Genomic DNA, 57671 nt, shown 5'->3' with positions numbered 1-57671 from the left:
TGCCCACCCTAAAGCCAGTATTTTCGAAAATACCACCACGTATAGTTACATCGGCTTGAGCTTCTGCCATATTTCGCGACTGTAGGTCAACGCGCGGATCATATTCTAGATTTGAAACTGGCGAACCAAAAGTCCCCACAGGTTTAGTATTAGCCGTGGTTGAAGCCTCAATCGTAATTCGCTCAATATTATCACTTAATTTTTTACTTACATCGTTGCTTACATCATGAGTATCGTTGGCTACCGATGAAAAGCTTGATAGGTTAAATAATAAAAAGAACAAAGCAATTGGTACAACTCTAATCATGTTAATCTTCTCTAATTATACTGTTTATTTTTAAGTAAAAACGATTTTATATATTCCCCAACTCATCAACGTAAGATAATGTTGAGGTTTATTTGAAAGGTAGTAATCGTTACGTGAATCAATATTATATCTTAGCGAGTAAAATATTACACATGGTAACCATACCCAAATTATAACGGTTTACAACTGGATACATAACAATCATATTTATAACAAACAGAGTAGTAAAAACATATTACTAGCAATTACAGTCATCAATAGCATAATACATAAAACTTAATTCACCTCTTACTAAAGGCTAACAATTGATAAAAACACAACAATATAATAAGCAGGCTAAGAGGACGCAAGAAATTATTTATTTTGCCGGTGGTTGCCTTTGGGGTGTACAAGAATTTATGAAGTACTTACCTGGAGTGTTTACCACAGAAGCAGGTCGAGCTAATGGCTTAACCAATTCTACCAAAAGTAGTTATGATGGCTATGCAGAGTGTGTGAAAGTAACCTTTTACCCAAACGCTGTTAATCTTGATAAACTAATAGATTACTTTTTTGAAATTATTGACCCTTACAGTGTCAATAAGCAAGCCGAAGATATTGGCAAAAAATACCGTACCGGCATATACAGTGAACATAGTAGTCACCTCAACACGGCTATTGAGTATATTACCCGTCACAACAATGCAAAGAAAATGGTGGTTGAAGTGTTGCCGCTGCTCAATTATGTGAAAAGCGATAAAGAACACCAAGAAAGGTTAACTCGCTTTCCTAATGATTATTGTCATATTCCTAAGGATATATTACATAAATACAAAGAGTGCTAACAAACTGCCTTATGCCAATATTTAGCTATCCAGACAAAGTGATACATTGCTTTATCAGCCATTATTGGTTCCTGAAAACAATAAACTGATCCTAGCGATAAGATCTGAGAAAGCTCATCTATTGCTGTTCGTGACTCAATAACCAATTGTGGGTCTCCTAAATCATCTATCCGCAATCTATCGCGGTAATGGGCTATGTCGCAAGCTCAACACCCGCTGATGTAGCTGCTGCTCGAACCCGAGACTTCCACCCTTATCATGGGTGTTTTACCTATACACTTACTAACTTCCTTGGTAAATTATTCTGATCTAGCGATAAAATACTGACACTCAACATGATACCCGTATAAGAAGTTAATATGAGCCGCAATAAACTCCTACATTACCAACAAACCTCTGTCGATAAGGTCTTTGAAAAAGAAACAGCGCTTATTGCTCAAATCCAAACTGGTGAGCTCAAGCAGTGCTTAATGCTTTGGCAAGCTAAAGAAGCTACTTTGGTATTACCTGCAGGTAAGAAATGGCCAAAATCAGAGGCACTTAAAGCGGGTTTGCTAGCCAATGAATGGCTGTTAAATTCACGTAAAACCGGTGGTGCCCCAGTGCCGCAATGTCCAGGTATTATAAATTTATCTCACCTTTATCTTTGGTCAAAAGATACACCGTATTCAATTCCTCAAGCTTACGACAACCTATGTACAGTGTTACATGGTTTTTTTCATCAATTTAACTTGGTTAGCAAAGCACATGCGACAAAGTTCTCTTACTGTGATGGTGATTACAATATTAATATTAACGGTAAAAAAATAGTGGGTACAGCGCAGCGGGTGATATTAAAAAAAGGGGGTGGCAAGATAGTGTTAGCACAAGCCTTTATTCTTATTGACGTGTTATTAGATGAGATTATAAAACCGGTTAACTTATGTTATCAACTATCGGATAAAACGGAGCGTGTACAAGCGCAGGTGCATACTGCACTTTTTGAACATATTACAGAGCGACCTCCTATTATTCAGCTGTATCAGCAGTTAACTCAGGCTTTTGTTGATAGTGATTTATATTCATAAACAGCTATTCATAATAAAGTTATATACCGAGATCAATGAAGATACAGCGATTTCAAACAATAGCTTGATTTTAATGATAGTGAGATCATCATAGTTGCATGAAATTGATTAATCTTACCCAAGGTTAAAATGACGAACAAGATATCCTACACAATAGTACAAGTGATGGAAGCATTCTCGACAAGATTAAAGCGTTATTAATGTGCTCTAAAGATTGACCACCACGAATGATAGCACAAGCGTTGCGCTTCCATAAAACAACGATTATTCTTCATATCAATAACTATACTGAAAAAAGATAAATTGAAGCCTGACAATAGTCAGGATCAAGGATATTTTTCAATCGTTCAATGTAAAGCCTTTTTGAACATTTACATGAACATACCTATCGTTATGCCTACCAAATAACTCACTATATTGAAGAGACTTTTAATGTATGTTTTAGAACTTTCGGTTTGAATAAATAGCTGCATTAATACGACTATAGCTATAAACAACACAAAGGTGTTCTACATAAATTTGACGAAGATAAACAAGCTAAATTTATTAAAGCGCAGAAAGCACTTAAAGAAAATGTAGGTGACGATATTATTGTTACATGGACCTGAACCTAAGTTACCTAAGCAATTAGCAGTAGGAGTAACAGAGGATGTTCATACCTTATATGCCCTTCATTTCATACGTCGATAGTTATCATTGAGTTGTTGATAAGCATTAATTACCTTCACGCACCGCCAAAGAGGAGTATGTATCCGCGTATTAAACTGAGTTAAAAAGAACTACTGAACACAGCCAGGGATAAGTTTGGTTTACTGGCTAAAAATCCCCTAAATAAGTGAAAAAATGTACCGTATGGGAGGAAATAACATTAAACTACAAATAATAATTATGCTGGAAAGTTTCAGAGGAAAATCAACGCATACCATCACCCTATAGATGAGTTAAATTTCTCATAGGTGCAGACATCACGTAGTTTCTTCATTGTGAGCTTTGTTGACAGCCGTTTTAAATAGAAAATCATCACAGCAGTGATTTCGATACGGATGATCTATAAACCTTTACTATGTGATCATAAACTCTATGGCACAAGGCCCCATACCACCTTAGAATATATACTTTAAGTCGCAATCGAGCCGATATAGAAACATTAAATTTAATACATAAGAAGTCAAGTAAATGAGTATTAATATAATGTCCACTTTAGATATTTCAAATCAAATTTAAGTATTTATTTTTCAAATTTCAAGATAAAAATTTAGAACACTTCATTATCTAATGTAGGGTATATTTTGTCGGATCAGTTACCGTTAGGTAATCTAAGCGTAACGTCCGCTATCGTATTTTTACTGACGATAACTGCTGGTTATTATTTGGGTCAACAAATAGCCCTGGCTATGTGAAAACTATTTTGAACTTGCGTAATTTGGAAATATCAACAAATAAGGCTCTGTAGATTTGAATCTGTAGTAAGTTTGGTGTCAAACTACCTTTGAATTTACGTAACGTTGCATAAAAATTCTACGCTGAGAGTTTTGACGCAGCCTAATCCAAAAGTGAACATAAATTTTTGAGATTTTATCGGCAGATCAGAGCCTTAAGCCGACCTTTTCTTTTGCTATAAATCACCTAAATAAAATGCATACTGCAATCTCATTGCAGACGCTGGGCTTTCATCAACACTAACTATTGCAGCCATAGTCTATTGTTATGTTTTTTAGCCTAAAAATATATAAGTGCTATCAATAATGAACTGACTATAATATAACCTAAATTGAATAAGGTTTTCCAAAAGTAGGAATAATTACTTTTAGAGGATCCATATTTAATCTCTTAATTTCTTCATTAAGAGACTCAATTGGATCATTATATCCCTCATCAGTTAACTTAAAAGTCCCAAAGTGAATACCGATCATTTTCTTACTTTCTAAGTCTCTAAATGCTTGAAGAGAGTCCTTTGGGTTAAGGTGGGCATATTTCATGAACCATCTAGGTTCATACGCTCCAATTGGAATCAAAGAAAGATCCGGTGCACCGAGTTTATCTTTAATTTTTTTAAAGAATTTCCCGTATCCGGTGTCTCCTGCAAAGTATATCTTATAATTATTTTCAATATAAAACCCACCCCAAAGCATTTCTCTTTTATCGAATAGACCTCTGGCTGACCAATGCTGGGAAGGAACAAAAGTAATCTTAGTATTATTAGCTGTTATATTTTGCCACCAATCCAGATCGACACCGGCTTCAATTCCATTCTTTTTTAAAAATGACTTTGTTTTAAGTCCTGCAACGAATTTGGGAGCATCTCTCTCATTTAATCGCTTAAGCGTATCAAGATCTAGATGGTCATAATGATTATGAGATATAAGAACGATATCTATTGAAGGCAGATCATCGAAGGCAATACCGGGCTTAACGACTCTTTTGGGTCCAGCAAATTGAACAGGTGAAGCTCTGAGTGAATAATGAGGATCTATTAGTATGTTTAAATTATCAATCTGAATAAGAACTGATGCATGGCTGATTACAGTAATTATTGGCTTTACCGATCTTTGGCTAGAAGGTTTAAACTGTTTGGAGTAAATTTCATCTGGCCAAGGGGTAGACTCACTTATAGCCTTAATTTTCCAACTGAGTAGGTCAAATATACTTTTATCGTCAAAAGGCTCAATGTTATCAAATTTAACACCGTCAAAAGGGGCGTTAGTCTTTGCATAAGGTTGAGATACACAAGAAGATAGGAAAATGGTAAATATTAACGCTGAGAGTTTTTTCATTTAGCTTGCTCATTTTTCTTAGTATTTATTTCTTCTTGGCACAAAGATTTCATACGATCACGAACTAAAAAAGTTCACACACTTAACTATAAAATAACAGCTAGAAGCGTTTAAATTCGCTAGTTATTGATGTTAATGTCCGCTTTTGTATCAAAGTGATCATTATAATGGATGATTTATATTGGTAAATTTAGACCGTTTTTTCGCAACTACTGCCCTTAGAGTTATACTTTAGAAATTAACTATTTCAAAGTTTAATTAAAATTTTTGAAAAGTATTTTCGGTGTTCAAACGTAATGATTCCCGTTTCCATCTTTATTTAGAAGGTTTTAACAGTCGCAATTCGTGTTTATCAGCGTTTATGCTTTAACTAAACTAGATGAAATGCCCTAAAGTTCAGCTTAAAGCTAATAAAAAAGCAATTACTCTTAAGAATAATTGCTTCTAGTTTCGTATTTTATTTCGAATTTCGTACTTTATTTCACTGGTACAACATTTATACCTTCAAAAAAGTCTCTCTACTCAACGGTAACTGATTTTGCTAAGTTACGAGGTTGGTCAACATCTGTGCCTTTAATTATTGCGACATAATATGAAAGCAATTGTAGTGGTAACGTATAAACAATAGGTGCGATTAAATCGTCACATACCGGCACATTAATAACTTTCATCGTATCATCACTGGCAAAATTTGCTTCACTGTCAGCGAATACATACATTAAGCCACCACGCGCGCGAACCTCTTCAACATTTGATTTAAGCTTTTCAATTAAATCATTTTTAGGCGCAACAACAATTACAGGCATATCAGCATCGATTAACGCTAATGGGCCATGTTTTAATTCACCAGCAGCGTATGCTTCAGCGTGGATATAAGAGATTTCTTTTAACTTCAAAGCCCCTTCCATAGCGATAGGATATTGGTCGCCACGACCTAAAAACAAAGCGTTGTGTTTATCAGCAAAGTCTTCCGCTAAATCTTCAATAGAACTTGCTAGTGCTAAGACTTCTTCTAGTTTACTGGGTAAAGCCATTAATGAACTGGCGATTTCATTTTGAACCGCTTCACTCATACCGTGATGTTTACCTATAGCCCAAGTCATCATTAACAAGCCGACTAACTGTGTGGTAAATGCTTTGGTAGAAGCGACGCCAATTTCTGCACCGGCTTTGGTCATGAAAGCAAGATCAGATTCACGCACTAAAGATGAACCGGCTACGTTACAAATAACTAAGCTGGCTTTATAGCCAAGCTCTTTTGCTAAGCGAAGTGCCGCTAAAGTATCAGCTGTTTCACCCGACTGAGAGATAGTTACAATTAAGGCATTTTTAGGAACATGAGACTTTCTGTATCTAAACTCACTGGCAATCTCTATATTACAAGAAACACCTGCTAGCGACTCTAACCAATACCGTGCTACCATACCTGAATGGTAGCTAGTACCACAGGCAATAATCTGTACGTGTTCGATACCCTTAAATATTTCATCAGCGCCTTCACCAAAAGTATTCATATCGAGCACATTACCAGACAAGCGCCCCTCTAAAGTATTGCGGATAGCCGTAGGTTGTTCGTAAGTTTCTTTCAGCATGTAGTGACGGTATTCACCTTTATCGCCACTGTCTTGACTGATATCTTGTTCTTTTGCTTCACGCTTTACGGGTACGCCGTTAGTATCAAAGACGTTAACTTCAAAACGAGTAACTTCAGCAACATCACCTTCTTCAAGAAAAGCAAACTTTCGGGTGACCGGTAATAGCGCCATCATATCAGAGGCTATAAAGTTTTCACCTACGCCATAACCTATCACTAAAGGGCTCCCAGAGCGTGCAACAACTACACGACTCTTATCGGTAGTATCAAGTACAACGGTGCCATAGGCGCCATCAAGCTGCTTAACTGTTTTTTGTACTGCTTCAAGTAAGGTCGCTGATGTTTTCAATTCAAGATGAACTAAATGAGCAATAACTTCAGTATCTGTTTCTGAGACAAATTCGTAGCCCATGCCCTGCAAACGTATTCTTAAACTTTGATGATTTTCGATGATACCATTATGAACAACAGCGATATTTTGACTAGATACATGTGGGTGAGCATTCACTTCACTTGGCGCACCATGAGTAGCCCAGCGCGTATGAGCAATACCTGTTCCACCTGATAAAGGGTTTGTTATTAAAGCGTCTGCTAACTCTTGTACTTTGCCTAAGCGGCGTACTCTGTTTAATTGGTTGTTATTATCGATAATAGCAACACCGGCTGAGTCATATCCGCGGTATTCTAGGCGTTTTAACCCTTCAACTAATATATCTGCTACATCACGTTGTGCTACAGCACCTACGATCCCACACATAGTTTTTTCCTTTTATTTTGCAATGAGTAATTTAACGTCTTGTTCTAAGAGTTTGGCTTTGAGTTCATCAGGCAGATCTGCATCAGTGATCAGTATGTCTATATTTTGCCAAGGAATTTCAACGTTAGGTATTTTACGATTAATTTTTTCAGATTCAACAAGTACAATAACTTCACGAGAGACATCTGCCATCACGCGGCTAAGCCCTAATAGCTCATTAAAAGTAGTCGTGCCACGCTCTATATCGATACCATCGGCACCAATAAAAAGTTGGTCAAAATCATAAGATCTCAAGACACTTTCTGCTACTTGACCTTGAAAAGACTCAGAATGTGTATCCCAAGTGCCCCCGGTCATCAGTAATGTCGGTTCATTTTCAAGCGCATGCAAATCAGAAGCTATTGCTAAAGAGTTGGTCATTACGATTAAACCTTGTTTACTATTAAGCTCTTTCACTAAGGCTGAAGTCGTACTACCGCTGTCGATTATGATGCGGTTATGATCACGAATAAGTGTCGCCGCTTTACTGGCGATTGAAACCTTTCGTTTCGAAACTTTATCAGACTTATGCTCAATAATATCTCTAGGCAAAGGCACAGCTCCACCGTAACGTCTGAGCAATAATCCGCTATTTTCTAGCGCAGCTAAATCTTTTCTGATGGTTACTTCTGAAGTAACGAATTTTTTTGCAAGACTATCGACACTTACTTCTCCGTGCTCATTAAGCTCAGAGATAATGCTGTGGCGACGCTGCTGGGTGTTTCTTTTTGACATGCGATTAAGTTTATCTTTTGTTTCGTCACTTATCTTACAGAATAAGTTTCGTTTAGTAACTTAAGCTATTAGAACAAAAGTATGCTTTTATGGCAATAAATATTTATTTGACTGATATTAATCCTAATTCATATCAGTGAACATAAAAAAGAGGCGCATATTGTGCCTCTTTCATTTTAAATATCAATTAACCTAGCTTTTTTTGGTTGGTCTTTGCCAGTCGGCTATATTTCTTTGTTTACCTCTAGCAACCGCAAGTTCATTGGCTGCTACATCTTTAGCAATAACAGAGCCCGCACCTATGGTAGCATTAGCACCAATAGTAACCGGGGCCACTAACGAACTATTTGAACCGACGAAAGCACCGTCATCTATAATGGTTTTAAACTTATTAACCCCGTCATAGTTACAAGTGATGGTTCCAGCACCAATATTAACATTTTGACCAATAATCGTATCGCCCAAATACGTTAAGTGTCCCGCTTTACTACCAGCTCCTAAAGTTGTTTTTTTCATTTCAACAAAATTACCAACATGAGAGTCTTTATTCATTACAGAGCCGGGGCGCAGTCGAGCAAATGGGCCGACAGAACAGTCTTTACCAACGACGGCGTCTTCGATAATACTATTTGCTTTAACTATGCTATTTTCGCCGATTGTACAATTTTTTAAAATACAATTGGCACCGATTTGCACACCATTAGCTAAAGAAACATCACCTTCAAAAATACAATTAATGTCGATATGCACTTCTTCTCCGATGATTACGTTTCCGCGAATATCGATGCGGTTAGGATCACGTAAGCTTGCCCCCGCTATCATTAACGCTTCGGCTTCACGTAGTTGGAAAGCTCGTTCTAATGAAGCAAGTTGCACTCGATTATTGGCACCTTCAACTTCAATCTCGGTATCGGGATGAGCAGTAGCAATAGTTTTACCTTCATGATGACATGCGGCAATAATATCAGTTAAATAATATTCACCTTGGGCATTGTCACTTGACAGATTTGCTAACCAACGCTTTAAATCTCCACCATTTGCTAATAAAATTCCAGTATTAGCTTCAGTAATTAATAACTGTTCGGCCGAAGCATCTTTTTGCTCTATGATGCCAACCACGGCATTATCTTTACGCATAATACGTCCGTAGCCAGTAGGATCAGCTAAATTTACCGTTAGTAACCCCATACCATGGTATGGCTTAACCGCTAATAATTTTTCTAATGTGCTAACTTTGGTCAGTGGTACATCACCATAAAGCACTAAAACATTTTCATTATCTTTAATGAAAGGTGATGCCATGTCTACGGCATGTCCGGTACCTAGTTGTTCTTTTTGTTCAATAAATGTTAAATCGTCATTTGCACTACTATTCGCTATTGTCGCTTTTAATACTTCACCACCAAAGCCATAGACAATATAAATATTATCAGCGTTTAATTGGCGTGCAGCATTAATGACATGGCTAACCATAGGTTTGTCAGCAATTGCGTGAAGTACTTTAGGGAGTGATGAACGCATGCGAGTACCTTTACCCGCGGCAAGAATGACAACTGAAAGAGACATAGTATATCCGTTATTTATGTTTTTGATGGTAATAACAAATATTGTAACCTTGTTTTAACAGATAAACTATAGCCATGTAGCGCTATAAGTGTCTGATATATTTTTACATCATCAAGATTAATTGTTTAGCAAGCTTCAGTAAATTTAACCAAGTGGCTGTGTGGTTAAACTTAATTAGCCATTATATTAAAGACAAAAAAAAGCGATATATACCTTAAGTAAATATCGCTTTTCTGTCACTAAAACTCAGTGCTTTGTCTGTAAAGTTAGACTTTTTTATTAGACGCTTGTATTACGCGTAATTGCGCAGTTACTCGCGCTAATTCAGCCGCAACTTCAGCAAAACCAACATCTCCGCCATGGGCGTTCATGTGTTTTTCTGCACGTTGCTTAGCTTCTAAGACTTCTTTTTCATCCAAATCGTCTGCACGTATCGCTATATCAGCTAATACGGTTACGTTATTTGGTTGAACTTCTAACATGCCGCCAGAAAGATATATAACATCTACTGAGCCACCATATTTAACAATACGAGCCATACCAGGTTTTAGCGAGGTCAATAAAGGTGCGTGACCAGGCATAATACCTAGTTCACCTTCTGAACCTGTGATCTGTAATGATTCAATACGTCCAGAGAATAGATTCTCTTCCGCACTTACTACATTTAGATTTACCGTCATTGCTGACATTTTGACCTCCTAAAGTAGGCGGTTAGATAGTCAATAAGTCGATGACTTATGTTAACCTAACACGCCCAAGCAAATTACATGTTTTTAGCTTTTTCAACTGCTTCTTCGATAGAACCAACCATATAAAAAGCTTGCTCAGGTAAATCATCGTATTCGCCTGCAAGTAAGCCTTTAAAACCACTAATAGTGTTTTTAAGTGACACATACTTACCAGGAGAACCGGTGAATACTTCAGCAACAAAGAACGGTTGAGATAAAAAGCGTTGAATCTTACGTGCACGATTCACAGCTAATTTGTCTTCTTCAGATAATTCATCCATACCTAAGATGGCGATAATATCTTTAAGCTCTTTGTAACGTTGTAATGTTGATTGAACACCACGGGCAGTTTCATAATGCTCAGCGCCAACAACTAATGGATCAAGTTGACGAGAAGTAGAATCTAGTGGGTCAATTGCAGGGTAAATACCTTGCGAAGCGATATCACGACTCAATACAACCGTTGCATCTAAGTGAGCAAAGGTAGTAGCTGGAGAGGGATCAGTCAAATCATCTGCTGGTACGTATACCGCTTGGATTGAAGTGATTGAACCTTTCTTAGTTGAAGTAATACGCTCTTGAAGTACACCCATTTCTTCAGCAAGAGTTGGTTGATAACCAACCGCTGATGGCATACGACCAAGAAGTGCAGATACTTCAGTACCGGCTAATGTATAACGGTAAATATTATCAACAAAGAATAATACGTCACGACCTTCATCACGAAATTTCTCAGCCATTGTTAAACCTGTAAAGGCAACACGTAAACGGTTTCCTGGAGGCTCGTTCATTTGACCGTAAACAAGAGATACTTTATCAAGTACATTTGAATCGTTCATTTCATGATAGAAATCGTTACCTTCACGAGTACGCTCACCTACACCAGCAAATACTGAGTAGCCGCTATGCTCAATCGCGATGTTACGAATAAGTTCCATCATGTTAACAGTTTTACCAACACCAGCACCACCGAACAAACCTACTTTACCACCCTTAGCGAATGGACAAACTAGATCGATTACTTTTATGCCAGTTTCAAGTAGTTCATTTGACATCGCTTGGTCAGCGTATGCTGGCGCTTGGCGGTGAATTGACCACTTTTCTTCTTCGCCGATTGGGCCAGCTTCATCGATAGGCTCACCCAATACGTTCATGATGCGACCCAAAGTTGCAGTACCTACTGGAACTTGGATATTCTCACCTGTGTTTTCTACATTCAGACCACGACGTAAACCGTCAGATGAACCCATGGCGATAGTACGAACTACGCCACCACCAAGTTGCTGTTGTACTTCAAGTACTAAGCCACTAAGGTTACCTTCAGTTATTTTTAACGCGTCATATACCTGAGGTACAGCATTTTGTGGAAATTCTACATCCACAACTGCGCCAATGATTTGGACGACTTTACCTGTACTCATGTTTAATCCTCTAATCTTGTGCTCTTATTTACTAATAAAATAAACAAAGAACTTTTGTTTATACCGCTGCTGCACCAGCACAGATTTCACCCAATTCTTGAGTAATACTTGCTTGACGCGCTTTGTTATATACCAATTGTAAATCATCAATTAAGTCACCCGCATTATCTGTTGCAGCTTTCATTGCAACCATACGAGCAGCTTGTTCACAGGCGAGATTTTCAACCACACCTTGATATACTTGCGATTCCGTATAACGAACGAGCAGTTTTTCAAGTAAAACTTGAGCATCAGGTTCGTATAAATAATCCCAGCTATGCTTAAATGCGTCATCATCTGATTTAGGCAAAGGTAGAAGTTGATCGATTGTTGGATTTTGCGTCATGGTATTAACAAACTTGTTATATACAATGAACAATCTATCTATCTCACCACTATCATAGGCATTCAACATCACCTTAACACTACCAATTAAATCAGTTAGTGAAGGATTGTCACCTAATCCAGACTTCTGCGACACTATTTTAGCACCAATATTGTTAAAAAATGACGTAGCTTTAGAACCCACTATGGCAAATTCAACATCGGCGCCCGCTGTTTGGTGTGTACCCGCATCAACAAGTACCTTTTTAAATAAATTAATATTTAAACCACCACACAAACCACGGTCTGTTGAGACAACGATATAACCTACACGCTTGACTTCACGTTCAACCATATATGGATGACGAAATTCTAAATTACCAAGTGCGACGCGACCGATCACATCTCGCATATTCTCAGCGTATGGACGAGATGCAGCCATGTTATCTTGCGCTTTGCGCATTTTACTAGCTGCAACCATTTCCATTGCGCTGGTGATCTTCTGTGTATTTTTTACACTTCCAATCTTTGATTTAATCTCTTTACCACCAGCCATGACTATTCTCCAAAAAGGTGAACTAAATTACCAAGTTTGAGTAGCTTTAAAAGCTTCAATTGCTTTTGCTAAACCAGACTCAATATCTTTGTTATAGTCGCCTTTTTCATTGATAGTAGCCATCAACTCAGCGTGATCATTGTTTACGTAAGTGCGTAATGCATCTTCAAAATCAACCACTTTAGCGATTTCAACATCGTTCAAGTAACCTTTTTCTGCGGCAAATAACGATACGGCTGTTTCAGCAATTGACAATGGACTGTATTGCTTTTGCTTCATCAGTTCAGTAACACGTTGTCCATGCTCTAATTGAGCACGAGTCGCGTCATCTAAATCTGAAGCAAATTGAGCAAATGCAGCTAATTCAGCATATTGTGCTAAGGCTAAACGTATACCACCACCTAACTTCTTGATGATCTTAGTTTGCGCAGCACCACCAACACGAGAAACAGAAATACCGGCGTTAACAGCAGGACGAATACCTGAGTTAAATAGGTTAGACTCTAAGAAAATCTGACCATCAGTAATTGATATTACGTTAGTTGGTACGAAAGCAGATACATCACCCGCTTGCGTTTCAATGATAGGTAAAGCCGTTAATGAACCCGTTTTACCTTTAACTGCACCATTGGTGAACTTTTCTACGTATGCTTCGTTTACACGAGCAGCACGTTCAAGTAGACGACTATGAAGATAGAAAACGTCACCTGGGTAAGCTTCACGACCTGGTGGACGACGTAAAAGTAATGAAATTTGACGGTAAGCAACAGCTTGTTTTGACAAATCATCATATACGATTAATGCATCTTCACCACGATCTCGGAAGTATTCACCCATAGTACAGCCAGAATATGCTGACAAGTACTGTAGTGCGGCAGCTTCAGAAGCACCAGCAACAACAACGATAGTATTATCTAACGCGCCGTGCTCTTCTAAAGAACGTACTAAGTTAGCAACTGTAGAAGCCTTTTGGCCTATTGCTACGTATACACACTTAATACCGGTATCTTTCTGGTTAATAATGGCATCTAAAGCGATGGCAGACTTACCGATTTGACGGTCACCAATGATAAGTTCGCGTTGGCCACGGCCAATTGGAATCATTGAATCAATTGATTTAATACCTGTTTGTACAGGTTGATCAACAGATTTACGTTCGATAACACCTGGTGCTAAAACTTCAACAGGAGAAAAACCATCATTTTCAATAGGTCCTTTACCGTCAATAGGCTCACCCAAAGTGTTAACCACTCGACCTAATAAACCACGACCTACTGGTACTTCTAAAATACGACCAGTACTTTTAACTTTTACGCCTTCAGCTAAGTCAGCGTATGGACCCATAACTACCGCACCGACCGAATCACGGTCAAGGTTTAACGCGATAGCAAAACGGCTACCAGGAAGTTCGATCATTTCACCTTGCATTACATCTGCAAGGCCATGTATACGAATAATACCGTCAGTTACAGAAACGATAGTACCTTCGTTGCGAGCTTCGCTGACAACGTCAAACTGTTCAATACGATTTTTGATCAGTTCGGCGATTTCAGTGGAATTCAGTTGCATGCTCTTTTCCCTTATTCTAGGATTGTAAAATTGTTGCTAAACGGCTCAATTTACCTTGTATAGAGCCATCAATTACCATGTCATCAGCTTTAATAATTAAACCTGAAATAATAGTCGCATCGACAATACAATTAAGCTTAACTTTTCGAGCCAGACGCTTTACAAGCGCGGCGCTAAGTGTTGTTTTTTGCTCTGCTGTAATTTCTACAGCTGAGGTTACATCCACAGTAACTTCTTGCTCAAATTCAGCTTTAAGTGCTAAAAATTGCGTCAAAACATGTGGTAGCACCAACAAGCGTTCGTTTTCTGCCATTATTTTCAAGAAATTTTGGCCTTGACTGTCTATTTGCTCGCCACAAACACTTAAAAAAAGTGCTTGTGCCTGCTCGACTGAAGCACCACCAGAAAGAACCCCTTTAATGGTTTCATCTTTGGCAACTTCAGCAGCAAAGGTTAGCTGTGATAACCAGCTATCAATAGCCTTTGCTTCAACAGCAAAATCGAACGCTGCTTTAGCGTAAGGACGAGCGACAGTTGTCAATTCAGACATAGCTCTATTCCCTCTTAAAGTTCAGCGACGAATTTATCTAAGATGTCACTATGTGTGGCGGCATCAATAGAACGTTCAAGAATCTTCTCGGCACCGGCTACAGCAAGAATAGCAAATTGTTTGCGCAATTCTTCTTTAACACGGTTACGTTCAGTTTCGATTTCTGTGTGACCTGTAGCTAAGATTTTTTCTTTCTCAGCTTGAGCTTTTACTGCAGCTTCTTCAACTATTTGCGTTTCACGTTTTTTCGCTGCTTCAATAATTTCGGCAGCTTGTGACTTAGCTTCTCTAAGTTGAGCAGTAGCTTTTTCTTGAGCAAGCTCAAGATCATTTGCAGCACGGTCTGAAGCAGCAAGTCCATCAGCGATCTTTTTCTGGCGAGCTTCAATAGCATCGTTCAATGGTGGCCATACATATTTCATGCAGAACCAAACAAAAACAACGAATGCTATTAATTCACCAATTAGAGTGGCGTTTAAATTCACAACCGCTCCTCCTTAATAGTAAGCTGTTCAAATAATGAAATTAAAGTACAAACAATAATACCATCGCGATACCAACACCGATCATAGCAACGGCATCGATCAAACCAGCTAAAATAAACATTTTCACTTGTAGTGAAGGAGCTAGTTCTGGTTGACGTGCACACGCTTCCAAGAATTTACCACCCATGTTACCAAAGCCAATTGCAGTACCAATAGCACCAAATCCGATTAGTAAAGCAACTGCGATAAACTTAATCGCTTCAGGCATTGTTAATATTTGTTCCATTTTTTTCTCCAAAGTTTTAATTGTAAAGTTAAAGTTAAAGTTAAAGGTTAAAAATTAATGATTATCAGAACTCGCCATACTTAAGTAAACGATTGTTAGCATCATAAAGACGAATGCTTGCAATACGATAACTAATATATGGAATACAGCCCAGACAAAGTGCAATGGAAGCTGCATCAAACCAACAGCGCCAATTAAGATGAATATTAATTCACCGGCATATAAGTTACCAAACAAACGTAGTGCTAATGAAAATGGCTTAGCAACAAGAGCAATGGTCTCAAGTAATAAATTACAAGGGATCAAAAATACCATCGCTAACTTGTTTTTGGTGTTGAACGGATGCAAGGTTAATTCTTTAACAAAGCCGCCAAGACCTTTTATTTTTATTGAATAAAATATCATCAATAAAAAAACACCAAGTGCTAGTGCAGCTGTTAAATTAATATCTGTTGTTGGTACAACTTTCATGTAGACATCATGACTATCCATACCGAAAGCAGTTTCACCGACAAAACCAGCAAATGCAGGTAAGAAATCAACTGGAATTAAGTCCATTAAGTTCATTAAAAAGACCCAAACAAATATCGTTAAGGCTAATGGTGCAATTAATGTACTTTTTCCTTGGAACGTTTTATTAACGTTGTCACCAACAAACTCGACAACCATTTCAATAAAACATTGAAATTTATCAGGAACACCTACAGTAGCTCCTTTAGCAGCTTTGCGAAAAGTCCACAAAAACAACATACCTAGGCCAATTGACCATGCTAGTGTATCTATATGCCATGTCCAAAACCCACTGTCACTACATGCTTTATTAAATGCTAAACCAGTATCGGTTGTACACATTTTTGCATTAGTTAAATGGTGTTGGATATGGCTTGATAAGGTGACTTCTTCTGCCATTTTATTATCCCAAAAGTTAAAGTTTATAAATCTTCATCGCCAGTTAATTAACGTTCCGTTAAAAAAACTGGCAGCAGTAATGTTAAAAACACCACCACACAATATGTGCTTAAAAATATTAGGGGTGAAATCACTAAAAATTTAAATACTAGCGCGAATAATAACGCGGTATATAGCATTTTTAATTTTACGCCACTATAGAAAGATTCCATAACCTTTCTTGAGGCACTTGCACCTGCATACTTAAATGCTTTATAAGCGAAAATAATATTAGGAACTATCACCACTATTCCACCTACAAGTATAGAGTAAGCGTATAATAGTCCCCAATTGAAATATGTTATTACAGCGCATATAACGATCAATTTTGTCATTATACCGATTTGTCTCGACGCTAATTTTCGACCAGGCGTAGTTAATAAATTTTGATAACCTTTCGCCACTGCGGTCTCCAACGTAATGCTTCGTAGTCATAGTATTTTTTAAAGTTAAAACTTTAACTTTAAAAAAGTCGTCGCAAGTATACTTAATTACAGCACTAATGCAACAAAATAGGGCGCTCATTGCCCCAATATGTACTAAATTTAACACTAAATTTAGAAAGCCTTAATCTAAAATGAAAACGTTACCTTTGAATGACATAACGAATGATAAAATAGTTAAATAAAACTTATTTTTTATAGTGGTTAATGGGTCATAAAGAATATTTTGCATTATTACCGCTTAACTACTTTAAATATAATATGTCCGTAGATTAATAAGAGTTGAAGCGAGAAATAATACTATCAAGCTCAGATAGGTCGCTGTAGGAGATAACCAACTTTCCTTTACCTTTTTTGTTATGAGCTATTGTCACCTGCGAACCAAACCTTTCTGATAAATTTTGCTCTAGACTTTTAGTATCTGGGTCTTTTTCTTTTTCTTCAATGATCTTTTCTGGTGCTTGAATCTTTTTAATTAACGCTTCTGTTTCACGCACGGTTAAATCTTTAGCAACAACAGTTCTAGCCGCATTACTTTGAATGTCTTTTTCTAATGCTAGTAACGCACGTGCATGTCCCATTTCGATATCACCATGTTCTAGCAATGTCTTAACGTCTTCATTGAGATTATTTAAACGCAGAAGATTAGAAACAGTCGTTCTAGATTTACCCACCGCATTGGCTACTTCTTGGTGCGTTAACTCAAATTCTGTTAATAAACGCTCTAATGCAATAGCTTCTTCCATGGCATTGAGATCTTCACGCTGAATATTTTCAATTAAGGCAATAGCGATTGCAGCTTCATCGGGTACATTTTTAATTAAACAAGGAACTTTGTCCATTTTAGCTAATTGCGCGGCTCGCCATCGACGCTCGCCAGCAATTATTTCATAATTGTTTTCACTAATATTTCGAACAACAATGGGCTGTATAATTCCTTGAGAAAGAATAGAATTTGATAAATCTTCTAAAGCCTCAGCAGACATATCTTTACGAGGTTGATATTTACCCTGTTGTAATTGCTCTATGGGTAAATATTGTAATTCACTGTCTTGATTAGAAGATAAATTACGTTGAGTCGCATCATCAGTTTCTTTATTTGATGTTAATAATGCATCAAGGCCACGACCTAGGCCTCTACGTTTTGCTGGACTCATAATTTTCCTTCGGGTTTATCTAAATAATTAATCAATTTTTTTTTCAGGTTTTTGTTTTTTTTGTTCTGCTTTACGTAGTATTTCACCGGCAAGTGCTAAATACGCTTTTGCACCGGTTGATGATTTATCGTAATACATTACTGGTGAGCCAAAACTAGGTGCTTCAGCTAAACGGACATTACGTGGAATAACGGTTCGGTAAACTTTATCACCAAAATGACGTTTCAATTGTTCTGATACATCATTAGCTAATCGGTTACGAGGGTCGTACATCGTTCGCAAAATGCCTTCTATATGTAAGTTAGCATTCACTACCGATGTTAATTGCGAAACTGTGTCCATAAGCGCTGTTAAGCCTTCTAATGCATAGTATTCACATTGCATAGGCACCAACACAGAATCAGCAGCAGTCATGGCGTTCACTGTCAGCATATTCAATGAAGGAGGGCAGTCAATTATAATATAATCATATTGATCGCGAATAGGGGCTAAGGCATTCTTTAGACGATGTTCTCGAGAATACACCTGCATTAATTTGATTTCAGCGGCAGTAACATCAGTGTTAGCGGCAATTAAATCATATAAACCTGACGTTTCACGACATACAACTTCTTCGAAAGACTTTTGTTCGACAAGTAATTCATAGCATGTTGCGTGCACTTCATACTTATCGATTCCACTGCCCATAGTGGCATTGCCTTGAGGGTCTAAATCAATTAATAATATTTTTCGTTTGGTTGCTGCTAGTGAGGCAGCTAAATTAACAGATGTTGTTGTTTTACCAACCCCACCTTTTTGGTTAGCAACCGCAATGATTTTTCCCACAATGACCTCGAAAGTATTTTATTATATTATTATTTTTTTTAGTTTAATAACATGGCGTTCGCCTTGTAAATTAGGCACGATTATTTCGCTACTGTCTACAAACTTTATATGTTCTGGTAATTGTTCTATTTCTTCGCGGGGAAATTGACCTTTTAGTGCATAAAATCGCCCCGTTTCATCCGCAATGAGATGTTGACACCAATTGACCATATCTTCAAGTGATGCAAATGCTCGACTTAACACACCATCAAAGAGTTCATCAGGTTGATATTTTTCAACCCTTGATAACACAGGTGTGACATTTTTGAGTTTTAGTTGAAAAACCACTTGTCGTAAGAAAGTGATTCTTTTGCCTAAACTGTCCAATAAAACAAAATTTCTTTCAGGGTATAAAATAGCTAGCGGTATACCTGGTAAACCAGGTCCTGTGCCTACATCAATAAATGATTGACCTTTTAACTCTTTGCCTACCATTAGGCTATCCATTATATGTTTAACCAACATATCACTGGTATTACGGACAGATGTTAGGTTATAAGCCTTATTCCATTTATTTAACAATTCAACATATTGAATTAATAAATCTATTTGTGCTTCATCGAGTGTTAATTCGCTTTTATCAATCAGTAATGTTAGTTCAGTTTTAAGTGTCATTTTTTTTCGCGTTTTAATAATTTTAATTAGGCAATCTTACGTAACAAACCATGCTTTTTAAGATAAACCAATAATAACGATATGGCTGCTGGTGTAATACCGGATATACGTGATGCTTTACCAATCGTTTCAGGTCGAGAGTCACTTAATTTTGCCACAACTTCATTTGATAAACCCGATATTTGGGTGAAATCAAAATCTAGTGGGATCAGTGTATTTTCGTGTCGTTTCTTTTTTGATATTTCATCAAGTTGTCTATCAATATAACCTGCATATTTAATTTGAATTTCAACTTGCTCTGCAGCTTGTTTATTAGTAATTGCCGGTCCTAAACCTTCTATTTTCATTAAATCATCGTAACGAACTTCAGGGCGTCTGATCAGATCTTCTAAACTATTTTCTCGACTGATATCAGCTTTAAGTAGCTCATTGATTTGCTCTACGCCAGAGTGATCTTTTTGGATCCAGGTTGTTTTTAAGCGCTGACGTTCTAATTCAACCATCTCTATTTTTTCGTTAAAGGCTTTCCAGCGAGCTTCATCAACTAAGCCCAGTTTATAACCTTTTTCAGTTAATCTGATATCAGCGTTATCTTCGCGTAACAATAATCGGTATTCAGCACGTGAAGTAAACATACGGTAAGGTTCTTTAGTGCCTAGCGTCGCTAAGTCGTCAACCAATACACCCATGTAAGCTTCATCGCGGCCTAAAATAAGTTCTTCTTTTCCTTGTACTCGAGCTGCAGCATTTGTCGCCGCTAATAGCCCTTGAGCTCCAGCTTCTTCATAACCTGTAGTACCGTTAATTTGTCCAGCAAAATATAAATTTTCAACAAATTTACTTTCAAGGGTTTGTTTCAAATCACGAGGATCAAAGTAATCATATTCAATAGCGTAGCCCGGTCGAGTGATATGAGCGTCTTCAAAACCTTTGATTGAACGTACTAATGCCATTTGAACATCGAAAGGCAAACTTGTTGATATACCGTTAGGATATATTTCATGGGTTGTTAACCCTTCAGGTTCAACAAATATTTGATGCGAATCTTTATCTGCAAAGCGAGTTATTTTATCTTCTATTGAAGGACAATATCTTGGTCCAACGCCTTCAATAACGCCAGTGTACATTGGCGATCTATCGAGACCATTTCTAATAATATCATGGGTATTACTGTTGGTATGGGTAATGTAACAAGGTACTTGAGCTGGATGATCATCTCTTGATCCCATAAATGAAAATACTGGTCGAGGATCATCGCCTGGTTGTTTCTCCATTTTAGAAAAATCTAAGCTGCGTGCATCTAATCGAGGTGGAGTCCCTGTTTTTAAACGATCCATTCGAAATGGCATATCACGTAGGTTTTTTGCTAAATTTACACTTGCAGGATCTCCTGCTCGGCCACCTTGATAATTATTTAAACCGATATGAATTTGTCCAGCTAAAAATGTGCCAACGGTTAAAACAACGGATTTCGCCTTAAATTTCAATCCCATTTGTGTAGATACACCAACAATTCTATTATTTTCTAGAATTAGATCGTCACAAGGTTGTTGAAAAATAGTAAGATTTTCTTGATTTTCTAAATGATTTCTAACATACGAACGATATAAAATTCGATCAGCCTGTGCTCGTGTAGCACGAACGGCAGGGCCTTTACTGGCATTTAATGTTCTAAATTGAATCGCAGCATGGTCTGTAGCCGTTGCCATTAATCCGCCTAAGGCATCAATTTCTTTTACAAGATGTCCTTTGCCAATTCCACCGATGGCTGGATTACATGACATTTGACCCAAAGTGTCGATGTTATGCGTTAACAATAATGTTTTACAACCCATACGTGCTGCTGCAAGACATGCTTCAGTTCCGGCATGACCACCACCCACTACGATTACGTCATAAGATTCTTGGTACCACATAAATTTCAGGCCTTGATTAATCGTTAAAAAATATTTTATGAATAATTTGTTATTCAAAAATTAGGGAACGTATTTTAGCGCTTTTTTGCGATGAGGGGAATGATCAAATGATTAAAAAGATCTGAGTGTGATCCTTCTTATAATATATAAGATCTTTAAAGAGATCTTATTACTATTACTTATTAGTAAAGCCATTTTCTGTTGATAAGTCCTTTTTCCTTATAGATAACAGTTCATTAGTACGATCATAACACTGTGATCAAACTTTGATCAAAGGGTTTTAAACCTATGATCAAAATGGCTAGTTATCCACAAGCTAAATAAATTAGAATTCTATACACTGAATAATAATAAGAAATTAATAGCTTTTACCCAGACTTATCCACAGATGGTTATTGTAGGGGACAGTTTTGTTGATAACTTATGAGTAAGATCTTTATAAAAGATCTTTATTATTTTCCAACCATCGTTGAGCAAGATCCTCTGGATCTATTTCCTCACTCATATCTAAGGTTTTTATCTCGACTATTTCTTTGCAACCCCTTGATAAAAATAACTTTTGAAAATCTTTAGCGGCTTTACAAAAGGTATCATAATTTGAATCACCCAAACCTATGATCATAAATTTAACTGGGGATAGATCTACAGTGCTATTTTTAAGATCTTCAACAAATTTTTGAATGTTGTCAGGAAAGTCTCCAGCACCATGTGTCGATGTACAAATTAGCCAAGTTTGATTATCGGCTATTATTTGTTCAAATTCGGGCTGCAAGTGCAGAGTTGTTTGGTGATTTAGTGCCAATAATGTCTCTTCACAGGCCTCAGCAACATACTCAGATCCACCTAACATACTGCCAACAATGATTTGAAATGAGCTCATTTGGTTCCTTTTTTCTTAAGTTTTAAGTGGTATTTAGCGTTATTTTCCAATACAAAAAGACGAAAATATTTCTGTTAGTAGGTCGTCATTGGTAAATTCACCGGTTATTTTATTGAGTTCTATCTGACATAAACGTAGCTCTTCAGCGAGAATTTCTCCTGCGACATAAGATTCAAGCTGTTCTAAACCGATAATTAAATGATGGTGAGCTTGTTCTAATGCGGCTAAATGTCGTCTCCTTGCCATAAATCCTCCTTCAGTACTGCCTTGATAGCCCATAATACTTTTTAAATGGTCTTTGAGCTCTGCTATGCCATCACCATTTTTTGCCGATAAAGTTACCGTAGGAATGTCATTAGTCGCTGATAAGCCGGTCGCTATACCCTTTATATCTGCTTTGTTTTTAATAATGCTTAAACCAATATTTTTGGGAAGTTTGGCAAAAAATTCTGGCCATAATTTCTGCGGATCATCATTATTATCATCACAAGCATCGACCATAAGAAGCACTCTATCGGCTTGATTTATTTCCTGCCAAGCGCGCTCAATACCAATTTGTTCTACTTGATCGTTACTTTCACGTAGGCCGGCCGTATCAATAATATGCAGTGGCATACCATCGATGTGTATCTGCTCTGTAAGGACGTCTCGCGTAGTTCCTGCTATATCTGTGACAATAGCCGCTTCACGTCCGCTTAATGCATTTAACAAGCTTGATTTACCGGCATTAGGTCGTCCCGCGATAACTACGCGCATTCCTTCACGAATAATACTGCCTTGATGGGCTTGGCTTTGAACCTTTTCTACCTGACTTATGATTTTTTTCAGATCGCCAACAACTTTTTCATCAGCAAGAAAGTCTATTTCTTCTTCTGGAAAATCAATTGCGGCTTCAACATACATTCTTAAATGAATAGTACTTTCGACAAGTTGATTAACAAGCTTAGAAAAATCACCCTGTAGTGAATGTAATGCACAACGAGCTGCTTGCTCTGAACTCGAGTTGATTAAATCAGCGATGGCCTCAGCTTGTGTTAAATCTAGTTTGTCATTAATGAATGCCTGCTCACTAAATTCACCAGGTTTTGCCATACGTACTTTAGGTAGTGCTAAAATTTCTTTTAACAGCATATCTAAAATAACGGGTCCACCATGTCCTTGCAATTCAAGGACATCTTCACCAGTAAACGAGTGGGGCGCTTTAAAATATAAGGCAATGCCTTGATCGAGCGTTTGCTGGTTAGCATCGTTAAAGGGTAAATACTCAGCTTTTCTAATTTCAGGTATCTTGCCTAAAATAGCCTGTGCAACACTCTTAACTTCAGGTCCAGATATTCTGATAATACCCACTCCACCTCTACCAGGTGCAGTAGCTTGTGCGGCAATGGTTTCTTTTTGATATAAAATTTCGGTCATAATCATTTCCTAGATAATAGCTCAGCTATTATAAACATTTTTTACTGGAAATAAAAAAGGCGACCTAATAGGCCGCCTTTAATAATTTTACGCTGTAGAAATTAATCTTTAGCTTTGGCTAGTTTAGCTTTTTCAATACCACTGAAAATAATTTTCATTTGAGCAATTGAAATCATGTTACTGACAAACCAGTAAAGTACTAAACCTGATGGGAACCAAGCCATAAATACAGAGAATGCCACTGGCATGTATTGCATTATTTTCTGTTGCATCGGATCTTGTATCGTCATAGGTTGCATTTTTTGCATCACGAACATACTTACACCCATGAATACTGGCAATACAAAGTAAGGATCCATTGTTGAAAGATCCTCTATCCAGAAAAAGAACGGTGCATGTCGTAGTTCAACACTTTCTAAAAATACCCAATATAATGCCAAGAATATTGGCATTTGAATGATCATAGGTAAACAACCACCCGCTGGGTTTACTTTTTCTTTCTTGTACATTTCCATAGTAGCTTGTGACATTTTTTGACGGTCATCACCAAAGCGTTCTTTTAACTGTGCCATTTTAGGTGCAAGTTCACGCATTTTAGCCATTGAGGTGTATTGCGCTTTGGTTAACGGATACATTGCCCCTTTAACCACTAAAGTAATAACAATAATTGCAATACCCCAGTTACTTACTAACGACTGTATTTGTAACAACAACCAAAACAAAGGTTTACTGATCATCCATAAAAAACCGTAATCTATTGTTAAGCCCAAGTGAGGTGCTATTTCGTCAAGTACGTATTGATCTTTAGGTCCAACATAAAATATTGCTGAAGTGATTGATTGGTTGTTTGGTTCGATCATTATTGGCGGAGATTTAAAACCTATAACAGCTTCATTGTTTGCTGAGTAGCTAGTATATATTTGGTTGTCTGCCGTTTGGCTTGGTACCCAGGCAGAAACAAAATAATGCTCTAGCATAGCAATCCAGCCACCTGCTGTTGTTACGTTTAATTTTGCTTCTTTAATATCATCAAAATCATATTTTTCATAACGTTCTTCGGTGGTCGAATACGCAGCTCCACGATACGTAGGCATTAATGAACTGCCACTTTCTACTACCGTCGATTGTTTTAATTGTGCATACATTTGCACACTAGCCGTTGTTGTTGAAGTATTGTTCATTATGTATTCAACATTAACGCTGTAGCTTGATTTAGTAAAAGTAAAACGCTTAATGACATCTAAGCCATTCGTCGTATATTTCAAATCTACCACTAATGGATCATCGCCTTCTAACTGGTAGTTTTTGCTACTCGTTTGGTAAATAGGACGTCCGGACACTTTATCTATGCCTTGCGCGCCTATTAAACCACTTTGTGCGATGTATTTACGGCTACCGTTTTGCAAAACGGTAAAAGGAATGTCGTTTCCTTGTTCGGTATTAAATTTGACTAATTTTGCATCAATGATATCACCACCGCTAGTCGCAATCTTTACTACTAACACGTCAGTATTAATTGTAATGACTTGTTCTTTTGCTCTAGTAGGCGCTGACATCGGCATTGCTGAGCTTGATGATTCAGGAACAAAATCTCCATTGCCGGTAGCAATTTGATCAGATGTTTGAGTCATTGTTGTTTGAGCTTCTACGGATGCATTATCTTTTTGGTATTCAGTGAATAGCAAATAAGTAACAACCATAAGCGCAATAAAAAGAAAACTGCGTTGAGATTCCATAATTTATTATTTCTCTTCTTTTGATGGTGGCACGGGATCTAATCCACCCGCGTTTAATGGGTGGCATTTTAGTATACGTTTGGCTGCTAACCAACAACCTTTTATCACACCGAAGCGATTTATCGCTTCAATAGCATAAAAAGAGCAAGTTGGATGGAATCGGCAGTTATTACCCAGTAGTGGACTAAGCCAGCGCTGGTAAGCTTTTACAAGAGCTATGGCTAGCTGTTGTGCCGCTGAATTATCTTTCGCCATATTTTTTCTAATTGTTTTCTAATTTCGGCATTTTCTAACTGATCAGTACCAGACTTTACCATTACAACCATATCGATGTTAGGTAAGTCGTGCTGATTGAGTCGAAAGCTTTCTCTGATTTGACGTTTAATACGATTTCGCTGAACAGCTAATTTAACGCGTTTTTTAGCAATAGCTAAGCCTAAACGATTACGTTCATCAATATTTGGACTAACAAGAATAGTTATGTGGCTAGAGCCGAAACGAAGAGGTTTAGAAAATACAGATTGAAAGTGACCGGGAGTCAACAAGCGTGACTCCCGATTAAATTCATAATTAACCATGATGGTTAAAATATCTCTTAATTAAAGATTAAAGAAGAGATTATGCGCTAAGGCTTTTACGGCCTTTCGCACGACGACGTGAAATTACTGCACGACCGTTTTTTGTAGCCATACGTGCACGGAAACCGTGGTTGCGTTTACGCTTTAATACACTAGGTTGAAATGTTCTTTTCATTACGCTCATCCGTCTGTTGTTGTTGCCCTGGCAAACAGCCGTATTGAGCACACTGGTTCTAAAAAAAGAGGCCGAATTTTATAGTTTGTAGCAGGTGTTGTCAATGCTTATAGTAATCTATTTTAAAAAGATCCTAATAGATCTTTAGGTTAATTATTTATATCCACAGTTTTATAACATTTGATCAATTAATTTTCATAAAAATATAAGCAATTATCACTAATAGCTAAATAATATGTAAATGATATTTTAGCAGTAAATTAGTCTAAGAATACCGTTTTAATTGCTTATGTGTGATTTTTTTTATTTATTTTCTCTAAAAGGGCAACTATTTAAAAGTCAATATTGATGTTGTGGATAACTATGGTGATAATAGACACATTACAAAATACCATATTTACCGACTTTTGTTTTATCTGTCATATTAGCTAAAAGATGATTTAACAAAAGATAGCGTAATTTCAGGAGCATTTGGTTGGATCATTCACTTTGGCAGCGATGCCTTTCAGTTCTACAAGAAGAATTGCCTGCACAGCAATTTAGTATGTGGATACGTCCATTACAGTGTGTTGTTGCCGACAATATCATGACTTTATATGCACCTAATCGTTTTGTACTTGATTGGGTTCGAGATAAGTATGTAAGTCGTATAAATGAATTGGTCACTTTGCAAGAAAGTACAAATCCTCCTCTACTTAGGTTTGATGTTGGCAGTATTCCAAACCAAAGTAGCTCTCAGAATATTATTAATACTATTCCTCAACTTGTTACCTCGAATAAAAAACGAGAAGAGCCACAAAGTAACTTACCTAAAACAACTAATGTTAGAGTTAAATATACCTTTGACAATTTCGTTGAAGGTAAGTCTAACCAATTAGCACGTGCTGCCGCTTCTCAAGTTGCTGATAATCCTGGTTCTGCTTACAATCCTTTATTTATTTATGGCGGTACAGGTTTAGGTAAAACTCATTTATTACACGCTGTTGGTAATGGTATTTTACTGAATAAACCCAATGCAAAGATCGCCTACATGCACTCTGAACGTTTTGTTCAAGACATGGTGCGCGCTTTACAAAATAATGCGATGGAAAAATTTAAGCATTACTACCGTAGCGTCGATGCATTACTGATAGATGATATTCAATTCTTTGCCGGTAAAGATCGTACCCAAGAAGAATTTTTCCATACTTTTAATGCTTTGCTTGAAGGTAATCAACAAATTATTTTAACCAGCGACCGTTATCCTAAAGAAGTCGATGTTGAAGACAGACTTAAATCTCGCTTCGGTTGGGGATTAACAATAGCAATAGAACCACCTGAGCTAGAAACACGCGTCGCCATTCTTAAGCGTAAAGCTCAAGAAAGTCATATTAATTTGGCTGACGAAGTTGCGTTTTTTATAGCTAAACGTTTACGTTCTAATGTTCGTGAGTTAGAAGGGGCATTGAATCGCGTTATTGCTAATGCTAATTTTACTGGTCGGCCAATTACTATTGATTTTGTCCGCGAAGCATTACGAGATTTGCTTGCCTTACAAGACAAGTTAGTTACTATCGATAATATCCAACGAACTGTTGCAGAATATTATAAAATTAAAGTTGCCGATTTACTTTCAAAACGTAGAAATAGATCTGTTGCTAGACCTAGACAAATTGCAATGGCACTATCTAAAGAGTTAACTAATCATAGTTTACCCGAGATAGGAGATGCCTACGGTGGGCGAGATCATACGACTGTTCTCCATGCATGTCGAAAAGTTAAAGCGTTACGCGAAGAGTCGCATGACATTAAGGAAGATTATTCTAATTTAACTAGAACACTTTCGTCATAGCTTTCGTTATAATAATAAGTACATAAAAAGATAGGTAGATAAATGAAGTTTTCATTAAATAGGGAATTATTACTGAAACCACTTTTATTGGTTTCTGGTGCCGTAGAACGTAAAAGTACATTACCTATCCTTGGTAATATTCTTTTAGATATAAGTGGGCAGTCACTTACGTTAACAGCCACTGATTTAGAGCTTGAAATGGTATCTAGTACGCAAATAGATAACCAAGGCGAGGACGGAAAAATTACTATTCCCGCCCGCAAGCTTCTCGATATCTGTAAAAGTTTACCCGAAGATTCAATGTTATCTTTTGAATCGAATAATGAAGCAATCATTATCAGTACCGGTAGAAGTAAATATTCTTTAGCAACGCTACCTGCTGCTGACTTTCCTAATATAGAAGAGTGGAAAGGTGATGTTGAATTTCAAATATTTAAATCTGACTTGCTTCGATTAATAGAAAGTACTCATTTTTCTATGGCAAATCAAGATGTTAGGTACTACCTTAACGGTATGTCTATTGAGACAGAAGGCAACGAAATTCGCTCTGTAGCTACTGACGGTCACCGTTTAGCGATATGTAAAATTTCGTCTAATGAATTAACACTGCCGTCTAGACAAGTTATTGTGCCTCGCAAAGGTATCTTAGAAATTATTCGTTTACTTGACCCAGTCGAAGAAAACGTTCAAGTCTTTTTAGGCTCAAATCATATTCGCATTATTGATAGTGGCTTTTCATTTACCAGTAAATTAGTCGATGGTCGTTTTCCTGACTACCGTCGTGTTTTACCGCGTAATGGTGATAAAGTACTCAACACCAGTAAAGAAAATTTACGACAACTATTATCACGCGCTTCTATTTTATCTAATGATAAATTTAAAGGTGTTCGTCTTAACTTTTCTAAGCACGAATTAAAAATTACCGCTAATAATCCTGAACAAGAACAAGCCGAAGAAATATTAGAAATTGATTTTCCTTACGAGGAAGTTGAAATAGGTTTCAACGTAAATTATGTTCTAGATGTTCTAAACGCAATAAAAGAGCCTGAGGTTAAATTTACTTTAGCAGATGCAAATAGTAGTGTAGTTATCGAAGGTGCTGAAAGCAACGAAGCTATTTATGTTGTTATGCCAATGCGACTTTAATGAGTATAGAAAAACTTACCGCTTATGATTTTAGAAATTTAGCAGCAGATACCATTGAATTAAACGATAATATAAATTTTATTATCGGTGATAACGGCAGTGGTAAAAGCAGTTTACTTGAAGCTATTTTTTACTTGGGTCATGGTAAGTCTTTTAGAACGTCGCAAGTTGAAAATTTAGTCACTCACAATAAAAGTAAATTCATTGTTAGTGCTAAAGACGATAAAGGATTACAGTTAGGTGTTGCCAAAGATTTTGCTACCGGCTTAACAGAAATTAAAATTGCTGGAGAAAAGCATAGACAGCTTTCTCAATTAGCAATAAATATTGCGGTACAAGTTATTACACCAGAAAGCTTTAAATTATTTTTTGGTGGACCGAAACAAAGAAGACGTTTCATTGATTTAGGATTGTTTCACGTGAAACATTCATTTTCAGATTGTTGGAAAGAATTTTCAAGAATACTAAAACAAAGAAATGCTTGTTTACGTAATAGGGCTGATGTTGATACCTTAGATTATTGGAGCCAAGTATTCTGCGAGGCATCGGTAAGGGTTGCAAAATTACGTGACGAATATATTAAGGAGCTTTCTCTTGAGCTTCAACCTTGGTTAGAGTTGATGTTGCCTAGTTTAGCTGAAGGTATATCGATATCTTATAGCCAAGGTTGGAATAGTAAAAAAACATTGAGTGATGTGTTATTACAAAATAGAGAGAGAGAAAAAAAAGCAGGCTTTAGTTTATACGGGGCACAAAAGTTTGATGTGAAATTTTTAACGGGTAATGTGGTGATCGACAATCAGTTATCACGTGGCCAACAAAAGTTGTTTTTACTGGCGTTAACTTTCGCGCAAGCTAAGTTAATAGAAAAAGTTAAGCGAGTAAAACCAATTTTATTAATTGACGATGTTGGTGCGGAACTAGATTTAAATTCTAGAACCTTATTAAACAACGCGATAAATAAATTAGACTGCCAAGTTATCATCACGGCAATTGATAAAATCGCAGTAGAACCCTTGGTTCCTACTGATAATAATTATAAGATGTTTCACGTGAAACATGGACAAATCTCAGCAATAGGTAAATAGGCTATACGCTATGACAGTAGAAAATGAATACGGCTCAGACAGTATCAAAGTTCTAAAAGGACTTGATGCTGTACGTAAAAGACCAGGAATGTACATTGGTGACACGGATGATGGCAGTGGCTTGCATCATATGGTATTTGAAGTTTTAGATAATTCTATCGATGAAGCCTTAGCAGGTCATTGTACTGAAATTGTTGTTAAAATACACATAGACGGCTCTGTATCGGTTAGAGATGATGGTCGTGGTATTCCAACTGACATTCACCCTGAAGAAGGTATTTCTGCTGCTGAAGTTATCATGACAGTACTTCATGCAGGTGGTAAATTCGGTGGTGAAGACTCTGGCTATAAAGTTTCAGGTGGTCTTCATGGTGTTGGTATTTCTGTAGTAAATGCTTTAAGTAGTAAGCTAAAACTGAATATTCGCCGAGCAGGTAAATTATTTGAGCAGATATATCACGAAGGTGTTGCTGAAGCGCCTTTAGCTGAAGTTGGTGTTAGTGATAAAACCGGTACTGAAGTACGTTTTTGGCCAAGTGAAAAGACCTTCACAGATATTTTATTCCACTATGACTTATTAGTTAAACGTATCCGTGAGTTATCTTTCTTAAACTCTGGTATTTCAATTCGATTAATTGATGAACGTGAAAAAGGTAAAGAAGACCATTTTAAATTTGATGGTGGTATTCAAGCTTTCGTCGATTACCTTAATACCAATAAAACACCCGTCAATGAAGAAATATTCTATTTTGATTTAGCGCGTGAAGACGGCATTATTGTTGAAGTTGCTATGCAATGGAATGATGGTTTCCAAGAAAGTATTCATTGTTTTACTAATAATATTCCTCAACGTGATGGTGGTACTCACTTAAGCGGTTTCCGTACTGCTTTAACACGTACACTAAATAGTTACATGGTTAAAGAAGGCCTTAATAAAACAAAGAAAGGTGGTAGCACAGAAACAAGTGCTTCGGGTGATGACGCTCGTGAAGGACTAACTGCGGTAATCTCGGTTAAAGTACCTGATCCTAAGTTCTCATCGCAGACCAAAGATAAATTGGTATCTTCAGAAGTAAAAACGGCTGTTGAACAAGCGATGGGCGAAAAACTTGGTGAATACCTTTTAGAAAAACCTTCTGTTGCTCGTACTATTATCATGAAGATAGTTGATGCAGCTAGAGCGCGAGAAGCTGCTCGTAAAGCCCGTGAAATGACGCGCCGTAAAGGTGCATTAGATATTGCTGGCTTACCGGGTAAATTAGCGGATTGTCAGGAAAAAGATCCTGCTCTTTCTGAACTATATATTGTCGAAGGAGACTCTGCTGGCGGCTCTGCCAAGCAGGGGCGAAATCGTAGAAACCAAGCAATATTACCGTTGAAAGGTAAAATTCTTAACGTTGAAAAAGCACGCTTTGATAAAATGATTTCATCACAAGAAGTTGGAACATTAATCACCGCCTTAGGTTGTGGTATTGGTCGTGATGAATATAATCCAGAGAAACTTCGTTATCACAGTATCATCATTATGACCGATGCCGATGTCGATGGTTCTCACATACGTACATTATTACTAACGTTTTTCTATCGTCAAATGCCAGAAATAATGGAACGTGGTCATATCTTTATTGCTCAACCACCACTTTATAAAGTGAAAAAAGGTAAGCAAGAGCGTTACATTAAAGATGATGACGGCTTAACAGAGTACTTAACAACGTTAGCTCTAGATAGTGCCGAGATTTATGTTAATGAATCAGCACCAGCTATTTCTGGCTTAGCTTTAGAACAGTTAGTAAAACAGTATCGTAAAACGCACGACATTATTAAGCGTGTTTCACGTCAAATACCTGCTGATATATTAGAAAAAATGATCTACAGCAGAGAAATTGTTAAAACTGATTTCCATGATAAAGCGTTAGTAGAAGCATGGGTTGGTGACTTAGTCGCACAATTAGACGAACAAGATGGTAATGGTTCTATCTATTCTGCAGATATTAAGCATGACCAAGAAAGAAATATCTACTATCCAAGTTTCAACGTTCGCCAACATGGTATTGATCATATTTATGATTGTGGTTATGAATTCATTCATTCAAAAGAATTTGAAACTATTTTTGGTTTAAATACTGCTATCAATGGTCTCATTGAAGAAGGTGGTTATGTTAAACGTGGTGAAAAAATTAAAACGGTTACTACTTTTGAAGACGCACTAACATGGTTAATGGCTGAATCAAAACGTGGTCAGTATATACAACGTTATAAAGGATTGGGTGAAATGAACCCAAGCCAGTTGTGGGAAACCACCATGGATCCTGAAACTCGTCGTATGTTACAAGTTACCATTGAAGACGCTATTGCCGCGGATCTATTGTTCACTACATTAATGGGTGATCATGTTGAACCACGTAGAAACTTCATTGAAGCGAATGCGTTAAACGTAGCTAACTTAGATATTTAGTTAAGCGCGTTATTTTAAAATTATAAATGCCCGGACATCAAATCTGGGCATTTTAACATTCTGCAATACGGTAATAGCTAAAGTAAATTGATTACTGAGTAAAAACTCAAAGTTTGTTAACTTGTTACTAGGTTAATAATAATGCAATCGGTATACTTAATATCATTAGCCGTTATCGGTAAAACTCACACGAATAATGAATTGGAAAATTATGAGTACGTTCAATATAAAAACATTTCAAGGATTAATCTTTCAGTTACAAGACTACTGGTCACGTCAAGGTTGTGTCATCGTACAACCGCTTGATCTTGAAGTTGGCGCTGGTACTTTTCACCCAATGACATTTTTACGTTCTATTGGTCCTGAGCCAATGAGCAGTGCTTATGTTCAACCTTGTCGCCGTCCCACTGATGGCCGTTATGGTGAAAACCCTAATCGGTTACAACATTACTATCAATTCCAAGTCATGTTAAAACCTTCGCCGAAAAATATTCAAGAATTATACTTAAATTCTTTAAAAGAACTGGGCATTGATCCTCTAGTTCATGATATCCGCTTTGTTGAAGACAACTGGGAATCACCAACGCTAGGCGCGTGGGGACTAGGATGGGAGATTTGGTTAAACGGTATGGAAGTATCACAATTTACTTACTTCCAACAAGTAGGTGGCTTAGAGTGTACGCCAGTCACAGGTGAGATAACCTATGGCTTAGAACGCTTAGCTATGTATATTCAAAATGTGGATAGTATCTATGACTTAGTGTGGGCTGATGGTCCTATGGGTACTGTACTTTATGGTGATGTGTTTCATCAAAATGAGGTTGAGCAGTCAACGTATAATTTTGAGCATGCAGATGTCGATGCTTTGTTTAATACCTTTGATCAATGTGAAAAAGATAGCCAGAAGTTAATTGCAGCAGGTTTAGCATTACCTGCCTACGAGCAAGTTATGAAAGCCTCACACGCTTTTAACCTATTAGACGCTCGTCACGCTATTTCAGTGACCGAACGCCAACGTTATATACTTAGAGTCAGAACATTATCAAAAGCTTGTGCACAGGCTTATTACGATAAGCGTGAAGAATTAGGTTTTCCTCTTTGTAAAAATAATAATACTGCTGGTGGGAAATCATAATGAACACAGAAACACTACTAATAGAACTAGGTACTGAAGAATTACCACCGAAGTCATTAAAAAATCTTGCCGTTACATTTTACCAGCAAATAAAAGATCAATTAGATAGCGCAGGTTTAACTTACGAAGATATTCAATGGTTTGCTACACCACGTCGTTTAGCGGTAAAGGTCAGTCAGTTAGTTGAAAAACAGGCCGATAAAGAAATTGAGAAACGGGGTCCTGCCATAGATGTAGCATTTGATGCTGAAGGCAATCCTAGCAAAGCCGCGCAAGGTTGGGCACGTTCTAATGGTATTAGTGTTGAGGAAGCTCAGCGCTTAAAGACTGACAAAGGTGAATGGTTATTACATCGCGCGACACAAACAGGAAAAACCATAGCAGAGTTAATTCCTGCTATGGTCAATATTGCGGTAAGCAAACTACCTGTTCCTAAACCTATGCGTTGGGGCAGTACTCGTACTCAATTTATTCGCCCAGTCCATACCTTGACCATAATGTTTGGCGCAGAAATCATTGCCGGTGAAACTTTAGAGGTAACTTCAAGTAATGTTGTCACGGGCCATCGTTTTCATCATGAAGGTTTCGTTACTTTAGCGCATGCAAATGAATACGAAGACAAATTAACGTCTGCATTTGTTCAAGTTAATTACCAAGAGCGCCAAGCATTAATTTTGTCAGAAATTAATAAAGCCGCTCAGCAATTAGATGGTGTTGCATTAATTGACGATGAGTTATTGGAAGAAGTTACTGGTTTAGTTGAATGGCCAGTAATATTAATTGGTAGTTTTGATAAAGCCTTTTTAGATGTTCCCGCTGAACCACTTATTTATTCAATGAAAGATCACCAAAAATACTTTCCGGTAAATGACAAAAATGGTCAGTTATTAAATAAGTTTATTTTTGTAACCAACATTGAAAGCAAAGACCCTATTCAAGTGATTAAGGGCAATGAAAAAGTTATTCGTCCGCGCTTGGCAGATGCGGAGTTTTTCTTTAAAACAGATAAGAGCAAAACGTTAGCGTCACGTTTAGAAAGTCTATCATCGGTATTATTTCAGAAACAGTTAGGAACATTAAAAGAGAAATCTGAACGTATTGCTTCATTAAGCGCAGTTATCGCCGGACAAATAGGCGAGAACACGGAACAAGCAAAACGAGCAGGTTTACTCAGCAAAACTGATTTGATGTCTGATATGGTTTTAGAGTTTCCTCAAGTACAAGGTACTATGGGTAAATATTATGCTGAGAATGATGGCGAAGCACCTGAAGTTGCTCAAGCCTTAGAAGATCAATATAGACCTCGATATGCGGGTGATGCCTTACCTGAAGGTAATATTGGTTGTGCAGTCGCTATAGCTGATAAAATTGACAGCTTAGTGGGCATTTTTGGTATTAACCAAGCTCCTAAAGGTGATAAAGACCCTTTTGCCTTACGTCGCGCGGCAATTGGTTTGATCCGAATTATCATAGAGAAAAAATTACCATTAGATATCAATACTTTAATTAAAGAAAGTGTTGGTTTATATGGTGATAAACTTTCAAATGAAAACGTTAATGTTCAAGTTGTTGATTTTGTGTTGGGTAGATTCAGAGCCTATTACCAAGAGCAAGGTATATCAGTTGACGTTATTCAAGCGGTATTAGCCAATGCGCCAACTGAACCTTTAGACTTTGAAAAACGTATTAAAGCGGTAAGTCACTTTAAATCATTGGAACAAGCCGCAACACTAGCTGCCGCTAATAAACGTGTTGGTAATATTTTAGCTAAATTTAGTGGTGAACTTTACCCAACGTTTAAAGCTGACTTAGCCACTGAAACACAAGAAAAAGCGTTAGCTGAAGCATTTAATGAAGTGAAAGCTACGATTGCACCAATGATGTTGGCAAAAGATTACCAGGCGGCATTAACAGAGCTTGCTTGTTTAAAAGCACCGATAGACAACTTTTTTGATAATGTTATGGTGATGGCTGACGATGAAGCGATAAAAACTAATCGTTTAACGCTATTAAATGAAATTAGGAATAGTTTCTTTGCCATTGCTGATGTTGCACTTTTACAATAGCTAAGTGGTAGTCGTATAGACACTGACTTATTAGTGCTAAAGAGTTAAAAAGGGAAAGTGTTAAGCTTTCCCTTTTTTGATCAAATAAAGGAAAGGTTTTTCATGAGTTTGTTGTGCGATAAGTTCATGATCCATGAAACGACAAAAACTGGGTATATCTCTAGTTGTTGAAGGGTCGTCTGCCGTTATTAATAAAGTCTCTTGGACGGAAATTTTTCGAATCGATTTCCTTACCATCATGACGGGCTCAGGGCAACGTAACCCAACAGCATCTAAAAAGTGATCGGGATTTTTGAAAACATCTTCAGGGTTATTATTCATGGTGATATACAAAGGAGATAATTAATAAGGCAATTTTAGCAAAAAAAATGAAAGCAGGGTATCAAGACTAAATTTAATTTATAAAAACTAAATTATCATTACCTTGTAACGACTTTAAAAGCTAATTTATTGATGATAAGTATCAAGCATTACAGAATGCTAATTTCACTTGCTTTGTTGGGCTATGCATGAAAAATTAAGGGTAACTGCTAACTAGTCTGTTAAGGGTAGAGTTACAGATGTAAACAGAAATATTTTTAGGTAGAACGGGTCAATTAATGGCCAAGGGAAGTAAATTTTCTTATAATTAAGGTAACGCTATGTTTCGTTTAACATCGTCAGTGTTAATAATATTCTCACTTTTCCTCTCAAGTACAATTAGTGCAACAACATCAATTAGTCAAACCAGTATTCGTGGTGCATTTCAAGAAGCGGAAAAGTACGTCTGGCAACCCAATTCATTGCATTATCAAACCTTATATCAGCAGCTACACTATTACCCATTGCAGCCTTACTTAGATCAGCAACGATTAATGTATGGCATGAATATGTCATATACAGGTGAAATTAGTCAGTTTCTTGAAACATATCGCGGATCACCACTCGACTGGCCGCTGCGTAAAAAATGGCTGAACTATTTAGCTAAACGAGACAAGGCATTATTATTTCAGGACTTCTTTAAGCCGACCTCTGATGTGGAATTAACCTGTCAGTATTATCGTTATCAATTACAATCAGGCGTGGCGGAGTCAAAAATTTTATCTAAAGTCACTAAGCTCTGGGTGGTAGGAAAGTCTCAGCCGAAAGTGTGTGATCCACTTTTTACGCTTTGGCAAAAAGCAGGTTATAGAACCGATGAACGTATATGGCAACGTATAGCTCTGGCTGCAGATGGCGGCAAACACACCTTAATCCATTATTTGACTCAATTACTACCAAAAAAAGATCAGTATTTAGGCAGCTTATGGCATAAAGTGCGACGTGATCCTGCTTACATTAGCAATATGAAACGCTTTCCACAGAAATCCGTTAAAGAAGCCTCTATTGCCGCTTATGGTTTAAAACGTTTAATTTGGCGTGACTCTGAAAAAGCGTTAAAGACATATAGTAAGGCTATCGAAGTATTACCTTTTTCAGAAGCACAACAACAGCAAATTGTTTTAAAATTCGCTATTGCGTTAGCCAGTAAAGATCATAAAAGCTCAGCGATATGGCTAGCTAAAGTGGATGAGAAACTGCAGTCGACAAACATTGTGCAATGGAGAATGGCAGATCTACTTAGAGATCAGGATTGGCCAGCAATTAAAGCTGATTTAAGGGCACTACCTGAAAAATTACACCAGAAAAATCAATGGCGTTACTGGTATGGACGTAGCTTACTTGAAACAGGAGAAAAAGCACTAGGGCATGAGGTGTTAAGTGAACTAGCGAATAAACGTCATTACTATGGGTTCCTTGCTGCAAGTGCAATAAAGCAAAGTGTTAACCTACAAAATTATCCATTAGCGATTACTAGTGCTGAAAAAGTCGCTTTATTAAAAAACCCAGCAGCAAAGCGGGCTTTTGAATTTTTCCATATTGGACGTTTTCATCAAGCTCGGCTTGAGTGGAATTATTGGTTGTCGCGGTTAAGTGATCGAGAAAAACTGGTCGCATCAAGAATAGCCTATGAGGCACAATGGTATGATCGTGCCATTTTTACCTTATCTAAAGTGGGGTATTTGAATGATGTTGATTTACGTTTTCCATTAGCATTTGCTGATGAAATAACGCATTCATCGGGAATTTACAAAATAAATCCTGCCTGGGCATTTGCAATAGCGCGCAGAGAGAGCTCATTTATGGCCGATGCTAACTCACCCGCAGGCGCAAAGGGGTTAATGCAAGTTATGCCCGCAACAGCTAAACATTTACAGAAGCGTAAAGTGACTAACAAGCGTTTAATGAATGCGAAAGACAATATAAAACTAGGTACAAAGTATTTAAAACGTTTACTTGACCGACATGATGGTAATCAAGTGCTTGCTACAGCGGCTTATAATGCCGGTCCGTATCGTGTTCGGAGTTGGTTAAAAGGCTTGGAGCCTATGCCTGCAGATATTTGGATAGAGACGATTCCTTATAAAGAAACACGTGAGTATGTGAAAAGTGTTATGGCGTATCAAGAAATATATCAAATAAAAGTAGGGCAGGATGTATCACTCTTTGATCAGATATTCTCGATGAGTATTGCTCAGTAAATTCAAACGTTAGAAGAGTATGATATGATATTGGAAAATTTTCAGAGGCGCGATCAATGATCAAATTAGCAACACTTTACCCAGCCCATATTAGCGAGCTTCAGCAACGGTCGAAGTCTGTTTTAAAACGTGAGAATCTACAAGGTTTAGTGATTCATTCTGGTCAAGAAATTAAAGTATTTCTCGATGATTATGGTTACCCCTTTAAAGTAAATCCTCATTTTAAAGCTTGGTTGCCATTAGTGAATATTCCCAATTGCTGGTTGATTATTAATGGTGAAGATAAACCAACACTTATCTATTATCAACCTGTTGATTTTTGGCATAAAATTACACCTTTAGCTAATGACTATTGGAATGATTTTTTTGATGTTAAAGTGCTGACCAAAGCGACTGATGTTGAGAAGTTGCTACCCTATGATAAAACCGATTTTGCCTATATAGGCGAACATATTGAAGTAGCAAAAGCGCTAGGATTTAAAAATATAAACCCTGAGCCTTTACTCAATTACATACATTATCATCGCGCTTATAAAACGCAATATGAACAAGAGTGTTTACGTAAGTCGAACGCGATTGCTGTTACTGGTCATAAAGCGGCAAAAAGCGCTTTCTTGCAAGGCTCGTCAGAATTTGATATTCAGCAAGCCTATTTAAAAGCAACCAATCATACCGGCGACGAAACACCTTATGGCAATATTGTTGCACTGAACACGAATACCTCAATTTTACATTACACCGCTTTAGATCGTGGCGTACCGCAAGCACATCGTTCATTTTTAATTGATGCAGGCGCAAGTTTTAATGGTTATGCTTCTGATATAACTCGTACTTATTCATTTAAACGAGATAAGTTTGCTGAATTGATTGCCCGCATGAACAAATTGATGCTCAATGCTGTTGATGGCTTAAAACCCGGAAAAAGCTATGTAGATTTACATATTGAAACCTATCGCGATATTGGTAATGTCTTACATGAATTCGGCTTTATTAATGTTGATGTTGATACGGCAGTTGAAACGGGTATTATTTCAACCTTCTTTCCACATGGTTTAGGTCATCATTTAGGTCTACAAACTCATGATGTTGGCGGCTTTATGGCCGACGAACGCGGCACACATGCTAATACACCAGAACAACATCCCTTTTTACGTACTTCACGTATTATTGAAAGTAACCAGGTATTTACCATTGAACCAGGGTTATATTTTATTGAATCATTATTGGCCGATCTTAAAGCTTCAAAAAATGGCAAAATGATAAATTGGGAAAAAATAGAGGCTATGCGTCCATTTGGTGGCATTCGTATTGAAGATAATATTATTGTTCATCAATTGCATAACGAAAATATGACCCGTGAATTAGAGTTGAAATAACCCTTAAGACTATATTCACGACTTTATATTTTATGAACAAACCTTACAAAGTAGCGGCTAACAGTATTGTTGATGAAACAATCGTTAGCCGTAGTCGTTTTATTTGTTTTATTTCCCCATGTACAAGCCACGAAGATGCTAAAGAACTATTAATTAACTGTCGAAAATTACATCCTCAAGCAAGCCATCATTGCTATGCATTTCTCACAGGAAAACCAGATGATAGCCAAGGTTATGGCTCTTCTGATGATGGTGAACCTTCGGGTACAGCAGGACGACCGATGTTAGCTGTTTTACAAGGAGGTCATGTTGGTGATTTATGTGCAATAGTTGTTCGTTATTTTGGCGGTACTAAGCTCGGTACGGGTGGGTTACAACGGGCTTATGGAGGCAGTGTTCGTCAAGCATTATTGTTAGTAGAAACAAGTACAAAAGTTCCTATGGTAGAAAAGCAATTAACGTGCGATTACGGACAGATAAACGATGTCTTGTATTTTGTTGAACAAGCTAAGGGTGAAATTATTCAACAAGACTTTGCCGCTCAAGTAGAATTGATTATAGCGTTACCTGAAGAACAACTAACAAAAGTTAAGCAACAATTACAAACGCTTTCTGCCGGGTTATTAACCCTTAGGTCTACTGACCCGTAATATAAGATAATATCAGATAAAAAAGGATACCTTCATGCCACATTGTATTATCGAATATTCACAAGAACTGGCTCAAGAACTAGATATTAAAGAAATTATGTCTGCCGTTTTTGCAGGAGCAGTTAAGTCTTTATTATTTTCTCCGACTGATATTAAAGTAAGAGCAACACCCTTTAAATATTTTACTGTGGGAAATGAAAGTCAAACTAGCAATAATCAACAAAGGTTTATTCATGTTTGTTGCAAAATCCTGTCAGGTCGCAATTTAGAACAAAGGCAAGAGCTATCTAAACTCGTGTTAAGTCATCTAAATTCCTTTGCTATTAAATCAATTTCAATTAGCGTCGAAATAGTCGATATGGAACGTGAATCTTATAATAAACGTGTCAGCTGAATAAATTAAAGACGAAATAGGTGATTTAAAGTCGCAGTGTTTATCTTTATGCTTTATCATCAAAAAACATGTGGTCGATGACTTTACTGAATAATAAAAATTAACTCGTGCAAATAAAAAATATCATTCGAATTCTTGGCTTACTGGTTGCTCTGTTGAGTGTAACCATGTTACCGCCTGCTTTAATTGCACTATTATACCGTGATGGTGGTGGTGTCTCCTTTCTGACTGCATTTCTGTTTTGCTTATTTGCAGGTCTACTTGCTTGGTATCCGTTTAAAAATGAAAAAAGTGACTTGCGCGCACGTGAAGGCTTTTTAATTGTCGTTTTATTCTGGGTAGTACTGGCGAGTTTCTCTGCGGTGCCGCTTTTGCTCTTAGACAAGCCTAATTTATCTGTTGCAGATGCTTTTTTTGAATCATTTTCTGGCTTAACAACAACTGGGGCTACCATCTTAAAAGAGATTGATGGTTTACCGCATGCAGTACTTTGGTATCGCCAGCAATTACAGTGGCTTGGCGGTATGGGTATTATAGTTTTAGCGGTTGCCGTTTTACCTATGCTAGGTATTGGTGGTATGCAGCTTTACCGTGCTGAAACACCGGGACCGGTTAAAGATTCAAAAATGACGCCGCGCATTGCCGATACAGCAAAACATTTATGGTATATATATTTATTTTTAACTATTGCCTGTGCGATTAGTTATTGGGGAGCAGGCATGTCTATCTTTGATGCCATTTGTCATGCTTTCTCAACAATTGCTATCGGGGGTTACTCTACACATACCGACAGTATCGGCTATTTTAATAGCCCCGCGATAAATTTTGTTTGTGTGTTTTTCTTGCTGATCGCTGGGGTAAATTTTGCGCTGCATTTTGCTGTATTGCACAGTCGCTCCTTAAAAAATTACTTCTTCGATCCAGAATTTAAAGTCTTTATTGCTATCCAATTTGTATTAACACTCATTTGTTTAATTGTGCTGTTAGCAACAGGCACTTACGAAGATGGTTTTGAAGCATTCGACCAAGCCTTATTCCAGTCAGTTTCTATTAGTACCACCGCCGGCTTTGCAACAACCAGCTTTGCCGATTGGCCGACATTACTGCCAATACTTCTAATCTTTGCTAGTTTTATTGGTGGCTGTGCGGGGAGTACAGGTGGCGGAATGAAAGTTGTACGAGTGGTACTTTTATATCTACAAGGCTTACGAGAATTAAACCGTTTAGTACATCCTAAAGCTGTTTTTACGATAAAATTAGGTCGTAAAGCTTTACCTGATCGTGTTGTTGAAGCGATATGGGGCTTTTTCTCAGCTTATGCTGCGGTATTTATTATTTGTATGTTGTTACTGCTTGCCACAGGTATGGACGACATTACGGCTTTTACAGCAGTGGCTGCTTGTCTGAATAACTTAGGTCCAGGCTTAGGTGCTGTAGCCGCAAATTTTGCTGAGATCACCGATTTCAGTAAATGGGTATTAATTGTTGCTATGCTCTTTGGGCGATTAGAAATATTTACTTTATTAGTACTCTTTACTCCAGGTTTCTGGCGCTCTTAGATGTAGAGTATAGTGTAATAATAGAAACGAAAAACCCCAGATAAATCTGGGGTTTTTTATGTCTCGATATTCACTTTTTATCTTAATAAAATGTTAGCGCGTCAACATGGAAAAGTTTCTCTACATCATAAATATAACGTTTATTGACTAAGAAAAGAATAACATGATCTTCTGACATTATCTTGGTGTCAGAGTGAGCAATCAACACTTCATCCTGTCTAACAATGGCGCCAATGGTAGTCCCCGGCGGCAACTTTATTGCTTGGATGGTTTTACCGACTACTTTTGAAGATTTTTCATCACCTTTAGCAATAATTTCAATCGCTTCTGCAGCACCACCACGTAAGCTATATACGTTATCAATACTACCACGGCGTACATGTGTCAATAATGCCGAGATAGTAGCGTGTTGGGGTGATACGGCAATATCGATATCGCTGCCATGTACTAAATCTATATAAGCACTTCGCTGAATAAGCACCATCGCTTTACGTACACCTAAGCGCTTAGCTAACAAAGATGACATAATATTTGCTTCATCGTCGTTGGTGACGGCAATAAACACATCAAATTGATCAATATGTTCTTCGAGTAACAGTTCTTGGTCGGAAGAGTCACCAATAAAAACTAAGGTATCATTGAGCTCAGAGGCTAAGTATTCCGCACGCTTTGGTGAACGTTCAATAAGTTTAACTTGATGATTCTTTTCTAATATTTTAGCTAAGCCGGCGCCTATATTACCACCGCCAGCGATCATTATTCTTTTATATGAGGCTTCAAGTTTTTGCAGTTCATTCATTACCGCACGAATATGGATAGTGGCAGCAATAAAAAACACTTCATCATCTGCTTCAATAACGGTAGTACCCAGCGGACGGATAGGTTTTCCGTTACGATAAATAGCCGCTACTCGTGTGTCAACATTAGGAATATGCTCGCGCAAAGTTGACAGGGCATGACCAACCAATAACCCCCCGTAATAAGCTTTTACGGCAACTAAACTGACTTTTCCTTGGGCAAACTCTAAGACTTGTAGTGCACCCGGGTAATCAATTAAACGCGCAATATCACGAGTAACTAATTGTTCTGGAGCAATAACATGGTCTACGGGGATGTTTTTTGATTGAAAGAGTTCTTTTTGGTAGCGCAATATTTGTGATGAACGAATTCGGGCTATTTTATTTGCGGTGTTAAATAAAGTATAACAAATTTGGCAGGCGAGCATATTCGTTGCATCATCACTACTTACCGCGATAACCAACTCGGCATCCTCTGCACCCGCTTGCTTTAATACGTCTGGGTGACAGCCATTACCAATGACAACTTGCAAGTCCATTTTATCTTGTAATTCATGCAAGGTTTCTGCATTGGTATCAATGAGCGTAATATCGTTACGCTCACCAACAAGATTTTCAGCTAATGTTCCGCCCACTTGCCCTGCGCCAATTATTATTATTTTCATAAGTTAACTTTAATTTTTAGTTTTTAAGCGGCTAGGTTGAAAGATCATCAGAGCCTATATTGTTTTTTCTAATTTAGCGTAATAAAAACCGTCCATTGATTGCTCATTTGGCAAGATTTGCCAGCCTATGTCGGTTTTCTCATTTGTTATTGATACTAATTTAGCATTGTTATTCTCAGATAAGAACTCTTCTATCTGTTGAATATTTTCTTTGGGTAAAATACTACAGGTTGCATAAAGCAAAATACCGCCAGGTTTAAGTAAAGACCAAATGTTTTTTAATATTTGTTGCTGCAATATTGCCAGTTTTTCAATGTCTTCTGCTTTTCTCAACCATTTTATATCGGGGTGGCGACGAATTACACCGGTAGCCGAGCAGGGGGCGTCGAGTAAAATACGGTCGAAAAGTTGTCCATCCCACCATTCTTGTGAAGCAGCATCAGCAGTAATTACCTCGGCTGATAAGTTAAGGCGCGATAAGTTTTCTTCTACTCTTAATAAACGACTTTCTTCAATATCAATGGCCGTCATTTTTGCTAAGTCAGGGGTTAATTCTAGAATGTGGCAAGTTTTACCTCCTGGGGCAGCACAACAATCAAGTACAAAGTCACCCGCTTGAGTATCGAGTAATATCGCGGCTTGTTGAGCCGCACCATCTTGAACTGAGATCCAACCATCAATAAAGCCAGGAAGCTTATTAACATCTACAGCAGCAACGAGTTTAATCGCTGATGATTTATCGTCAACGAGTGCTACAGGGATTTCTGCTTGCTCGAGTAAAGCTAAATATTCAGTCACATTATGGTGACGTTGATTGACTCTTAACCACATCGGTGGTCGCTCTAAATTAGCATTAAGAATTTCTTGCCATTGATCAGGGTAAGCGTTTTGTACCTTTTTGATAAACCAGCTTGGGTGTGAATATTTTATTGGATCAGGTAACTTCGCTGCGATTTCTGCTGCATCGTCTTTGGCTAGGTTACGTTGAACATTACGTAAGACACCATTAATTAAACCTCTTAAAAAGTCGCACTTTAAAGGTTTTGTTGCTGCTACTGTTTCACTTACCGCCGCGTGGTCAGGAATGCGCGTATGCTTTACTTGATATATGCCCACTAGAATAAGAAAGTGGCCAACCCGTTGTTTACCTTTTAATGGCTTATCCATTAGCTGGCGTAAGTCATATTCAAGTGCTGGTAAATACCGTAAAACGCCGTAACAAAGTTCTTGTAAAAGTCCTTTATCTTTACCTTCTACTTTTGCTTGAGCTTTGGGTAACTCATCGCTAAGGCTTCTGCCTTTATCAACAACAGCAAAACAACACCTTGCCGCTAGGGCTCTAATATTAGTCGCCATTATTGTTCACTCATGTTGTTTGCAGTTAAATTATTGATATGGCTGTTTTCAGCAAACCATAGTGCTTTTCCGTTTAAAATATCACGCGCTGGCATTGGCTTTTTACCGGGTAATTGCAATGATTCTAAGCACAGTGAACCTGAAGTTGTAGCAACAGTAACACCGTTTTTATTTGCTGAAATTATTGTTCCAGGCAGGCAACCATGAGTCTCATCAGTATAGCTGGCTTGCCAAACCCGAATACGATGTTCGATATTTTTTTCATCAGTAAAGGTAAATTGTGCAACTGGCCATGGTATATAAGCACGAATTTTACGATGAAGTTCAACAGCGGGTAATTGCCAATCTAATTCTGCTTCATCTTTATCAAGTTTGGCCGCATAGTTAGCTAAATTATTATCTTGAGGCTCGGCGCTATGCTTGTTCTCAGCCATTAAATCAAGCGTGCTTAGTAAAGCAATAGGGCCGATATCGGCTAATTTTTCATAGAGTGTGGCGCTAGTATCTTGTTGAGTAATTTCACAGGTTGCTTTAGCTATCATGTCTCCGGTATCTAAACCTTTGTCCATCTGCATAATCGTCACACCTGTTTCTTTATCACCGGCCTCTAATGAACGTTGAATAGGTGCGGCGCCACGCCATTTTGGCAATATCGAGCCATGTACATTGACACAGCCTAAACGCGGAGCTTCTAAAATAACCATTGGCAATAATAAGCCGTAAGCGACAACAACCATAATATCAGCATTATAACTGGCTAGCTTTTCTTGATCGCCAGCGTCTTTAAAATTAACTGGTTGCTCAACAACAATACCATGCGATAAAGCGAGTTCTTTGGTAGCACAAGCGGTTAGCTTTTTACCACGTCCAGCACGTTTATCGGGTGGACAGTAAACCGCGACCACTTCATGATGAGAGTTAATTAGCGCCGCCAGATGTTGTGCAGCAAAGTCTGGCGTGCCAGCAAAAATAATTTTAAGAGCTTTTGACAAAGTTTTATTCCGAATTATATTAATAAAAACAATAATTAATTGTTGGCTAAACGAGCTTCTTTTTCTAGTTTTGCTTTTATCCGCTGGCGTTTTAATGGTGATAGATAATCAACAAATAACTTACCATCTAAATGATCTAATTCATGCTGTATACAAACTGCGAGTAATTCAGTTGCATTTAAGGTAAAGGCTTGTCCTTCACGATCGAGCGCTTTCACGGTAACTTCTGTGTAACGGTCAACTTTTGCGTAACAACCGGGCACAGATAAACAACCTTCTTCATTGATTTCGGTCGTATCACTATGGCTAATTATTTCTGGGTTAATCAAGACATAAGACTGGTCTTCGTCTTCTGAAACATTAATGACGACAATACGTTGATGGATATTGACCTGGGTGGCAGCTAAACCCACACCGTTCTCTTCTCGCATGGTCTCAAACATGTCATCAATTATTTGTTGTACATCACTGTTAATATCTTCTACAGGTAACGCTTTAGTGCGCAAGCGTTCGTCAGGAAATCTAAGTACGTTTAAAATAGTCATAAATATTCAAATAATTCGCGAAATATCGCATTGAGTGTTATGTTTCAATTTTAGCTATTAAATATAATTAATAATAGTGGTTTAGGCTAAAAGCTTAATATATCTGTTTAATAGGCGAACTATCATGCTAATACGTAGTTTTTTGTTAATACTCTGCTTGTCTTTTTCAGTATTAGTTACTGCTGATGAGTTAACATTAAATAAAAATGCCCCAAAATCTTACTTTGTTAAAAAGGGGGATACTTTGTGGGATATTTCAGCAATATTTCTCAAGCAGCCTTGGCTCTGGCCAAAGTTGTGGCGATTGAATCCTGATATTGATAATCCTCATTTAATTTATCCTGGTGACGTGCTTCGTTTAGTTTTTGACGAAAAAGGGCAACCAATGTTAGTGCGAGGAAAGCCTGAACTTAAATGGTCGCCCCGAGCACGAGTTAAATTAAAAGATCAATCTGCTATTTCAAGTTTATCCTTGGACGTTATTGCACCTTATATTAATTACAGTAGCATTTTATCTGAAGATGACATTGCAAAGCTCCCTTATATACTAGGGAGTGATGAAGGTTATAATTCTAGTATTGACGGCTTTAATCTCTATGTAAACGGCGAATTAGAGTTAGGCAAAGGTTATGGTATATATCAGAAAGAAAAGCCTATTTATGACCCTGAAACACAAGAACTTTTAGGCTACAACATTAGTGTTTTAGGTACCGGAAAAGTCATACGCACCGGTGATATTGACAATAAAGTGCCTGCTACCTTGTATGTCGATGGCGTTAAAGAAGAAATTCGTTCCGGTGATTTTATTCTGCCCGTCAATGAAAACCAACAATACCCGTCATTTTTTAGTCTAAAGCCAGCGACTAAGTCGTTACGTGGACTAATTATCAACAGTATGAGTGGGTTAAGTGAATTTGGAAAACTCGACGTTGTAATGATTAATCGTGGCGCCGAACATGCTGTTGAGCAAGGAGATATTGTTTCGGTAAAACGGATCAGCCCAGGTGTTGTTGAAACAAGTAATGGCCCAACGTATAGCAAAGATGCTTCACGCTGGAATCGTATGGCAAATATTGAGAGCTCTGATTATAAAATGCCAGAAGAAGTTGTTGGCGAAATGATGGTTTTTAAAGTGTATCAGCAAGTGAGTTTAGCGCTCGTTATGCGTTCAAGTAAACCGCTTCGATTACAAGATATTATTACTTCACCCGTGGAAAACTAACCGACTGGCAATTCATCTTAATTTATAAGTAAAACCGCTGTACTTAGGGAGAAGACAGTGACAATAAAGTATAATTTAGCTGTTACCCCTCAACAGGGCGATGAGTATAACAAGAAAAGCGTGAGTCACTTTTGGCTGGCGCTTAAGCTTATACCACGCCTAGCTATCGATAAAAAATTAAGACTTGTTGAACTCTTTGGAGTAGAACAACTTTTTCATTCCTCACAAGAACTGTCATCATTAAATCTTACTCAAAAACAGATAGCGGCGATTAGATCTCCTGATTGGCAAAGAATTTCTGAAATTATTGCCGCCACTGAACGATGTATTAGTGCCATTATTCCTTTTGTTGACTCTCGTTACCCTTCACAGTTAAAGCAAATTTATGATCCGCCATTGGTTTTATTTGCCCAAGGAAATATTAGCCTATTAAATCAAATGCAAATTGCGATGGTCGGTAGCCGAGATGCCAGTATTAATGGTCGAGAGAATGCGTTTAAATTTGCACAGCAGTTAGCAAATGCTGGATTAGTGGTAACGAGTGGTTTAGCGCTAGGTATAGATGGCGCCGCTCACCAGGGGACGTTATCGGCAGGAGGTAAAACCATCGCGGTTGTCGCGACCGGTTTAGATCAGGTCTATCCAGCAAGGCATAGATTATTAGCAAAAAACATTCTAGACAATGACGGTGCTATTATCAGTGAGTTTCCTCCAAACACCCCACCTAAGCCAGGTTATTTCCCCAAACGAAATAGATTGATTAGTGGTTTAAGTGTGGGGGTGCTGGTGGTTGAAGCTACGATTAAAAGTGGCTCTTTGATAACCGCTCGATGCGCCATAGAACAAAATCGTGACGTGTTTGCTATCCCAAGTACCATTAATAACCCACAAGCTAAAGGGTGTCACTGGCTGATTAAACAAGGTGCTAAACTTGTCGATAATATTGCCGATATAGTTGATGAATTAGATCTACTGCCACAAAGAGGTCTACACTTAACGATAAACAAAGAGAAAGAACAACGCTTAGAAAAAAGTCAAAAACAACACTTGTTTAACGATTCATTGTTAGCTAGTGTGGGTTATGAGATCACCCCCGTAGATATGGTGGTTTCACGAAGCAAATTACCGATAGATGTGGTACTAACTCGGTTAACAATGTTAGAGCTTAAAGGTCTGGTTGCTACGGTTCCAGGGGGTTACCTAAGAGTAAAATAGGGGCTAATTATGTTTGATATACTGATGTATCTTTTTGAAAACTATATACATAGTGAAGCCGAAATCATGGTGGATCATGAATCATTAACGGATGAACTTACCCGAGCAGGTTTTCATCAAGACGAAATATATAAAGCGCTAAGTTGGTTAGAAAAGCTAGCAGCACTTCAAGACACCGATGCTTATCCGTATTTAACGCGAGTAGGGCGTCGCTCAGTACGTGTCTATGTTGATGATGAAATGCAATTACTTGATGTCGAGTGCCGAGGTTTTCTTTTATTTTTAGAGCAAGTGAATGTCCTAGATTTTACCACACGAGAAATGGTTATTGACCGCGTGATGGAGTTAGATACTAAGTTCTTCTCGATTGATGATTTAAAGTGGGTGGTACTTATGGTGTTATTTAATGTGCCAGGTAAAGAAAATGCTTACTCGCAAATGGAAGATCTTATTTTTGATGAGCAAGAAGGACCATTACATTAAGTGTCAATCGTATAACTCGCTTAAGTTTGGCTAATCGTGGCATAATAACGTTAACAATATTCTAGTGATTGCATTATGCCTAATTCTGATAAACCCTTATTTTCACAGCACGAACATGCTTTAGAAAAAGCGTATGAAGTGTGCCCAGAATGTGGCAGTGAAATTGTTATAAAGAATAGTAAGTCGGGAAAGTTTTTTGGTTGTGCTTCCTATCCTGCCTGCGATTTTACTCGTCCAGTTGTCGACCACGAACGAGTAGAAGATAAAATTTTAGCTGGAACTGAATGCCCAGAGTGTCAGCATGAACTTGCGGTTAAACAAGGCCGATATGGAATGTTTATTGGTTGTTCTAATTATCCCCAATGCCATCATATTGAAGATACTAGTGGCCAAGAAGATGTTGGCGTAGCTTGCCCACAGTGCCAGAAAAAGGGTAAGCAAGCCGAATTAATTGAACGCACCAATCGCTATGGCAAAACATTTTATTCTTGTGAACAATATCCTAAATGTAAGTATGTCCTTAATTATCCACCCGTTGCTGAAAATTGCCCTCAATGCCTTTGGCCGATATTAGTGAAGCGTAAAATGGCGAGTGGTAACGTCATAATCTGTCCAGAAAAGAAATGCACCTATAAGCGTAAAGAGATATAATACGCGCAATTATTTAACTAAACTTCTGGAGAGACAAAATGTCATCAACTTTTGTTGCAATTTTAATGGGTTCAGATTCTGACCTACCTGTTATGCAAGCAACTATCAGCGTTTTAAAAACATTTGGTATTGAACATGAAGTACGTGTTCGTTCAGCCCATAGAACACCCGATGCTGCTAAAGCTTACGTAAAAGATGCTGAAGAACGTGGCTGTAAAGTCTTTATATGTGCTGCAGGTTTAGCCGCTCATTTAGCCGGTGCTGTTGCAGGAATGACCACTCGTCCAGTTATTGGTGTTCCCATTGATAACGGACCATTACAAGGTCATGATGCCTTACTTTCAACGGTTATGATGCCGGGTGGAATACCGGTCGCAACGGTTGCTATTGGTAAAGCAGGTGCAAAAAATGCGGGTTATTTAGCCGCACAAATATTAGGTATTGCGGATCCATCTATTGCAGAAAAAGTAAAAGCAGAACGCGCTGCTAATGTTATTGCTTTACTTGCAAAAGATGAAGCGATGCAAGAAAAATTAACATAAATTTTATGTGTTATTCGAGAAACCAGCGATTTGCTGGTTTTTTTATGTCCAAAATTTACCCTGATATTTTTGTTTAGCTAAAATATAAATATTCCGCTAGATATTTACTGCGATTGAATGTGAATACCCGAATAGCCCCATTAGACCAAAGGATAATTTTTAAACGCAATAATAGGCGTAAACTATCCTCAGTAAGTGCCGAAGTTAAGTAGCACTAAATAGCTACCAGCACCGTAATATAATGAGGAAAGTCGATGAACAATATTTATGACCAAGGCTTAGACAAAGTTGCAGCCAATAACCAGCCTTTAACACCGATTAACTTTTTAAATCGAACCGCCGACGTACATCCTGAACGCGTTGCCATCATTCATGGTAAACAACAAATCACTTATCGTGAATATCGTAATAATGTTAGACGCCTAGCCTCAGCATTAATGCAACGCGGTGTTAAGCCCGGTAATACAGTGGCCATCATGGCGGCTAATATTCCTGCCTTTCTAGATGCCCATTATGGTGTGCCGTTAACGGGTGCAGTATTACATTCGATAAACATTCGTTTAGATGCTGAAAGTATTGCTTTTCTTTTCGACCATGGCGAATGTGATGTACTCTTAACCGATACGGCTTTTTCTTGTGTGGTAAAAAAAGCACTAACCTTATGTTCACGTCAACCGCTGATTATTGATATCGATGATGTAATGAGTGAAGGCGGTGAACGTTTAGGTTGTGTTGAGTATCAAGACTTACTTGCCGAAGGTAATGAAAATTTCACCGGAAATTTAATTCATGATGAATGGCAAGCACTGGCGTTAAATTATACTTCAGGGACAACGGGTAACCCAAAAGGTGTGGTCTATTCACATCGCGGCGCTTATTTAAATTCGCTGGGTAACAACATGATCTGGCCATTAGGCAATAACTCAGTGTACCTATGGACACTGCCAATGTTCCATTGTAATGGTTGGTGTTTTCCATGGACGGTTGTTGCTGTGGGTGGAACACAAGTTTGCTTAAGGCAGGTAGAAGTTGGTGCAATCATTGAAAGTTTAATTGAACATAAGGTCAGCCATTTTTGTGGCGCGCCAATCGTCTTAAATATGATTTTAAATGCAGACCAAACGTTACTGGCAAAAGTACCACGTGGCATAAATATCATGACCGCGGGGGCTCCACCACCACCATCCGTTATTAAAGGCATGGAAGCAATGGGGTTTGATATCACCCAAGGCTATGGTTTAACTGAAGTTTATGGGCCTTGTGTGGTAAGTGAATGGAAAGATGAATGGAATGATAAAAGCGACGATGAAAGAGCTGCGTTAAAAGCGCGTCAAGGTGTGCGCTATCCTACACAAGAAGAAGTCGATGTATTAGACCCTGAAACTATGCAGCCCGTCCCTTGTAATGCTGAAACGGTTGGTGAAATTATGTTTCGTGGTAATAGCATGATGAAAGGTTATCTAAAAAATGAGAAAGCGACTAATGAAGCATTTAAACATGGCTGGTTCCATTCTGGTGATTTAGCCGTTAAGCATCCAGATGGTTATATTGAAATAAGAGATCGTTCTAAAGATATTATTATTTCAGGTGGAGAAAATATATCTTCAGTAGAAGTCGAAAGTATTTTATATCAACACCCTGACATATTAGAGGCAGCCGTTGTCGCTAAAAGTGATGAGAAATGGGGGGAAACTCCATGCGCCTTTGTTTCATTAAAGCGAGGCCGAAGCGCTACAGAGCAAGATATCATCAGTTTTTGTCGAGAACATATGGCTATATTTAAAGCCCCTAAGACAATTGTGTTTAGTGATTTACCAAAAACGTCGACAGGTAAAGTACAGAAATTTATTTTACGTGAAAAAGTAAAAAGCCTCTCATAACTATCAAGTGTTTAATTTTGGCGATAAAATTATTTTTATCTGAAATTAAACACTTATTTTATCTATTAGATAAACGCCGTATAATCATAAAATAATCCTTTAATTTTCCATTATTATTTATGATGACTTCTGCCGAAGAGGCTTACAGCCAAGGTGGTATTATTGCTTATCCAACCGAAGCTGTTTTTGGCCTAGGTTGCGATCCTGATAATTTACTCGCAATTGAAAAATTACTTAGCATTAAAAACCGCTCTCCAGAAAAGGGCCTCATTTTACTAGCGGCTAACTACTCTCAATTACTCCCTTATATTGATGACAGTAAAATACCGCAAGATAAACGCTTGAGTATACTTTCTCGCTGGCCTAACGGTATTACTCAATTATTGCCAAAAAATAGTAATACTCATCGGCTACTTACTGGAAAATTTTCCACCATAGCCGTTCGATTGACTAGCCAACCTGATGTAGTAGCGCTGTGCAACAAGGTAAATAAACCAATTGTTTCTACCAGTGCTAACCTATCGGGGGAGGAGCCGGCAAGAACTTGGCAAGACGTTGAAGAAACTTTGTCAGCTGAAATCGATTTCATCATAAAAGGTAGTACTTTAGGGTATACTCAACCTTCAAGAATAATTGATGCACTGACCGGAGAGACAATTCGAGCATGAGCCAAGTAAGCATAGAAACAGTCATTGAATTTTTAAAATCACTGCAAGACAATATTTGTTCAGCATTAGAAGCCGCCGACGGTAGTGGGCAGTTCGTTGAAGATAACTGGATACGCGCTGAAGGCGGTGGTGGCCGTACTCGAGTATTAACCGACGGGACTGTTATTGAACAAGGTGGTGTAAACTTTTCAGAAGTCTCTGGTGATAAGTTACCCCCATCAGCGAGTGCTCATCGACCTGAACTAGCCGGTAGAACCTGGCGAGCTTGTGGTGTTTCATTAGTTATTCACCCTAAAAATCCTTATATCCCCACGTCACACGCTAATGTACGATTTTTTATCGCTGAGAAAGAAGGTGAGGAACCTGTGTGGTGGTTTGGTGGTGGTTTTGATTTAACCCCTTTTTATCCTATAAAAGAAGATGTTGTTCATTGGCACCAAACGGCAAAATCACTTTGTCAGCCTTTTGGTGAAAATGTTTATAATGAGCATAAAAAATGGTGCGATGAATATTTTTATTTAAAACATCGAGATGAAACGCGTGGTGTTGGTGGTTTATTTTTTGATGATTTGAATCAATGGGATTTTGATACTTGCTTAAATTATATTAAAGCTGTTGGGCAAGGCTTTGTTGACGCTTATGTTCCGATTATCGAAAAAAGAAAGCACATTGAATTCTCTGAGCAACAACGTCAATTTCAATTATATCGCCGTGGCCGTTATGTTGAGTTTAACTTAGTCTTTGACCGAGGAACCTTATTTGGTTTGCAGTCAGGTGGGCGTACAGAATCGATATTAATGTCGATGCCGCCACTTGCTCGTTGGGAATATAATTATCAGCCCGATCCAACAAGTCAAGAAGCTGAACTGGCTCAGTACTTAGTACCACAAGACTGGTTAGCTCAATAATTATTATCATTTATAATACTTCAGCTAGATTTTTTTGAACGCCGATTGAACGAGAAGCGTAAAGCTTCTCGTGTTTCTGTCAATGACATTAGCTGGTTTATATTTGCATCACCAAGCTTACTTGCCACTGTTATTTACCTCTACTCCCGTCTATTTGTAAAATGTTTAAATAAAAGTTAAAACAACGCAATTTTATTGCGCTAGGTCATGTTTTTATTTTTAAGTCTCTATAGAATCCGTTTCATTAAATACCCATAAAATAAACAGGGACTTTGCACATGAAAAAACGTTTACTTACTTTAGCTGTTTTAGCTTCTCTTTCTGTAACTGCCTTTGCTGAAGATTATAAAGCCGGAGATTTTGTTTTCCGTGTTGGTGCGACTATGGTTAACCCAGATAGCGGTAAGTCAGGGGTTTTTGTTGAAGCATTAGGAGGTAACACGCCATTATCTCTTTCTGTTGATGACAATACTCAACTTGGCTTAAATTTTATTTATTTCTATGATAACAATTGGGCAATAGAAGTTTTAGCTGCAACACCATTCGCCCATGATGTCATTATTCACGATCAACAACGTATCTCTGCCGGACTGTTTGGTGCGAACGTGGATGGTGCGACATTAGCGGAAGTCACACAGTTACCACCCACAATTAGTGCACTTTATTACTTTAACAGTGCATCGAACATTAAACCTTATGCGGGTGTTGGCATAAATTACACCATATTTTTTGATGAAAGTTTTAAAAGTACACCTGAATCCTTAGGTTTTAATGATTTAGAGCTTGATGGCTCATTAGGCTTATCGTTTCAAGTGGGCGCCGATTACTTAATAAATGATAAGTGGCACGTAAATGCTTCCGCTCGTTATATTGATATTAATGCCGATGCCACCTTCAAAATTGGTGATATTAAAGGGTCTGCGTTAGTAGAAATTGACCCTATGGTTTATTCAATCATGTTGGGTTATAAGTTTTAGTATTATTAATAACACAAACTCTTAACAACACCCTTTTAAGGCAGTCATCTTTTATATAAAGGTAACTGCTTTTTTTATATTCATCATGCCTTTATTACGATAACCTTAAGTATAATTTATTACCCAGTGCTTTCTATGGATCAATATCGCGTCTTTGGTAACCCTATCAAACAATCACGTTCGCCCATTATTCACCAATCTTTTGCGCAGCAAACTCAGCAGCAACTTAACTACCAAAGTGAATATGTAGCACTAGAGCTATTTGAACAAACAATCATTACTTTTATGAATAGTGGCGCTAAAGGTGCCAACATTACCGCTCCTTTTAAAGAACAAGCGATGGCATTATGCGATAAATTAACCGAGCGGGCTCAACTTGCCGGCGCGGTAAATACCTTAACGTTTGCGGGTGGTAAAATATTTGGCGATAACACCGATGGGGAAGGGCTTGTACAAGACTTCCTTAATCATAAAATATTATTAAAAAATAGTCGTATTTTATTATTGGGTGCCGGTGGTGCTGCTAAAGGCGTGATTTTACCTTTATTAGCACAAGGACCACAGAAAATTGTTATCGCCAATAGAACAGTTAGTAAAGCTGAAGAGCTGATTAAAAAGTTTAACAACAATAAATTAACGGCTACAGGGTTCGATGCTCTGGGAGCAGAAAAGTTTGACCTTATTATCAATGCAACATCGGCAAGCTTAACGGGGAAAATTCCACCGTTATCAAAAGAGCTTATTGCTAATACCGACTGTTACGATATGGTTTATGGTAAAGAACTTAGTCCATTTTTAGCTTGGGCGAAAGCCAATGGCGCAAGTAATGTTATTGATGGTTTAGGTATGTTGGTAGAACAAGCCGCCGAAAGTTTTAGAACTTGGCGAAATGTTTCACCTGAAACCGCATCGGTGCTAAATAGGCTAAGAAAAGAGGATTAAGATGAATCAACAAATAATCTTCAACGATGATATAACTTATGATAACAACCAACAGGGCTGGATCTTTAGTGGATTACTCTCTGGTGAGCGTATTAATATTCTTATTAAGTGTACAAAGCATAATGTAATGAGTGATGCATTGAAATTTGATTTAGAAGAAATCGTTGAAGAGTGGCTCGACGATAATGAGCCACTCCATGAAAGTCGAATAGAGCTGTACTATAAGTAACGGGCTAATAAATTATTATTGAGCAAGGTACTCATTCTTAAGCTCAACATAATTAATCGCAGACTGACTAAGAAATGCTTGCTCACTTTCTTTTAGTAATCTCACTTGTTTTACCGGGTTACCTACATATAGGTGACCACTCTCTAACGTTTTATGAGGAGGCACCAAAGAACCTGCACCAATAAAAACGTCACTTTCAATAATCGCGCCATCCATAATGATTGCCCCCATACCAACAAGTATACGATCTCCTAACGTGCAACCATGTAGCATGCACTTGTGACCAACGGTAACATCTTCACCTATAATGAGAGGATTGCCTGTTGGATTACCTGCGCTTTTACGGGTTACATGCAATACCGTACCATCTTGGATATTGGTTCTATTGCCAATGCTAATAGTATTAACGTCACCCCTAGCGGCGACCAAAGGCCAAATACTGACATCGTCACCCATAGATATATCTCCAACGAGTACAGCAGACTCATCAATATAGACCTTTTGGCCCAATTTTGGTGTGATTTTATTGTAGCTACGTAATATAGTTTTATTCATAATGAGAATTAGGTTGTGAACTTGTGCATTAATATTAGCAAATATCGACTAAAGGTTGAAAAAATATCAGTTATAAACTGTATTAATATAAATGTTTAGTTTAACGAAAGAGTATCAGCTAATAGAAGTGTGGTTAATAAATGTGGTATTCGGTCGAATAAACCTCAATAAAAACGTGGCCTGTACGTTAATTAAGCGAACAAACGTTTATTTCAAACTTATTACAAAAAAGGGTTGACGCCCAGCGAGAAATCTCTAGAATGCGCTCCAGTTCCAAGGGGTTCAGTCAAAACGAACCACGAAAGAGCTGTTTTGATAAGTTATCTACATCACTTTAGGGTAAAGTAGTTAACTTAACGTTTTATAGATAAGGTTTGAATCTTCGAAAAGAAACTTCAAATTAAATTAAATAAAACGTTGACATCAAAACTGAG

At 37.8% G+C, this 57671-nt stretch carries 54 protein-coding genes and 1 pseudogene (1 of these 55 running past the window's edge); 24 read left to right on the top strand and 31 right to left on the bottom strand.

Features of this window, described 5'->3' with window-relative positions:
• A protein-coding gene (locus H4J66_RS15700; protein ID WP_182175918.1) for a TonB-dependent siderophore receptor crosses the window boundary here: on the bottom strand, positions 1–307 show its beginning. Its footprint begins 1577 nt before the window's first position; only the first 307 of its 1884 coding nucleotides appear in the window; the start codon lies at positions 305–307; the stop codon falls past the left edge of the window.
• A gap of 308 nt (positions 308–615) precedes the next feature.
• Here H4J66_RS15700 and H4J66_RS15695 point away from each other — a divergent pair, with 308 nt between their 5' ends.
• A complete protein-coding gene (locus H4J66_RS15695; RefSeq protein WP_182175980.1) occupies positions 616–1131 on the top strand; it encodes a peptide-methionine (S)-S-oxide reductase in 516 nt (171 codons plus the stop codon).
• A gap of 71 nt (positions 1132–1202) precedes the next feature.
• Here the strand turns inward: H4J66_RS15695 and H4J66_RS20485 are convergent.
• Positions 1203–1322: pseudogene (locus H4J66_RS20485) on the bottom strand (N-succinylarginine dihydrolase); the annotation flags it as partial.
• Positions 1323–1490: 168 nt separating this feature from the next.
• Between H4J66_RS20485 and H4J66_RS15685 the strand changes: the two are divergent.
• Positions 1491–2198 carry a lipoyl protein ligase domain-containing protein gene (locus tag H4J66_RS15685; RefSeq protein WP_182175917.1) on the top strand — a complete coding sequence of 236 codons (708 nt, stop codon included), beginning with the start codon at positions 1491–1493 and terminating at the stop codon, positions 2196–2198.
• 1766 nt (positions 2199–3964) lie between these two features.
• Here H4J66_RS15685 and H4J66_RS15680 read toward each other — a convergent pair.
• From H4J66_RS15680 to rpmH, 23 genes are all read right to left on the bottom strand, one after another.
• Complete coding sequence (locus H4J66_RS15680; RefSeq protein WP_182175916.1) at positions 3965–4972, bottom strand: MBL fold metallo-hydrolase; 1008 nt, start codon at positions 4970–4972, stop codon at positions 3965–3967.
• A 518-nt stretch (positions 4973–5490) separates the two neighbouring features.
• Positions 5491–7323, bottom strand: a complete 1833-nt coding sequence (gene glmS, locus H4J66_RS15675) for a glutamine--fructose-6-phosphate transaminase (isomerizing) (RefSeq protein ID WP_182175915.1) — start codon at positions 7321–7323, stop codon at positions 5491–5493.
• Positions 7324–7335: 12 nt separating this feature from the next.
• Positions 7336–8097: a DeoR/GlpR family DNA-binding transcription regulator gene (locus H4J66_RS15670; RefSeq protein WP_182175914.1), complete on the bottom strand. Its 762-nt coding sequence runs from the start codon at positions 8095–8097 to the stop codon at positions 7336–7338.
• 192 nt (positions 8098–8289) lie between these two features.
• Entirely contained in the window at positions 8290–9663 is a 1374-nt protein-coding gene (gene glmU / locus H4J66_RS15665) for a bifunctional UDP-N-acetylglucosamine diphosphorylase/glucosamine-1-phosphate N-acetyltransferase GlmU (RefSeq protein ID WP_182175913.1), read from the bottom strand.
• A 266-nt stretch (positions 9664–9929) separates the two neighbouring features.
• Positions 9930–10352 (bottom strand): F0F1 ATP synthase subunit epsilon, encoded by a 423-nt coding sequence (locus tag H4J66_RS15660; protein ID WP_070375313.1) that lies wholly within the window; start codon positions 10350–10352, stop codon positions 9930–9932.
• A gap of 74 nt (positions 10353–10426) precedes the next feature.
• A complete protein-coding gene (gene atpD, locus H4J66_RS15655; protein WP_070375312.1) occupies positions 10427–11812 on the bottom strand; it encodes a F0F1 ATP synthase subunit beta in 1386 nt (461 codons plus the stop codon).
• 58 nt (positions 11813–11870) lie between these two features.
• Positions 11871–12731 (bottom strand): F0F1 ATP synthase subunit gamma, encoded by an 861-nt coding sequence (gene atpG / locus H4J66_RS15650; protein ID WP_182175912.1) that lies wholly within the window; start codon positions 12729–12731, stop codon positions 11871–11873.
• A gap of 27 nt (positions 12732–12758) precedes the next feature.
• Complete coding sequence (gene atpA, locus H4J66_RS15645) at positions 12759–14300, bottom strand: F0F1 ATP synthase subunit alpha (RefSeq protein WP_070375310.1); 1542 nt, start codon at positions 14298–14300, stop codon at positions 12759–12761.
• A 16-nt stretch (positions 14301–14316) separates the two neighbouring features.
• Entirely contained in the window at positions 14317–14850 is a 534-nt protein-coding gene (gene atpH / locus H4J66_RS15640) for a F0F1 ATP synthase subunit delta (protein WP_070375309.1), read from the bottom strand.
• Between the two features lie 14 nt (positions 14851–14864).
• A complete protein-coding gene (gene atpF / locus H4J66_RS15635) occupies positions 14865–15335 on the bottom strand; it encodes a F0F1 ATP synthase subunit B (RefSeq protein WP_070375308.1) in 471 nt (156 codons plus the stop codon).
• 40 nt (positions 15336–15375) lie between these two features.
• Positions 15376–15603 (bottom strand): F0F1 ATP synthase subunit C, encoded by a 228-nt coding sequence (gene atpE, locus H4J66_RS15630; RefSeq protein ID WP_086745850.1) that lies wholly within the window; start codon positions 15601–15603, stop codon positions 15376–15378.
• Positions 15604–15675: 72 nt separating this feature from the next.
• Positions 15676–16530, bottom strand: coding sequence for a F0F1 ATP synthase subunit A (gene atpB / locus H4J66_RS15625; protein WP_182175911.1), 855 nt, complete (start codon positions 16528–16530; stop codon positions 15676–15678).
• A gap of 47 nt (positions 16531–16577) precedes the next feature.
• Positions 16578–16973 carry an ATP synthase subunit I gene (locus H4J66_RS15620; RefSeq protein WP_310650673.1) on the bottom strand — a complete coding sequence of 132 codons (396 nt, stop codon included), beginning with the start codon at positions 16971–16973 and terminating at the stop codon, positions 16578–16580.
• A 311-nt stretch (positions 16974–17284) separates the two neighbouring features.
• Entirely contained in the window at positions 17285–18169 is an 885-nt protein-coding gene (locus H4J66_RS15615) for a ParB/RepB/Spo0J family partition protein (RefSeq protein WP_070375305.1), read from the bottom strand.
• A gap of 27 nt (positions 18170–18196) precedes the next feature.
• The gene (locus H4J66_RS15610; protein WP_182175910.1) at positions 18197–18994 is read right to left on the bottom strand and encodes a ParA family protein; all 798 of its coding nucleotides are present in this window, start codon (positions 18992–18994) and stop codon (positions 18197–18199) included.
• Between the two features lie 21 nt (positions 18995–19015).
• Positions 19016–19648, bottom strand: coding sequence for a 16S rRNA (guanine(527)-N(7))-methyltransferase RsmG (gene rsmG / locus H4J66_RS15605; protein WP_182175909.1), 633 nt, complete (start codon positions 19646–19648; stop codon positions 19016–19018).
• Positions 19649–19674: 26 nt separating this feature from the next.
• Positions 19675–21564 carry a tRNA uridine-5-carboxymethylaminomethyl(34) synthesis enzyme MnmG gene (gene mnmG, locus H4J66_RS15600; RefSeq protein WP_182175908.1) on the bottom strand — a complete coding sequence of 630 codons (1890 nt, stop codon included), beginning with the start codon at positions 21562–21564 and terminating at the stop codon, positions 19675–19677.
• Positions 21565–22000: 436 nt separating this feature from the next.
• Complete coding sequence (gene mioC, locus H4J66_RS15595; RefSeq protein WP_182175907.1) at positions 22001–22444, bottom strand: FMN-binding protein MioC; 444 nt, start codon at positions 22442–22444, stop codon at positions 22001–22003.
• 39 nt (positions 22445–22483) lie between these two features.
• On the bottom strand, positions 22484–23860 hold the full coding sequence (gene mnmE / locus H4J66_RS15590; RefSeq protein WP_070375300.1) for a tRNA uridine-5-carboxymethylaminomethyl(34) synthesis GTPase MnmE: 1377 nt from the start codon (positions 23858–23860) through the stop codon (positions 22484–22486).
• Positions 23861–23961: 101 nt separating this feature from the next.
• On the bottom strand, positions 23962–25596 hold the full coding sequence (yidC, locus tag H4J66_RS15585) for a membrane protein insertase YidC (protein ID WP_182175906.1): 1635 nt from the start codon (positions 25594–25596) through the stop codon (positions 23962–23964).
• Positions 25597–25602: 6 nt separating this feature from the next.
• Entirely contained in the window at positions 25603–25851 is a 249-nt protein-coding gene (gene yidD, locus H4J66_RS15580) for a membrane protein insertion efficiency factor YidD (RefSeq protein ID WP_182175905.1), read from the bottom strand.
• The gene (gene rnpA, locus H4J66_RS15575) at positions 25818–26174 is read right to left on the bottom strand and encodes a ribonuclease P protein component (protein ID WP_070375297.1); all 357 of its coding nucleotides are present in this window, start codon (positions 26172–26174) and stop codon (positions 25818–25820) included. The genes yidD and rnpA overlap by 34 nt, the downstream gene beginning before the upstream one ends.
• Before the next feature lie 40 nt (positions 26175–26214).
• Positions 26215–26349, bottom strand: coding sequence for a 50S ribosomal protein L34 (gene rpmH, locus H4J66_RS15570; protein ID WP_070375296.1), 135 nt, complete (start codon positions 26347–26349; stop codon positions 26215–26217).
• 475 nt (positions 26350–26824) lie between these two features.
• On the opposite strand from rpmH, the gene dnaA reads away from it, so the two are divergent.
• The 6 genes from dnaA (at position 26825) to glyS (ending at position 36070) form a co-directional block, all read left to right on the top strand.
• The gene (gene dnaA, locus H4J66_RS15565; RefSeq protein ID WP_070375295.1) at positions 26825–28180 is read left to right on the top strand and encodes a chromosomal replication initiator protein DnaA; all 1356 of its coding nucleotides are present in this window, start codon (positions 26825–26827) and stop codon (positions 28178–28180) included.
• Between the two features lie 42 nt (positions 28181–28222).
• The gene (gene dnaN / locus H4J66_RS15560) at positions 28223–29326 is read left to right on the top strand and encodes a DNA polymerase III subunit beta (RefSeq protein WP_070375294.1); all 1104 of its coding nucleotides are present in this window, start codon (positions 28223–28225) and stop codon (positions 29324–29326) included.
• Positions 29326–30414 carry a DNA replication/repair protein RecF gene (recF, locus tag H4J66_RS15555; RefSeq protein ID WP_182175904.1) on the top strand — a complete coding sequence of 363 codons (1089 nt, stop codon included), beginning with the start codon at positions 29326–29328 and terminating at the stop codon, positions 30412–30414. Before dnaN ends, recF begins: the two co-directional genes overlap by 1 nt.
• A gap of 10 nt (positions 30415–30424) precedes the next feature.
• A complete protein-coding gene (gene gyrB / locus H4J66_RS15550) occupies positions 30425–32869 on the top strand; it encodes a DNA topoisomerase (ATP-hydrolyzing) subunit B (protein ID WP_182175903.1) in 2445 nt (814 codons plus the stop codon).
• 211 nt (positions 32870–33080) lie between these two features.
• The gene (gene glyQ / locus H4J66_RS15545; RefSeq protein ID WP_070375291.1) at positions 33081–34004 is read left to right on the top strand and encodes a glycine--tRNA ligase subunit alpha; all 924 of its coding nucleotides are present in this window, start codon (positions 33081–33083) and stop codon (positions 34002–34004) included.
• On the top strand, positions 34004–36070 hold the full coding sequence (gene glyS, locus H4J66_RS15540; RefSeq protein ID WP_182175902.1) for a glycine--tRNA ligase subunit beta: 2067 nt from the start codon (positions 34004–34006) through the stop codon (positions 36068–36070). Before glyQ ends, glyS begins: the two co-directional genes overlap by 1 nt.
• 60 nt (positions 36071–36130) lie before the next feature.
• On the opposite strand, the gene tusA is transcribed toward glyS, so the two are convergent.
• Positions 36131–36391: a sulfurtransferase TusA gene (gene tusA / locus H4J66_RS15535; protein ID WP_182175901.1), complete on the bottom strand. Its 261-nt coding sequence runs from the start codon at positions 36389–36391 to the stop codon at positions 36131–36133.
• 320 nt (positions 36392–36711) lie between these two features.
• Here tusA and H4J66_RS15530 point away from each other — a divergent pair, with 320 nt between their 5' ends.
• The 5 genes from H4J66_RS15530 to H4J66_RS15510 all read left to right on the top strand — a co-directional run bounded on the left by H4J66_RS15530 (position 36712) and on the right by H4J66_RS15510 (position 42610).
• Complete coding sequence (locus H4J66_RS15530; RefSeq protein WP_182175900.1) at positions 36712–38631, top strand: transglycosylase SLT domain-containing protein; 1920 nt, start codon at positions 36712–36714, stop codon at positions 38629–38631.
• Between the two features lie 56 nt (positions 38632–38687).
• Positions 38688–40007 carry a Xaa-Pro dipeptidase gene (gene pepQ, locus H4J66_RS15525; protein WP_070375279.1) on the top strand — a complete coding sequence of 440 codons (1320 nt, stop codon included), beginning with the start codon at positions 38688–38690 and terminating at the stop codon, positions 40005–40007.
• A gap of 32 nt (positions 40008–40039) precedes the next feature.
• A complete protein-coding gene (locus tag H4J66_RS15520; protein WP_182175899.1) occupies positions 40040–40657 on the top strand; it encodes a YigZ family protein in 618 nt (205 codons plus the stop codon).
• A gap of 34 nt (positions 40658–40691) precedes the next feature.
• Positions 40692–41051, top strand: a complete 360-nt coding sequence (locus tag H4J66_RS15515) for a 5-carboxymethyl-2-hydroxymuconate Delta-isomerase (RefSeq protein ID WP_182175898.1) — start codon at positions 40692–40694, stop codon at positions 41049–41051.
• A gap of 107 nt (positions 41052–41158) precedes the next feature.
• Positions 41159–42610 (top strand): TrkH family potassium uptake protein, encoded by a 1452-nt coding sequence (locus H4J66_RS15510; RefSeq protein ID WP_070375276.1) that lies wholly within the window; start codon positions 41159–41161, stop codon positions 42608–42610.
• Positions 42611–42692: 82 nt separating this feature from the next.
• Here H4J66_RS15510 and trkA read toward each other — a convergent pair whose 3' ends face one another.
• From trkA to def, 4 genes are read right to left on the bottom strand one after another with little or no spacing between them, the layout of a single operon-like run.
• Complete coding sequence (gene trkA / locus H4J66_RS15505; protein WP_070375275.1) at positions 42693–44072, bottom strand: Trk system potassium transporter TrkA; 1380 nt, start codon at positions 44070–44072, stop codon at positions 42693–42695.
• A 54-nt stretch (positions 44073–44126) separates the two neighbouring features.
• A complete protein-coding gene (gene rsmB / locus H4J66_RS15500; protein WP_182175897.1) occupies positions 44127–45428 on the bottom strand; it encodes a 16S rRNA (cytosine(967)-C(5))-methyltransferase RsmB in 1302 nt (433 codons plus the stop codon).
• Positions 45428–46420: a methionyl-tRNA formyltransferase gene (gene fmt, locus H4J66_RS15495; RefSeq protein ID WP_182175896.1), complete on the bottom strand. Its 993-nt coding sequence runs from the start codon at positions 46418–46420 to the stop codon at positions 45428–45430. The genes rsmB and fmt overlap by 1 nt, the downstream gene beginning before the upstream one ends.
• Positions 46421–46455: 35 nt before the next feature.
• Positions 46456–46965, bottom strand: a complete 510-nt coding sequence (def, locus tag H4J66_RS15490; protein ID WP_070375272.1) for a peptide deformylase — start codon at positions 46963–46965, stop codon at positions 46456–46458.
• Between the two features lie 124 nt (positions 46966–47089).
• Between def and H4J66_RS15485 the strand changes: the two genes are divergently transcribed.
• From H4J66_RS15485 to H4J66_RS15435, 11 genes are all read left to right on the top strand, one after another.
• The gene (locus H4J66_RS15485) at positions 47090–48187 is read left to right on the top strand and encodes a LysM peptidoglycan-binding domain-containing protein (RefSeq protein ID WP_182175895.1); all 1098 of its coding nucleotides are present in this window, start codon (positions 47090–47092) and stop codon (positions 48185–48187) included.
• A 57-nt stretch (positions 48188–48244) separates the two neighbouring features.
• Positions 48245–49402 carry a DNA-processing protein DprA gene (dprA, locus tag H4J66_RS15480; RefSeq protein WP_310650672.1) on the top strand — a complete coding sequence of 386 codons (1158 nt, stop codon included), beginning with the start codon at positions 48245–48247 and terminating at the stop codon, positions 49400–49402.
• 9 nt (positions 49403–49411) lie between these two features.
• Complete coding sequence (locus H4J66_RS15475; RefSeq protein ID WP_070375270.1) at positions 49412–49885, top strand: DUF494 family protein; 474 nt, start codon at positions 49412–49414, stop codon at positions 49883–49885.
• A 75-nt stretch (positions 49886–49960) separates the two neighbouring features.
• Positions 49961–50536, top strand: a complete 576-nt coding sequence (locus H4J66_RS15470; protein WP_182175894.1) for a topoisomerase DNA-binding C4 zinc finger domain-containing protein — start codon at positions 49961–49963, stop codon at positions 50534–50536.
• 38 nt (positions 50537–50574) lie between these two features.
• On the top strand, positions 50575–51078 hold the full coding sequence (gene purE, locus H4J66_RS15465) for a 5-(carboxyamino)imidazole ribonucleotide mutase (RefSeq protein WP_182175893.1): 504 nt from the start codon (positions 50575–50577) through the stop codon (positions 51076–51078).
• A 254-nt stretch (positions 51079–51332) separates the two neighbouring features.
• Entirely contained in the window at positions 51333–52958 is a 1626-nt protein-coding gene (locus H4J66_RS15460; protein WP_182175892.1) for an acyl-CoA synthetase, read from the top strand.
• 119 nt (positions 52959–53077) lie between these two features.
• Positions 53078–53626 (top strand): Sua5/YciO/YrdC/YwlC family protein, encoded by a 549-nt coding sequence (locus H4J66_RS15455; protein WP_182175891.1) that lies wholly within the window; start codon positions 53078–53080, stop codon positions 53624–53626.
• Positions 53623–54534 carry an oxygen-dependent coproporphyrinogen oxidase gene (gene hemF / locus H4J66_RS15450; RefSeq protein ID WP_182175890.1) on the top strand — a complete coding sequence of 304 codons (912 nt, stop codon included), beginning with the start codon at positions 53623–53625 and terminating at the stop codon, positions 54532–54534. Before H4J66_RS15455 ends, hemF begins: the two co-directional genes overlap by 4 nt.
• Positions 54535–54812: 278 nt before the next feature.
• On the top strand, positions 54813–55511 hold the full coding sequence (locus H4J66_RS15445) for an OmpW family protein (protein ID WP_182175889.1): 699 nt from the start codon (positions 54813–54815) through the stop codon (positions 55509–55511).
• Positions 55512–55646: 135 nt separating this feature from the next.
• Positions 55647–56453 carry a shikimate dehydrogenase gene (aroE, locus tag H4J66_RS15440; protein WP_182175888.1) on the top strand — a complete coding sequence of 269 codons (807 nt, stop codon included), beginning with the start codon at positions 55647–55649 and terminating at the stop codon, positions 56451–56453.
• Between the two features lies 1 nt (position 56454).
• Positions 56455–56682 (top strand): hypothetical protein, encoded by a 228-nt coding sequence (locus tag H4J66_RS15435; RefSeq protein ID WP_182175887.1) that lies wholly within the window; start codon positions 56455–56457, stop codon positions 56680–56682.
• Between the two features lie 15 nt (positions 56683–56697).
• Here the strand turns inward: H4J66_RS15435 and H4J66_RS15430 are convergent, their stop codons facing one another.
• Entirely contained in the window at positions 56698–57237 is a 540-nt protein-coding gene (locus tag H4J66_RS15430; RefSeq protein ID WP_182175886.1) for a gamma carbonic anhydrase family protein, read from the bottom strand.
• Positions 57238–57671: the final 434 nt, after the last annotated feature.

The organism is Colwellia sp. MB3u-55 (assembly GCF_014076785.1).
Lineage (GTDB): Bacteria > Pseudomonadota > Gammaproteobacteria > Enterobacterales > Alteromonadaceae > Colwellia_A.
The sequence above is the reverse complement of the archived record's forward strand: the minus strand, read 5'-3'. Positions and strand labels throughout refer to the sequence as shown.

Excerpts from the sequence above, each read along its gene's own strand:
- H4J66_RS15430 (WP_182175886.1), bottom strand. The coding sequence starts at position 57,237 with ATGAATAAAACTATATTACGTAGCTACAATAAAATCACACCAAAATTG.
- rsmB (WP_182175897.1), bottom strand. The coding sequence starts at position 45,428 with ATGGCGACTAATATTAGAGCCCTAGCGGCAAGGTGTTGTTTTGCTGTT.
- H4J66_RS15460 (WP_182175892.1), top strand. The coding sequence starts at position 51,333 with ATGAACAATATTTATGACCAAGGCTTAGACAAAGTTGCAGCCAATAAC.
- tusA (WP_182175901.1), bottom strand. The coding sequence starts at position 36,391 with ATGAATAATAACCCTGAAGATGTTTTCAAAAATCCCGATCACTTTTTA.
- H4J66_RS15685 (WP_182175917.1), top strand. The coding sequence starts at position 1,491 with ATGAGCCGCAATAAACTCCTACATTACCAACAAACCTCTGTCGATAAG.
- aroE (WP_182175888.1), top strand. The coding sequence starts at position 55,647 with ATGGATCAATATCGCGTCTTTGGTAACCCTATCAAACAATCACGTTCG.
- trkA (WP_070375275.1), bottom strand. The coding sequence starts at position 44,072 with ATGAAAATAATAATAATTGGCGCAGGGCAAGTGGGCGGAACATTAGCT.
- glyQ (WP_070375291.1), top strand. The coding sequence starts at position 33,081 with ATGAGTACGTTCAATATAAAAACATTTCAAGGATTAATCTTTCAGTTA.
- H4J66_RS15680 (WP_182175916.1), bottom strand. The coding sequence starts at position 4,972 with ATGAAAAAACTCTCAGCGTTAATATTTACCATTTTCCTATCTTCTTGT.
- recF (WP_182175904.1), top strand. The coding sequence starts at position 29,326 with ATGAGTATAGAAAAACTTACCGCTTATGATTTTAGAAATTTAGCAGCA.
- H4J66_RS15435 (WP_182175887.1), top strand. The coding sequence starts at position 56,455 with ATGAATCAACAAATAATCTTCAACGATGATATAACTTATGATAACAAC.
- hemF (WP_182175890.1), top strand. The coding sequence starts at position 53,623 with ATGAGCCAAGTAAGCATAGAAACAGTCATTGAATTTTTAAAATCACTG.
- H4J66_RS15515 (WP_182175898.1), top strand. The coding sequence starts at position 40,692 with ATGCCACATTGTATTATCGAATATTCACAAGAACTGGCTCAAGAACTA.
- glmU (WP_182175913.1), bottom strand. The coding sequence starts at position 9,663 with ATGTCTCTTTCAGTTGTCATTCTTGCCGCGGGTAAAGGTACTCGCATG.
- rsmG (WP_182175909.1), bottom strand. The coding sequence starts at position 19,648 with ATGACACTTAAAACTGAACTAACATTACTGATTGATAAAAGCGAATTA.
- mioC (WP_182175907.1), bottom strand. The coding sequence starts at position 22,444 with ATGAGCTCATTTCAAATCATTGTTGGCAGTATGTTAGGTGGATCTGAG.
- glmS (WP_182175915.1), bottom strand. The coding sequence starts at position 7,323 with ATGTGTGGGATCGTAGGTGCTGTAGCACAACGTGATGTAGCAGATATA.
- H4J66_RS15470 (WP_182175894.1), top strand. The coding sequence starts at position 49,961 with ATGCCTAATTCTGATAAACCCTTATTTTCACAGCACGAACATGCTTTA.
- atpH (WP_070375309.1), bottom strand. The coding sequence starts at position 14,850 with ATGTCTGAATTGACAACTGTCGCTCGTCCTTACGCTAAAGCAGCGTTC.
- atpB (WP_182175911.1), bottom strand. The coding sequence starts at position 16,530 with ATGGCAGAAGAAGTCACCTTATCAAGCCATATCCAACACCATTTAACT.
- H4J66_RS15475 (WP_070375270.1), top strand. The coding sequence starts at position 49,412 with ATGTTTGATATACTGATGTATCTTTTTGAAAACTATATACATAGTGAA.
- H4J66_RS15670 (WP_182175914.1), bottom strand. The coding sequence starts at position 8,097 with ATGTCAAAAAGAAACACCCAGCAGCGTCGCCACAGCATTATCTCTGAG.
- atpE (WP_086745850.1), bottom strand. The coding sequence starts at position 15,603 with ATGCCTGAAGCGATTAAGTTTATCGCAGTTGCTTTACTAATCGGATTT.
- yidC (WP_182175906.1), bottom strand. The coding sequence starts at position 25,596 with ATGGAATCTCAACGCAGTTTTCTTTTTATTGCGCTTATGGTTGTTACT.
- H4J66_RS15520 (WP_182175899.1), top strand. The coding sequence starts at position 40,040 with ATGAACAAACCTTACAAAGTAGCGGCTAACAGTATTGTTGATGAAACA.
- H4J66_RS15530 (WP_182175900.1), top strand. The coding sequence starts at position 36,712 with ATGTTTCGTTTAACATCGTCAGTGTTAATAATATTCTCACTTTTCCTC.
- H4J66_RS15455 (WP_182175891.1), top strand. The coding sequence starts at position 53,078 with ATGATGACTTCTGCCGAAGAGGCTTACAGCCAAGGTGGTATTATTGCT.
- rnpA (WP_070375297.1), bottom strand. The coding sequence starts at position 26,174 with ATGGTTAATTATGAATTTAATCGGGAGTCACGCTTGTTGACTCCCGGT.
- H4J66_RS15615 (WP_070375305.1), bottom strand. The coding sequence starts at position 18,169 with ATGAGTCCAGCAAAACGTAGAGGCCTAGGTCGTGGCCTTGATGCATTA.
- rpmH (WP_070375296.1), bottom strand. The coding sequence starts at position 26,349 with ATGAAAAGAACATTTCAACCTAGTGTATTAAAGCGTAAACGCAACCAC.
- pepQ (WP_070375279.1), top strand. The coding sequence starts at position 38,688 with ATGATCAAATTAGCAACACTTTACCCAGCCCATATTAGCGAGCTTCAG.
- atpA (WP_070375310.1), bottom strand. The coding sequence starts at position 14,300 with ATGCAACTGAATTCCACTGAAATCGCCGAACTGATCAAAAATCGTATT.
- atpD (WP_070375312.1), bottom strand. The coding sequence starts at position 11,812 with ATGAGTACAGGTAAAGTCGTCCAAATCATTGGCGCAGTTGTGGATGTA.
- glyS (WP_182175902.1), top strand. The coding sequence starts at position 34,004 with ATGAACACAGAAACACTACTAATAGAACTAGGTACTGAAGAATTACCA.
- mnmE (WP_070375300.1), bottom strand. The coding sequence starts at position 23,860 with ATGACCGAAATTTTATATCAAAAAGAAACCATTGCCGCACAAGCTACT.
- H4J66_RS15445 (WP_182175889.1), top strand. The coding sequence starts at position 54,813 with ATGAAAAAACGTTTACTTACTTTAGCTGTTTTAGCTTCTCTTTCTGTA.
- H4J66_RS15485 (WP_182175895.1), top strand. The coding sequence starts at position 47,090 with ATGCTAATACGTAGTTTTTTGTTAATACTCTGCTTGTCTTTTTCAGTA.
- H4J66_RS15660 (WP_070375313.1), bottom strand. The coding sequence starts at position 10,352 with ATGTCAGCAATGACGGTAAATCTAAATGTAGTAAGTGCGGAAGAGAAT.
- gyrB (WP_182175903.1), top strand. The coding sequence starts at position 30,425 with ATGACAGTAGAAAATGAATACGGCTCAGACAGTATCAAAGTTCTAAAA.
- def (WP_070375272.1), bottom strand. The coding sequence starts at position 46,965 with ATGACTATTTTAAACGTACTTAGATTTCCTGACGAACGCTTGCGCACT.
- mnmG (WP_182175908.1), bottom strand. The coding sequence starts at position 21,564 with ATGTGGTACCAAGAATCTTATGACGTAATCGTAGTGGGTGGTGGTCAT.
- purE (WP_182175893.1), top strand. The coding sequence starts at position 50,575 with ATGTCATCAACTTTTGTTGCAATTTTAATGGGTTCAGATTCTGACCTA.
- dnaN (WP_070375294.1), top strand. The coding sequence starts at position 28,223 with ATGAAGTTTTCATTAAATAGGGAATTATTACTGAAACCACTTTTATTG.
- atpG (WP_182175912.1), bottom strand. The coding sequence starts at position 12,731 with ATGGCTGGTGGTAAAGAGATTAAATCAAAGATTGGAAGTGTAAAAAAT.
- yidD (WP_182175905.1), bottom strand. The coding sequence starts at position 25,851 with ATGGCGAAAGATAATTCAGCGGCACAACAGCTAGCCATAGCTCTTGTA.